Genomic DNA, 55,572 nt, shown 5'->3' on the forward strand with positions numbered 1-55,572 from the left:
GCGTCGCCCGCTGCGTCGCCGATCAATGGAAACCATGCCGCCAGTGGGTCCTTTTTGGACGCCGATCCCGGGTCCCTTTTCAACGCCGATTGACACCTTGGGGGGCACGCACGAACAGTGGTGTGCCGACCCAGACCTCCAGGGCTCGGATGCGGCGGCTGAATGCGGGCTGGGTCACGTTCCGGGCCTCGGCCGCCCGGGAGAACGTCTTCAGCTCCGCCAGCGCCAAAAAGTCCGTGAGCCAGTCGAGATCCATGCCGATGCCGTTTGCGCATAGCGTGAACCGAACATGGCATTGGCCAGCCCGGCAAGTCCAGAACTATGTTGCCGGCAAGCTCCCGCGTGAGGAGCCATGTGCCTAGCAAAATTGAGCACAATCACCGGGAGGTAAAATGCCATGAGAGATTGGCTAAGCCGGCTCTACGTTCAAGTTTTCATTGCTATCATTATCGGTGGTCTGGTCGGGTATTTTCTGCCCCATATCGGCGTCACGCTGCAGCCGCTGGCCGACGGCTTCATCAAGCTGATCAAGATGCTGCTAGCGCCGGTCATCTTCGGCACGATCGTGGTCGGCATCGCCAAGATGGGCAACATGAAGGAGGTCGGACGTATCGGCGTGCGGGCGCTGATCTACTTCGAGGTGGTCTCGACGCTCGCCCTCATCATCGGCCTCGTGGTCGTCAACGTCATGCAGCCTGGTGCCGGCATGAACATCGACGCCACGCACATGGATAGCAGCGCCATCGCCGGCTATGCCAAGCGGGCTGAAGCCCAACCTGGCATCATCGGCTTCCTGATGGACATCATCCCCTCAACGATGGTGGATGCCTTCGCCAAGGGCGCCATGCTGCAGATCATTCTGATCTCGCTGCTGTTCGGCCTTGCGCTGGTCCAAGCGGGCGAGCGCGGCAAGCCGGTGGTGGTCGTCATCGACAGCTTGCTCGACGCGCTGTTCCGCATCGTCGGCATGGTGATGCGTCTCGCCCCCATCGGTGCTGGCGCCGGCGTCGCCTTCACCATCGGCAAGTACGGCTTCGGCACGGTCTGGTCGCTCGCCTACCTTATGCTCGGCGTCTACGCGACTTCGATCCTGTTCGTCGGCCTCGTGCTCGGCGCAGTCTGCACCTGGACCGGGTTCTCCCTCATCAAGGTTCTGAGCTACTTCAAGGACGAGATCCTGATCACCTTCGGAACCTGCTCCACCGAGGCCGTCATGCCGCGCATGATGGCCAAGCTGGAGCGGCTGGGCTGCGAGAAGTCCGTCGTCGGCCTCGTCCTGCCGACAGGCTATACCTTCAACGCGGACGGCACCTGTATCTACCTCACGATGGCGGCGATCTTCGTCGCCCAGGCCACCAACACGCCCCTCGGATTCGGCGACCAGCTCGTCGTGCTCGGCGTGCTGTTGCTGACCTCAAAGGGCTCAGCCGGTGTGGCCGGCGCCGGCTTCGTTACCCTCGCCGCCACCCTGTCGAGCATCAACACCGTCCCGGTCGCGGGCCTCGTCCTGCTGCTCGGCGTCGATCGCTTCATGAACGAGGCGCGGGCGGTGACGAACCTGATCGGCAACGCGGTCGCCACCATCGCCGTCGCGAAGTGGGAGGGCGCCTTCGACCATGCCAAGGCCGAGGACGCTTACCGCAACCGGGCTGCCGTCGCTGCCGAGGAGGTCATCCCTGAAACGGAAGCTGGGCACGCCCTGCCCCGTCCCGCGGCCACTGCCTACTGAGCCTGCCGATCCCCTCGATCACCTACTAACGCGCTCAACCTGCTCACACTTCAAGGAGAACACCCATGCGTATCGTTGACGTCTGCGAGGTCACCAAGCCGATCTCGTCCCCCATCCGCAATGCCTACATCGATTTTTCGAAGATGACTGCGAGCCTCGTGGCTGTGGTCACCGATGTCGAGCGCGACGGCCGCAGGGTCGTCGGCTACGGCTTCAACTCGAACGGCCGCTACGGCCAGGGCGGCCTGATCCGCGAGCGCTTCAAGAACCGCATCTTGGAGGCCGACCCGAAGAGCGTCCTCAACGAGGCCGGCGACAACCTCGACCCGCACAGGCTGTGGGACGTGATGATGACGAACGAGAAGCCCGGTGGCCACGGCGAACGCTCGGTGGCGGTCGGCACCCTTGACATGGCAATCTGGGACGCGACCGCCAAGATCGCCGGCAAGCCGCTGTTCCGCCTCCTGGCCGAGCAGAAGGGCGTCGAAGCCAACCCGCAGGTGTTCGTCTACGCGGCCGGCGGCTACTACTACCCGGGCAAGGACGACACCCAGTTGCGTTCCGAGATGCGGGGCTATCTCGACCGCGGTTACAACGTGGTGAAGATGAAGATCGGTGGTGCGCCGATCGAAGAGGATCAGCGCCGCATTGAGGCGGTACTGAAGGAGATCGGCTCGCAGGCGCAGCTCGCGGTGGACGTCAACGGCCGCTTCAACCTCGAACAAGGCATCGCCTACGCCAAGATGCTGCGACAGTATCCGCTGTTCTGGTACGAGGAGGTTGGTGACCCGCTCGACTACGCGCTGCAGGCGGCCCTGTCGGAGTTCTATCCCGGCCCGATGGCCACCGGCGAGAACCTGTTCTCGCATCAGGACGCCCGCAACCTGCTTCGCTACGGTGGCATGCGCCCGGACCGCGACTATCTGCAATTCGACTGCGCCCTGTCATACGGCCTGGTCGAGTACCTGCGCACCCTCGACGTGCTGCACCAGTTCGGCTGGTCGCCCTCCCGGTGCATCCCGCACGGCGGTCACCAGATGTCGCTCAACATCGCGGCTGGCCTCGGGCTCGGCGGCAACGAGAGCTACCCGGACCTGTTCCAGCCCTACGGCGGCTTCCCGGACGGCGTGAAGGTCGAGAACGGCCACATCGTCATGCCCGAGCTGCCCGGCATCGGCTTCGAGGGCAAGTCGGACCTGATCAAGGTCATGCGTGAACTGGCCGAGTAAGGCGATCCGGATCGGGCGGCGCCGTGGGCGCCGCCCGGCTGGTCCTGTGGCGACGCGGGGACACGCCGCGCACAGTCTTGATCAATCCGACAGGACCCTGCTCAACGTGGACGTACAGGCTGTTTTGAACGCCCTGACCGATGAGTTCATGAGTACGTCAGTGGTCAAGGTGAGGGCCGGCATAGCCAGTACGGACCGGAACACGGCCGCCCTCGCCGCCTGCCTGGAGCTGGAACGCCAGGGGCTGGCCGAACACATCGGCTGTCTCACCCGCTCCAGCCTACGGTGGAGGCGGACAAGCTATCGGCCCGACAGGATATCTTTGCCTATGAACGTCCGTTGCGATCACGTCCATCTGCGCAGCCGCAATGCCGTCGCTGCCGCACATTTTTACATCGATGTCTTCGGTGCCCGTGAAATCCGCCGTGACGGCTCGCCCATTGTCACCCGCGTGACGATCGACCTTGGCGGCCTGACCGTCTTCATTGAGCAGGCCCCCGAGGGAACAATGCCCGCGTCAGCTCAGCCGCATCTGGGAATCGAGCATATCGGACTTGGCGTCGCAGACATCGAACAGGCCTATGCGCATGTTCAGCAGCACGGCATCGAAATCATCTCAGGGATCAATGACGTAAATCCCAGTCTGCGCACGGTCTTCATCAAGGGTCCAGACGGCGCCATCATCGAGTTGCTGCAGCGGTTGCCCCATCCCTGAGGCAGGCCGCGGCGGTCCGATCGAGGACCGCTCGTCACCGCACCCTGGAACCGGACGGTTCAATCAGCCAGCACTGTACATCCCCGATCTGGACCGGGAGAGCACCGCCGATGAAGCCGGACGTCCTGCTGCTCAAAGCCATCTTGCCGGATAAGATCCGGGCACTTGAGGTCCGCTTCACCCCGCACCGGCTGGATCAGCCAGCGGATCGAGACGCCTTTTTGGCGGCCGTCGGACGCGACATCCGAGCGGTCGTGGTCGGCGGGCAGGCGCCGGCCACACAGGCGCTGTTCGCGCACCTGCTCCACCTGGAGACCGTTGCAAACTTCGGCGTCGGTTACGACACGATCGACGTCATCCTGACCCCAAGCGGACATCCGAGCGCCCGCGGATGAAGGTCCGGATGGGGTGGCGAGCGGTAGTTCAGCAGACGGGTGCTGAACGGTAGGACCGCGCCACAAGCGGTCATTCGAGTCGAGCCGTTGGAATGGCCGTTAGACCCCGGGGAGCTGCCATTGGTATGGAATGGCCAGTCCTGGCGGCCGCAACATTCTGATGGTCCCGTTGCCCTGGTCCGGCGCCGCCAGCCGGCAAGGCTAAACCGGCTAAGCCGCGCCGAGCCAACCCTAGACCGACGAGACCATTGAAATGGCACTCGCAAATCGATAGGCTGCTAATTAATATGCGGAAGTTGAGAAAGTGTCCCGGCTCAGTCCGGAGGGAAAAGGTCAGATGGCAGGTGAGGCCCTGAGCCAACAGTGGTTGACCTATACCCACGCGCTTCTCCTCTCTGGCCGCCAGTGGAGGCGGCTCGCCAACGCCACCACGGACGCGCACGGTGTCTCCGAGGCGAAGGCGTTGCCGCTGGTGCTGATCGGACGTCTGGGTGGCGAACCGCGCCAGACCACCCTTGCCGAGGCCGTCGGCATCGAGGCCCCGTCGCTCGTGCGGCTCTTGGACCAACTCGAAGCTGCCGGTCTCGTCATGCGCAAGGAGGATCCGACCGACCGTCGCGCCAAGGTCCTGAGCCTCACCGGCACCGGACGCTCCGTGGTCGCGCGGATCGAGTCCGACCTCGACCGATTGCGGCAGGCGGTGTTCTCTAAGGTGAGCGCGTCCGACCTGGAGGCGAGCCTGCGGGTGTTCCAGGCCATCCAGGACCATCTGGGCGGTCCGCCCGAACCGGATGCGTCCCGGAACAAGGTCGCGCACGGCGAAGCCGCGGAATGACCCTGCCGGGCTGGCGCGACTGGGCGTTCTCGCTCAAGACCTTCGCGGCGGCCATCCTGGCCCTGTTCCTGGCGTTCTGGATTGACCTGCCGAACCCCTACTGGGCGCTCGGCACGGTCTACATCACCAGCCAGGTGCTCGCCGGCGCCACGCGCTCTAAGGCGCTATACCGGGTGCTTGGCACGCTGCTGGGCGCGGCCGTGAGCGTCGCTCTCGTGCCGAACCTCGTGAACGCTCCGGAGCTTCTCACCCTGGCCGTCGCGCTCTGGGTGGCGACGTGCCTGTACTTCTCGCTGCTCGACCGCACCCCGCGCAGCTACCTGATGATGCTTGGCGGCTACACGGCGGCCCTGATCGGCTTCCCCGCTGTCGGCGATCCCGGAACGATGTTCGACGCCGCCGTGGCCCGCGCCGAAGAGATCACGCTCGGCATCCTCTGCGCCAGCCTCGTGAACACGGTCGTGCTACCGCAATCGGTGGCGCCCGTGATCACCGCCCGGCTTGACCTGTGGCTGCGCGACGCCCGGGCCTGGGTCATCAACGTCCTCGGCCGCACCCGCACGGCGAAGGATACCCAGGCAACGCGGCTGAAGCTGGCCTCGGACGCCGTTGCCTTCGACGCCCTGGCGACACCCCTGCGCTACGACATGACCGGGGCTGAGCGGTCGGCCGAGGCAATGGCGACGTTGCGCCAGCACATGCTGATGTTCCTGCCCATCGCCTCCGCGGTCTCGGACCGCATCGAGACGCTGGAGCGGGCGGGCCCCCTGCCGCAAAGCCTGCGCTCCCTGCTCGACAACATGACCGCGTGGCTTGCATCCGGATCCACCGACCAGGCGCAAGCCGACCGCATGAAAGCCACCGCCGACGCGCTCGAACCCGCCCTCGGCGAGCGACCATCCTGGGATGCCTTGGTGCTGGCGAGCCTGCTGGCGCGCCTGCGCGACTTCATCGACCTGCGCCAGGACGCCCGCATCCTTCAACGGCACATCGCCGACGGGACGCCGGTTACCGAGGACATGACCTTCCGCTACACCGCCGCGGCGCGCACGATCCGCCACCGTGACCATGGCATGGCGCTGCTGTCGGCGGTGGGCGTGTTCCTGACCATCCTGGTGACTTGCGCGATCTGGATCGCGACCGGATGGCCGCACGGCTCAGCCGCTCCGATGATGGCGGCGGTCGGCTGCAGCTTCTTCGCGGCGCAGGACGACCCCGCGCCGTTCATCGTCAGCTTCGCCAACTCGGCCATCCTCGGCGCCCTCGGGGCCGGCGCCTACCTGTTCGCGATCCTGCCGCTGGCCACCACCTTCGAGATGCTGGCCCTGGCGCTGGCCCCGGCGCTGCTGGTCTGCGGGGTGTTCATGGCGCAGCCGAAGACTGCGCCGCTGGTCATGGGCGCGGCGGTCAACGGCTCGGCCATGATCGCCCTCCAGGGCAGCTACAGCGCCGATTTCGCCGCCTTCGCCAATTCCTCCATCGCGGTCGTCGTCGGGATGTGGGGGGCCGCCATCGTCACGCGCCTCGTCCGCTCGGTCGGGGCCGGCTGGTCGGCCCGGCGCCTGCGCGGCGTCAACCGCCGCGAACTCGCCCGCGCCGCCGAGCGCCAGGGCGCGCAGAACGGACTCGAACTCGCCGCCCTCATGCTCGACCGCGTCGGCCTGATCGCGCCGCGGCTCGCCGCCCTGCCGTCCGACGACGCCGAGTGGACCGCCGACCTCCTGGCTGAAGTCCGCGTCGGCATCAACGTGGTGGAACTCAGGCGCGACCGACGCCGATTGCCGAAGGCGGCGCGGGAGGCGGTCGAGGCGCTGCTCACCGCTCTGTCGCGCCACTTCCGGGCAAAGCCTGAGACCGCCGGGCCGGACCTGCTCGATACCATCGACGCGGCGCTCGACGCCGTCTCCGCCGAGGCGCGGCAGGCGCCGGGGCGCGCGGCGCTTATGGGACTTGTCGGCATCCGGCGCGGCCTGTTTCCCGGCGCAGCCCCCTATCGTTCGACCCCGCAATCGGAGCGCGCGGCATGACGGGCGAGTTCGACCTCTACGGCGTCTTCGTGCCGAGCCTGGCCGCCTGGATGCTGATCGCCTTCGCGGTCAGCCTGCCGCTGCGGCGGCTGCTGGCCTGGGCCGGCTTCTACCGCCTCGTCTGGCACCGGCCCCTGTTCGATCTCGCCTTCTACGTCGTGCTGCTGGGCGCCGTCGTCGCGGTCGCGGTGCCGCTCACCTCCTGATCGACCGGCGCGCCCGACCACGTCCCAGACCTTCCGGAATTCCCAATGCCTCGGTTCCTCGCCCTCTCGTTCCGCCTCCTCGTCACCCTCGGGATGGTCGCCGCGGCTATCGTCGTCGGGTTGGCGCTGTGGGACTATTACATGGAGGCCCCCTGGACCCGCGACGGACGGGTGCGCGCCGACGTGGTGCCTGTGGCCCCCGACGTCTCCGGTCTCGTCACCGAGGTGTTGATCGCGGACAACCAAGTGGTGAAGCGCGGCGACGTCCTCTTCCGCATCGATCCCGACCGCTTCGCCCTGGCCCTGCGCCAGGCCGAGGCGGTGGTCGAGGGGAAGAAGGCGACCGCCGTGCAGGCCGCAGCCGATTACGCCCGCTACCTCAAGCTGAGCGACGCCGCGGCCTCGCAGCAGCGGGTCGAGGCGGCGCAGGCGGCCGACCTCGAGGCCAAGGCCGCCTATGGCCAAGCGATGGCCGACCGTGACCTCGCCAAGCTCAACCTCGACCGCTCCGCCGTGAAGGCCTCGGTCAACGGTCGCATCACCAATATGGGTCTGCGGCCCGGCACTTACGTGACGACCGGCCACGGTGTGATGGCCCTGATCGACAGCGACACCGTGCGGGTCGAGGGCTATTTCGAGGAGACCAAGCTGCCGCGCATCCATGTGGGCGACCGGGCCAGCATCCGCCTAATGGGCGAGACAGCGACGTTGACCGGCTACGTCGAGAGCTTCGCGGGTGGCATCGAGGACCGTGAGCGGACGGCGGGCTCGAACCTGCTCGCGAGCGTGAACCCGACCTTCGCCTGGGTGCGGCTGGCGCAACGCATCCCGGTGCGGATCAAGCTCGACGGCGTCCCCGACGAGACCCGGCTGCTTGTGGGCCGCACCGCCACGGTCGCGGTCGAACCCGATGGCGAGACCCCGCATTTCAGCCTGTTCGGCTCCTGGCGCGGAGCCCCGCCTCCCGCCGCCGGGGAGACCAAGGCCCGCTGAACGTTTTTCCCCGGAGCCCGCGTTCCAGGCACGCTTGCCCCACCGACCGGAGCCCGACCCATGAACGACCCCGCATCGAATCCCAGCGATGGCCGGAGCGACGGTATCCTGGCCAAAGCCCCGTACCGCGTCGCCTCGGTAAACCTCGTGGCGAACGACCTCGCGGAGATCGCGCGGTTCTACCAGGACGTCATCGGCCTCGCGCCCATTTCCCAGGAGTCGGGCACGGTTCGTCTTGGTGTCGGGGAGACCATCCTTCTCTCACTCCGGGCGGACCCGGATGCCCGGCCGTGGTCGCCGCGGGAGGCGGGCCTGTTCCACACCGCCTTCCTGCTGCCGACTCGCGCCGACCTCGGCGGCTGGCTCCGCCACGCGGACGCAGCCGGCATCGGGCTCACGGGCGCGGCCGACCATCTCGTCAGCGAGGCGGTCTACCTCACCGACCCGGAGGGAAACGGCATCGAGATCTATGTCGACCGCCCAGGGCCGGAATGGCAGTGGACGGAGGACGGCTCCGTCGTGATGCGCAACGAGCGGCTGGATCGCGCCGGCATCGTTGGTGCCGCCAACCAGCCCTGGGCCGGCATGCCGGCGGAGTCTTGCGTTGGGCACGTCCACCTGCAGGTCGGCGACCTCGACGCGACGGAACGTTTCTACGCCGGCCTGCTCGGCTTCGACGTCATGTGCCGCTATCCCGGCGCCCTGTTCCTCGGCTCAGGCGGCTACCACCACCAGCTTGCGGGCAACATCTGGAACAGCCGGGGGGCTCCGGTACGCACCGACGGGACGACCGGTCTCGCGGAGGTCGCCCTGTTCTCCGACGGCGAGACGTTGGAACGGGTCCGGCGCCGCTTCCGGGATGCCGGCCTTCCCCTCGTCGAGGACGGCGGGACGCTCGTCCTGCGCGATCCGTGGGGGGCGGGCCTGCGGCTCGCCCCGAACCCATGACGCTTTGGGACAGCGCTTGCCGCCTCAGCGCGGCGGCGAACCCGCGCTCGCAGGTGCCAGCCAAGGGCCGGCCGCCGCCAGCATCGTGTCCACCCCGGTGCGAAGGGTCGGCGTCAGGACGGGGGCGTATTCGGGCGAGTGGTTGGACGGGAGCGCGTTCAGCGTTCCGGTCCGCTCCGCCTCGGCGTACTTCTTCGGGTCGGTCCCGCCGACGAACCAGAACACCGAGGGCACGTCCCAGGCACGGGCGAAGACGGTGAAGTCCTCGCTGGCGTTCGCGCTAGCGGCCGGCTGGACCCGCTGCGCGCCGAACCGCTGCTTCAGCGCCTCGGCCACCTTGGCGGTCGCGTCCTCGTCGTTCACCGTCAGGGGGAACTGCCCCAGCATGGTGAGGAGCGGCGGCTTCGGGGCGCCCGAGATCGCGGCTTCCCCTTCGACCACTCGCTTGATCGAGGCCAGCACCTTGTCGCGCACGGCGTCGTCGTAGGTCCGGACGTTGAGCTGGAGCTGCGCCTCGTCCGGGATGATGTTGGCGCTGGAGCCGGCCTGTATCGACCCGACCGAAATCACGGCGCTGTCGGACATCGAGACCTCGCGCGAGACGATGGTCTGCAGCCGCATCACCGTCGCGGCCGCCATCACCACCGGATCGATGGCCGATTCCGGACCGGAGCCGTGACCGCCGCGTCCGTACAGCGTCACCTTGAGGCTGTCGCTGCGCGAGAGCACGGGGCCGGGGGCGAGGCGCACCAGACCGGCCGGGAACGGCAGGACGTGCTGCCCCAGGGTGACGGCCGGCTTCGGGAAGCGCTTGACCATGCCGTCGTCGACCATCGCCTTGGCTCCCTCGCCGATCTCCTCGCCCGGCTGGAACACGGCCATGATGGTGCCGCGCCACTTGTCCTTGTTCGCGGCTAGGATCTGGGTCGCGCCCATCAGCCACGTGACGTGCAGGTCGTGTCCGCAGGAATGCGCGATGGCCGTCTCCCGACCGGAGGCGGGATCGGTCCCCTTCTTCATGCTGGCATAGGGAAGGCCGGTGTTCTCCTTCATCGGCAGGCCGTCCATGTCGGCGCGCAGGAGCACGGTTGGGCCGTCGCCGTTGCGCAGGAGGCCGACTACGCCAGTGCCGCCCACGCCCTCGGTGACCTCGAAGCCCTGCTCCTTGAGCCACTTCGCGACGATGCCGGCCGTGCGCTTCTCCTGCATCGAGAGTTCGGGGTTGGCGTGCAGGTCCTCGTAGATGGCCTGCAACTTCGCGAGCTGTTCCTCGGTCGGACCGGGCAACCCCCTCATCTCGGCTTGAGCGAACGCATGGCTCGAAAGCGCTGCCAGGGACACGAATGCCGCCAGCGCAAGCCTGCGACGATGTTTGCCGATGAGCATCTTGGCTTTCCCTTGTGAATGGACCGCGCGGGCGGCCCGTCGTTGAAGACTGTCGCTTCAGGGTGCCTCGAAGTGAGCGAGCCGCGACGGTTCGGCCGAAATCAATGATAGGGGAGGCCGGCGCGAGGGCGATATCGCGGAAGCGTCAAACCGAAGCGGAGCGATGCGGCCCGCACCAGCAGGGCGATGGCAAAGCCGGTGCCCAACGCGCACTCGCGGGGGGCGTCGAGGAGGGTCAGACCCGCGAAGACCGCCGCGCCGGCTCCCGCGGCCGAGGCATAGATCTCGCGGCTGAGGATGACCGGGCTCTCGCCGCCGAGCAGATCGCGGATCACGCCCCCGAAGGTGGCCGTGACCACACCCATGACGATGGCGACGACGGGGCTCGCCCCTGCCTCAAGGGCCTTCTCCGTCCCGGCCACGGCGAACAGGGCCAGACCCAGGGCGTCGAGCCACAGCAGGTACCGATAGCGGGACTGCGGGATGTGAGCGGTGAAGAACACCAATCCCGCGACAGTTAGGCAGGTCAGCAGGTAGGCCGGTTGGACCGTCCAGAACACCGGCAGCCCGAGCAACAGGTCCCGAAGCGTGCCGCCGCCGATGCCGGTCGCCGTGCCGAGCACCGCGAAGCCGACGAAGTCCATCTCCTTGCGGGAGGCCGCAAGGGCGCCCGTGACCGTGAAGACGATCACGCCGATCCAGTCCAGGGTTGCGGTAGCAGTCGCGAACATCGTGTCTCGTCTCGGATTTCGACCACGCTCGACGTCGTGGGAACGGTGGTGCTCCGGCTCGTCTCAACGTCTCACCTGAAGAGCAGGACTTGGTTGTCCGAGCGGGGGCGCTCGTCCCACTCGCGCTGCACCATCACCTCGGGCTGCGAGGTCTTCACGATGACGGTCGTGCCGAGGGGGACACGACCGTAGAGGTCGAGGATGTCCTCGTTCAGGAGCCGGATGCAGCCAGAGGAATCGGTGCCGCCGACCGTCCAGGGCTCGTTAGTACCGTGGATGCGGTAGAGCGTGTCCCGGTCGCCCTGGTAGAGGTAGAGGGCGCGGCATCCGAGCGGATTGTTGACCCCCGGCTCGACGTAGCGGGGGATGTCGGGCCGGCGCTTCAGCATGGCCGCGGTCGGCCGCCAGCCCGGCCACTTCGCCTTGCGCTTGATCACCGCGATGCCTGACCAGGTGAAGCCGGCCCGGCCCACGCCGATGCCGTACCGGATCGCCGTGCGGTCCTCGCGCACCAGGAAGAGGAAGCGCTGGTGCGTGTCGATGACGACCGTGCCACCACGCTCCGCCCCATCGTAATCCACGAGTTGTCGGCGGAACTCCGGTGGTACGAGGGAGAGGTCGACCTTCGGGATGTTGAAGGGTTCGTCCGGGATCTCGCCGACATACCAGGCATCCCTGGTCCGCGGTGCTTCGACCGGCTGCGGCACCGTCGATGGTTCGGACTCGCTCTCCCAGAAGAAGGCCTGGGCCCGTGCCGGGGCAAGGACGGCGGCAGTGAGGAGGAAGGCGCGGCGGGTGGCCAACATCGGATGACATCCAGGATAGGGGGAGGCGCCGGCGCGCAGGACCGGACGCGCCGCATGGTCGATGCCGTGCGCGTCGCCGCCGCGGCCCACGGTGTGAGCCGGCCGGTGCGAATGGGAAGGTTGTGTCGAGCCCGAGGGCTCGGCGTGTCGGGCTATGGGAGCGTCATCGCGCAGGCCTCCAAGGTTGCTTCGCACGCCGCATGCATGCGAGCCCCCTCTGTCATCGGCCTGAGAGTTTCGACACGGCCTCGGGAGAGGCCACGCCTTACACCATCGGCGGGAGCTGCCGCTCCGCTTTCCAGAGTGTTGAACGACGTGCGGTCCGGGTGCCTGAGAGTTTCCGGGGCGGTTGCTCCTTCGGCGGCCGGTCCAAGCCGGCTCTCTCCCGCGCGTCGATGTCTCGTTCCTTCTAGCCTCAAACGATGCTGCGAGCCAGACAATTCGTTAGCTTGCGATCTAAAATGTGCGTCCGTGCACGTGACCGGTCCTGGACGAAGGCCGGGAACTGCCCGGCTTGCAGGCCGCACGCTATCGTCGGTGTGAATAGGCTTTTGCCTGGATGTGTGAAGTCGTGCATCACGCAGCCGGCGAAGGCCGCAGGGAGGCGACCATCACCAGGTTGTTCATCTCGGCGTCGTCGAGGACGAGAGCCAGCATCAACGGTGTCCCGGGCCTGTTTGGCCCCCATGCCGATCTGGGTGCTCTGACAGCGACCTCGTGACGAACTGAGCCAGCGAGGCCTCGGCGTTTTGCCGAAATATGAAGCCGGCGTGCGTTTTCCCCACGGCGCGGCGGATCATCCTTCCCAAGGGTTAGCAGAACTTTGTCCGGATGCTCGAAACCAGCTTTGGGTGCGCCCCGGTCCAGCGGCATCGACCACCGCCGGCCTACGTCTCATGGATCTAGGATGGGTGCCATCGGGCCTCTCGGCAGACATTCCGGTCCTTCGCGGCAGCTGTCCCGGATACACCGAGCGGGACGGACGCAGTTGCACCGTCGGCACGGGCCTACTTGCCCGCGATCAGGTTAGCTGCCCAGAGCAAACTACAGTTGAGGATTGCGGGGAACGGCATGACCCGACCAGGATTGGCCAACCGGCTGCGGGTGTCAAACGTACCCTGCCAGCCCCAGACCCGGGCACCTCGGCCCGGCTTGACACCGCCAGGCGCGACCCCAACGTTAGGAGCGTCATGTCGAACTGCATTCAGAGCATCCGCCTACTGGTACGCTCGGGCAGCCTGCAAGCAGGCTCCTAGCCCTGGCACTTTGCCGGCCTTTTCGTAGGCCACGGCCGAGGCCAGGGACGATCTCCAGCAACGCTTTCTTTCTTTCGTGTGGTCTCTTCTAGGAGACCGCCGGGGCCGCCTCCACTCGGATTACAGCGTGGAGCGGTCATGCTGTGAGGTGCCAGGATGCACGCGGTCCATGAACTTCCCCCCATTACCGTCACCACCCGCGACTTCGACCGGCTCGTGGCTCTCAGTCTCGATGCCCATCTGCGCGGCGACAGCCACGCCGACTTCCTGCTTTGGGAACTAAAGAGAGCGACTCTCTGCCCGCCCTGCGCGCTGCCGAGCGAAGTCGTCTCGGTCAATTGCCGGGTGCTCTACCGTCTCGACGACGAGCCGGGCGTGCGTGTTCACCTCCTTGCGCACCCCGATGACCTTATCAATCTGGCCGACGGGCTGTCAGTTGCGAGTCCGCTCGGGACGGCGTTGCTCGGGCTGCGCGTGGGCGACCGGATGCCGTTCTGCGATGATCGCCTCGGCACTCAGCACGTGGTGACGGTCGAGGGTATTGGCTTGCGTTTCGTCGACGAGCCGGTCCCTAGCCGCGGCCCGCTTACACCTCGCACGACTTAGGCCTCAACGGCTCGCCTGCGGCCTGCATGAGGCGGGTCTTATAATCGCCCGAGTACCCGCCTGCCGGCCTGTATCGAAGATGCGAGCCGCGGTTCGTCCGGACAGGTCCTCTCCACTGAGCGAGGCTGCCGCAAAGAGGCTGAGCCGCGCCCAAATCGCACAGCGCGGGCGCGCGAACGTGCGCACGCGCCACCGGCTCACATTCACTCCGCCTTGGACTGACACCAACCTGATTAGGAGAACGCTCATGAATATTCTCGTTGCCACCGACTTTACGTTCCGCTCTCAGAGGGCCGTGCGGCGTGCCGGCATCCTGGCTGGTCAGCACGGGGGAAAGCTCGTCCTGATGCATGTCATAGACGGTCCCGATCCTCATGAGGTCGTGCCGGACCTTCGCGAGGCGCAACGCATGATCGTGGAGCAGATCGCCGTCGTGCCGGAACTTCACGGTATATCGTGCGAGCCGCTCGTCGTCGGGGGATGCCCTCCCCATGCAATCCTCGATGCGGCTGCGGCCCACGAAGCCGACTTGGTCGTGGTTGGCGCCGCTCTCAGGGCGACTGCGCGCTATTCTAGACGAACCGTCCGCAGCTTGATCCGCAAGGCGCCATGCCCAGTCCTTGTCGTCAGGCAACCCGCCGCGGGACCGTACAGGCGGGTCGTAGTACCGGTTGATTTCTCGGACGCATCAGCGCGCGCATTGCAGACCGTGGCATCGCTCAAGCCCTTGAACGGCACCCACGTCACCGTCGTGCACGCGTTCGAGGCTTTGGGAAAGCCAAAATTATCGGGGTTCGGCGTCGCGCGCGAGCACATCGATAGCTACGTCGAAAACTGGCGCTCCTCGTTCGCGGAGGAAGTTGAGACCTTCCTCGGAGCCGACGGTTTAGCGGATCGGGATTGGTCGCGGCGGGTGGAGGAGGGTCCTCCGGACAAGGTCATCGTCCGCCTCACCGCGCGGATGCCTTCGACCCTCGTCGTCATGGGCACGCATGCCCGGACGGGGATCAGGAAGGCATTTCTGGGAAGCGTCACCGAGGACGTCCTTATCGCCCGTGGCGCGGACGTGCTGGTCGTCCCTCCACTCCGGTCCGGCGTCAGCCCTGGGTGGGAATCCTCTGCGCATACCGTGGCAGACCGGGTCGAGCGTCCGGCCCTTAGGGCCGTGACCGCTTGAGTGGCCGCGCTCGTCACGCCTCCGCGGCACGCATGCGCGGGCTTGGCAAACTCCGTCGCGGCGCGTTTCAGTCAGTGAACGAAGCAGCAGACTTCGGCGGAGGAGGCTCGATGAGGATCATCGCCGCTCGGGTCATGGCCATCGCCGTCATGCTGCTGGTGCTGGGCACGGCGCGATGGCTTGAGCAATTCGGGACACCTTCGGTGATCGAGGCCTACCTCGCCGCCGCCGCGGCGGCGACCGCTGTAGCGATCTTCGCCCGCCGGTGAGCTTGCCTACATCGCCTCTTCGACGCCCCTCAAGGCATGACGGCGAAGAACAGGAACGAGGCTTTCATCGTCCTGATAGCTTCGCCTGCGCCTCGAAGGCCTTCGGCTTACACCATCGGCGAGAGCGCGAGCTCCACTTTCCAGAGTGGCGAACGAACGAGCGGTCCGGGTGCCTAAGAGTTTCCTGGGCGGCTGCTCCTTCGGCGGTCGGTTAACACCGGCCCTCTCCCTCTCGTTTGCGGCCGAGATGCCAGACAACGCTCACATGTTTGTTAGCTTGCTACCAATTGCGTGCGTTGCAGCACACTCTAAGACAGGGTGTGACTCAATGATCCTCATGCGCGGCTGAGACCGGCGTATGATGGCATTCCGCGAGGCGGTCGCAGCTGCGAGGAAGGCGGCGGGATCCATCGGTTTGCCGTAGCGGTAGCCTTGGCCCTCGTCACAGCCGCGCGAGGCGAGGAAGGCCTCCTGTGCCTCCGTCTCGATGCCTTCGGCGATGACTTCGAGCCCAAGGCTACGAGCAAGCGTCAGAACTGCCTCTACAATGGCGGCGTCGTTGCTGCCGGGCGCCAGCTTCATGATGAAGCTGCGGTCGATCTTCAGGCGGGTTACGGGGAAGTCCCTGAGCGCCGTCAACGAGGCGAAACCCGTTCCGAAGTCGTCAAAAGCGATCCCCACACCACGCTCCTTCAACTCCCGCAACGGCGTAAGCATGGACGACTGCTGCCGCAGCGCGATGTTTTCCGTCAGCTCGATCTCACCCAGAACTTCACGCAGTCCTGTCGCGTCTTGACGTACCGCCGAGCCCATCACGCGGGGCTATGCGTTCGCATGCCGATCGCGGACGCAGACGCACTCGCCACCGAGGGCTACCTCGTCGGGCTGGAACAGGACACGCAGGATCGTTCGTCGATAGAGCCGATCCGCATGCCGTTTCAGGCGAAAGCAGCCTCGCGAACCGCGAGCACGGTCAGGCGTCGGGTCTCGCCCGTCCGGGTGGCCCAATCGATGGACTGACCCTCACTCAAGCCGATCAGGGCTGCGCCAATCGGAGTCAGGATGGAAACCTTGCCCTGCTCGATGTCAGCCTCTCCAGGGTAGACTAGCGTCACGGATTGCATCCTGCCCGTCGAATTGTCGCGGAAGTCCACCCGGCTGCCCATGCGTGCGAAATCGCCTTGAGCGGCCCCGCCCCGGACGATCTGAACCCGGTCAAGTTCGTACGAAAGAAATGAAACGACTTCCGGCGCGCGATCCATGGCGCTTGCCGCCAGTCGCGACAAACGTTCGTGGTCGTCGGCCGTCATCTTGATGCGCGGCTTCGCCGCAGCGAGGGAAACTTTTGTCAACTTCTTCGATCCTATTTAGGTCGTTGTCGTACTACGCTGCACTCAAGCCTGGATCGTCCCCGACTTCTGGAGGAAGCAGGAGATCATTTTCGCTTTTTGCTGAGCTCGGCGAATACGGGTAATTTCTGCGCGAAAACGGAAGCACGGTGCGTGAACGCGGTGCTACGTCGTGCAAGGGGGTGGACTGTTCTCGTTTCGTCGCCGTCTCACCTGCGTCGCCCGTAGGACGAAGCTCCGGATCGCGCTCAGGGGCATCCATAGATCCCGCTCCGCTACTGCATCAGAGCTGCCTATCCGGCAGCCAGCGCATGTTTGTCGACGCGAAGGACGCGTTCGCTTCACATGCCGGACGAAGGATTTGGTGTGGTGGTTGTCATGCGCTCTTGCCGCTGCAGCCGACAGCGTCTCGGCAAAACCCTCGCGCAATCCCCAAGCTCTGCGTACGCTGATGCGCCGCCGGCCTGGGGCTACTCGCCTGCGATCAGGCTACCTGCCCGAAGCAGGACACGGTTGAGGGTGATAGGGTTGCACATGATTTTCGAAGCATCAGCGAAGTTGATGATCTTGTCAATTCGCTGGCACAAGGCAATTGAGGCGATCCGGCACCGCAGAAACATCTCTCTTGGCCTACTTGACAGCCGCATGGCTTAGCCTATGCTCCGTTAGATTATGCCGAACCGTCTCCAAAGCATTCGCCTTCTAGGGCGTGCGGGCAGCCTGCAAGCAGGCTCTTAAGCCCTGGCGCCTGGCCGGCCTGACAAGGCGCGGCCCGCTCCAGGGATAGATCTCCAGCACTTCGTCCTTTTCGACGCGCAGGTCCCGAACGGGCTGCGCCGTCAGCCACTCTGCGCGGCTTGGCCGTGCGGAGCGGTCATGCTGTGAGGTGTCAGAATGGGCGCAGTTCGGAAACTTCCTCCGATTACGCTTCCAACCTACGACTTCGATCGTCTCGTCGCTTTTGGTCTTACAGCGTATCAGCGCGGCGATCCTGATGCTGACTTTCTTCTCTCGGAACTCGACCGTGCGGTGACTTTCGCTGCTCCCCCACCGCTGGGAGGGGTCGTGGCCGTCACTTGTCGAGTGAGCTATCGGCTCGACGATGAGCCGACGGTCCATGCGCGTCGTCTTGCGCATCCAAGCAGCGCGGTCGACTCGGTAGAAGAAATCTCTGCTGCAAGCCCGCTCGGGGTGGCGATGCTCGGTCTCAGGAGAGGAGACCGCATGCCGTATCGCGACAACGCCACGGGACGCGAGCATGTCGTCGAAATCGCAGATGTCGGACCGCCGCGGTCCACGGATGACGCCGTGCCGCCCAGGCCATTCGATCGTCTTCTCCGCTGGTCTTCGCTGCCGGTGCCGGTAGCCGATCAGCTCTAATGTCGGCCGCATAATCGCGGCTGCAGCTTTGCAAAAACCTCACCCCCACAGGACTTTGAGTGATGACTGAGAGCCGTTGGCCCGTGCATGGCCGCATTACCGGCCCGATCGTGATGATCGGCTTCGGCTCGATCGGCCGGGGCACCCTGCCCCTCATCGAGCGCCATTTCGAGTACGACAAGAGCCGCTTCACGGTCATCGATCCCGTCGACACCCATAAGGATCTCGCCGACAAGCACGGGCTGCGCTTCGAGAAGGTCGCGCTCACCAAGGAGAACTACCGCGACGTCCTCACCCCGCTCCTCACCGAGGGCGGCGGCCAGGGCTTCTGCGTGAACCTGTCGGTCGACACCTCCTCGCGCGACATCCTCGAACTCTGCCGCGAACTCGGCGCGCTCTACATCGACACGGTCGCCGAGCCCTGGACCGGCTTCTACTTCGACGCCGGAGCCAACCAGGCGGAGAGGACGAACTACGCTTTACGAAACCGCATTCTGGATGCGCGCGCCGCGAGCCCCGGCGGCACGACCGCGGTGTCGTGCTGCGGTGCAAACCCCGGCATGGTCTCGTGGTTCGTCAAGCAGGCGCTGCTCAACGTCGCCAAGGACACCGGCTCCTCGACCCCTGAGCCGAAGACCCGCGAGGAATGGGCCGCGCTCATGCGCGAACTCGGCGTCAAGGGCATCCACATCGCCGAACGCGACACCCAGCGCGCCAAGAACCCCAAGCCCCAGGGCGTGTTCGTCAACACCTGGTCGGTCGAGGGCTTCGTCTCCGAGGGCAACCAGCCGGCCGAGCTCGGCTGGGGCACGCACGAGACCTGGAAGCCCGCCAATGCCCAGGAGCAGACCAAGGGCTCGCGCTGCGCGATCTTCCTGCTCCAGCCCGGCGCCGACACCCGCGTGCGCTCCTGGACGCCGACCGCGCAGGCGCAGTTCGGCTTCCTCGTGACCCACAACGAGGCGATCTCGATCGCGGACTACTACACGGTCCGCGAGGGTAACGAGGCGGTCTACCGTCCGACCTGCCACTACGCCTACCACCCGGCCAACGACGCCGTGCTCTCGCTGCACGAGATGTGGGGCAATGCCGGCAAGGTGCAGGAGCACCAGCACATCCTCGACGAGAACGAGATCGTCGACGGCATCGACGAACTCGGCGTCCTCCTCTACGGGCATAAGAAGAACGCCTACTGGTACGGCTCGCAGCTCTCCATCGAGGAGACCCGGCGGATCGCCCCCTACCAGAACGCGACCGGCCTTCAGGTGACGAGCGCCGTGCTCGCCGGCATGGTCTGGGCCCTGGAGAACCCGGAGGCCGGCATCGTCGAAGCCGACGAGATCGACTTCCGCCGCTGCCTGGAAGTGCAGACGCCGTATCTCGGCCCGGTCGTGGGCGTGTACACCGACTGGACCCCGCTCACCGACCGCCCCGGCCTGTTCCCGGAGGACATCGACCCGAGCGACCCCTGGCAGTTCCGCAACGTGCTCGTTCGGTAGCGACGCATTGTCGAACGCCGTTCACATCGTGGGCGCCGGCCTGTCCGGGCTCTGCGCGGCCGTCGAGCTCGTCGATGCCGGATATCCGGTGATCATCCACGAGGCTGCCGGCCATGCCGGTGGCCGCTGCAGATCCTATCACGATCCGCAGCTCGGGATGACGATCGACAACGGCAATCATCTCGGCCTTTCCGGTAACCGCGCGACGGTTGCCTTCCTGAGCCGGATCGGCGACAGCAATGCCGTCGTCGAACATGAAAAGGCCGAATTTCCGTTCGTCGATCTCGCAGCCGGACTACGGTGGACGCTGCGTCTCAACCGCAGCCGTGTTCCGTGGTGGGTGCTGGATTCGCGCCGACGCGTTCCGGAAAGCCACGTCACCGACTACGCGTCGATCCTCCGTCTCCTTTCGGCTGAACCTGGCACGAAGGTGTCGGATGTCCTCGCCTGCGAGGGGCTGCTCTACGAGCGGTTATGGCGCCCAGTCCTTCTGGCCGCGCTCAACATCGATCCGCGGGATGCGGACGCCGTCATCGCAGCGAAGGTGCTGCGGGAAACTGTCGGCGCGGGCGGACGCGCGTGCAAACCTCTCATCGCCACCAAGGGGCTTTCGACGGCCTTCATCGATCCGGCGCTGAAGTACTTGAAGGAGCGAGGTGCGGTATTCCGCTACAACAATCGCCTCCGCCGCTTCATCTTCGACGATAACGACGTCGCCGGTCTTGTGTTCGAGCAAGAGACGACGCGGCTGAAATCAGGTGATCGGGTGATCCTTGCGGTCACTCCGAAGGCCGCGTCCAGTGTCATGCCCGAATTGAGGGTCCCGCCGGAAGATCGAGGGATCGTCAATGTGCACTTCCGTGCGCGCGGTCCGGCCGAAATGCCACGCATGATGGGTGTCGTGAACGGATTGTCGGATTGGATCTTCACCTATTCCGATCGCATCTCGGTGACGATCAGCGGTACCGATTTGGTTGGCACAGCCTCCTGCGATCTGGCTCAACGTGTCTGGACCGAAATCGGCGCCGTCTCGCGTCCCTATCGCAGCGACTTCGCGGCCACTCCTCCATCCTGGCGGATCATCCGCGAGAAGCGGGCAACATTCGCGGCCACGCCCGCGGGGGCCCGCAGCCGCGCGCAGAGTCGAACGAGGTTGCGGAACCTCTTCATCGCCGGTGACTGGACCGACACAGGCCTGCCAGCCTGCATCGAGGGCGCGATCCGGTCCGGTAACGAGGCGTCGCGTCTCGCAATCGAGGCAAACTAATGCATTCGTGCTGTGACCTCTCTTCGGGCCAAGCCTCCGGCAATGCCGGCAACGTTCTCACCGGGATCGGCCGGCCGGATGCCATGCCGGATCGCCCCGCCGCGCGCCCGCGCGTGCCCTATTTCTCGTCCGGCCCCACGACCAAGCGTCCCGGCTGGAGCCTCGATGCCCTCTCCGGTGCCGCGCTCGGCCGCTCGCACCGCTCGGCTGTCGGCAAGGCCAAGCTCGCCGAAGCCATCGAGCTGACCCGCAAGGTTCTGCGCATCCCCGCCGATTACCGCATCGGCATCGTCCCCGGCTCCGATACCGGCGCCGTCGAGATGGCGATGTGGTCGATGCTCGGCCCGAAGCCCGTCGAGGTGATGGCCTGGGATTCCTTCGGTGCCGAGTGGGTCACCGACGCGCTCAAGGAACTCCGAATCGACCCGAAGGTGCATGTCGGCGAGCACGGCATCCTGCCCAAGCTCGATGCGATCGACACCAAGAACAACGACGTCGTCTTCACCTGGAACGGCACCACCGCCGGCGTGAAGGTCCCGCACGCCGACTGGATCGCCGACGACCGCGAGGGCGTCACCATCTGCGACGCGACCTCGGCTGCCTTCGCGATGCCGCTGCCGTGGGACAAGCTCGATGTCGTCACCTATTCCTGGCAGAAGGTGATGGGCGGCGAGGCCGCGCACGGCATGCTGATCCTCTCGCCCCGCGCCGTGGCGCGCCTCGAGAGTCACACGCCGGCCTGGCCGATCCCGAAGGTGTTCCGCCTGACCAAGGGCGGCAAGCTGATCGAGGGCATCTTCAAGGGCGAGACCATCAACACGCCCTCGATGCTGGCGGTCGAGGATTACCTCGACACCCTGAAATGGGCCGAGAGCATCGGAGGGCTCGACGCGCTCCATGCGCGGGCGGAGGCCAATGCGCGGGTGATCCATGACTGGGTGGCGCGCACCCCCTGGATCGGCCACCTCGCGGTGGACCCGGCGACCTACTCGAACACGGGCGTGTGCCTCGTGATCACCGACCCGGACGTGCTCGCCAAGGGCGACGCCGTGGTCAAGAAGGTTGCCGCCGGCATCGTCACGCGGCTGGAGAGCGAGGGCGTCGCCTTCGACTTCGGCGCCTACCGCGATGCACCGGCCGGCCTGCGCATCTGGTGCGGGGCCACCGTCGAGGCTTCCGACCTCGCGGCGCTCACCCCCTGGCTCGACTGGGCCTTCGCCCAGGAACAACGACAGCTCTAGAGCACCTTCCGGCGAAGAGATGCTGGGCCGGCCAGAGAATGCGAATCGGGTCAACGCCCGAGACTGATCGAGCACATTTTGCGGCCTGGAAGGCTTGCGAAGCTAAAGTAAAAGGGAATCCCGAAAATGCAGGATGCGAAGATCTTCGATCAGGCGTTGGTACGCCTGGACGATGCCGCGCGGCATCTCGATCTCGATGCGGATGTGTTGGAGAAACTCAAGTACCCTCGTGAGACGACCAAAGTCCGACTGATGATCCGCATGGATGACGGATCACGGAAATCGTTCATGGCTTGGCGCTGCCGCTACGACGACACGCGCGGACCGACGAAGGGGGGCATCCGCTTTCATCCAGAGGCGACGGCTGAGGAAGTGGAGACGCTCGCGTTCTGGATGACGTTCAAATGCGCCGTGATGGATCTGCCCTATGGCGGTGGAAAAGGTGCGGTTCGCGTCGACCCTCGCACTCTGTCAAAAACCGAGCTGGAGCGGCTTTCCCGCGCCTACATCCAGGCCTTCGCCAAGGTCATCGGGCCCGACCGCGACATCCCCGCGCCGGATGTCTACACGAATTCCATGGTCATGGGGTGGATGGCCGACGAATACGCCTCGATCATCGGCGAGCCTGCCCCCGCCGTGATTACCGGCAAGCCGATGGCGCTCGGCGGCTCGCTCGGGCGTGAGGACGCCACCGCACGCGGCGGCTACTACCTGGTCCGGCATCTCAAGGAGCGTCTGGGCCTGCCGTCTCGGGCGCGCGTCGCGGTGCAAGGCTTCGGCAACGCTGGGCAGCACATCGCCCGCCTCCTTGCCGAGGACGGGCACAAGATCGTGGCGATCTCCGATTCGCGCGGAGCGGCCTATTGCTCGGACGGCATCGATCCGCGCGCTGCCGTCCGGGCGAAGCGGGGCGGCAGCGTGACGGCAATCGCCGGCTCCGCGGGCGTCTCGGCTCTGGCCAGCGACGACCTCGTCGCCGTGGACTGCGACCTGCTCGTTCCGGCCGCTTTGGAGGACATGATCCACGAGGGCAACGCCGCCCGGGTCAAGGCCGGCGTCGTCCTCGAACTGGCGAACGGCCCCCTGACGCCGGAAGCGGATGCGATCCTCGGCCGTCGCGGCATCGTGGTCCTGCCGGACATCCTGGCGAATGCAGGCGGGGTCACGGTCTCGTACTTCGAGTGGGTCCAGAACCGGCAGGGCTACTACTGGCCGATCGACGACGTGCATGCGCGATTGCGGACGACGATGGAGCGTGAGGGCGACGCCATCTGGCGCTTGGCGCAAGAGCGCAACCTGACTCTCCGAAGCGCAGCCTACGTCCACGCGCTGGCCCGGCTCGCGAGCGCGATTGAGGCGCACGGGACGCAGCCATTCTTCACAAGCTGAAGCGCTCGATATGTCCCTTTCCACTCCCGGCTCGCAGAACCGCGCGCGGGGGAGGTTCGCAGCTCACTCGAGCCCCCCTCCCGTCAGTCTGCCGCGCGTTCTCTCGAAATTCGGCTTTTGCTCACGACGCTTGGCGGAGGTTCTGATCGAGAGCGGGCGGGTCCGCGTCGACGGCCGTGTGGTCTGCAGCGCGAGCGTGCGCGTGGATCCCCAGCGCGCCGTGATCTGCGTCGATGGCCGCCGGCTCGTCTCCGCTGCAAAGGTGTACCTGCTGCTGAACAAGCCGCGCGGCTTGCTCACGACCTATGGCGACCCTCAAGGCCGCAAGACGGTCTACGACTGTCTCGCGGGACACGACTTGCCGTTCCTCGCGCCGGTCGGCCGACTGGACTGCGCGAGTGAGGGCTTGCTGCTCATGACCAACGATACGCGGTGGGCGCATCGTCTTCTCGATCCAGCCTCCAACGTCGACAAGGTCTACCATGTGCAGATCGACCGCACGCCGGACGAGGCCTTGCTGACCGGGTTGCGAGAAGGCGCGGTGCATGATGGGGAGCGGCTTGCCGCTAAATCGGTGGCACCACTGCGTGTCGGGGAGCGCAACGCCTGGCTCGAAGTCGTCCTGAGCGAAGGCCGGAACCGTCAGATCCGACGCATGATGGCGCTCAACGGGGCCGAGGTGCTTCGGCTCGTGCGCGTCGCGGTCGGCGGCCTCCGTCTCGGTGATGTGAAGAAGGGCAAGTTCCGCCACCTGACCGACGCCGAAAGAGCGTGCTTGGCGGCCGGCGGGAGGACCGACAGCATTCGCCGGTCGCCTACCGCCGGTCGCGCCGAGAATGGAAGGGAACCCTTCTCGGCAGAGCGCTTGCTCCAGCGAGCCGTTGCAACTTCTTCAATCCGTTCCGACACCGGACGAGATCATCTGCGAATGCCGACAGACGGCGGTGTCGCGCTTGGAAGGCACTTGATTTGACAAAATTCGTGACCCGCCTCGGCACCGGCTTCGACGTTCACGCCTTCACGGAGGGCGACCATGTCTGGCTCGGCGGCGTGAAGATCCCGGCTGATCGCGGCGTGCTCGCCCATTCCGACGGCGACGTGGCCCTCCACGCGCTCACCGATGCGCTGCTCGGCGCCATCGCTGACGGCGATATCGGCACGCATTTCCCGCCCTCCGACGAGAAGTGGCGCGGGGCGGCCTCCGACCAGTTCCTAGCCCATGCCTGCGAATTGGTGCGGGCGCGCGGTGGCAAGATCGACCATCTCGACGTGACCGTGCTGGCGGAGGCGCCGCGCATCGGCCAGCACCGCGAAGCGATCCGCGCCCGCATCGCCGAGGTGGCCGGCGTGCCAATCGCCTCGGTGTCGATCAAGGCGACGACCACGGAGAAGCTCGGCTTCGTCGGGCGGGCTGAGGGCCTCGCCGCCCAGGCCGCCGCCACGGTGCGGCTACCCGAACCGGGTCCTTCCGGAATTGGCGTGACTGCAGGGCGGACTGAAGACTGAATCGACCTGTTCAAGACCGGCCACATTGGATGCTACGGCACGGCGGCAGCATTGAGCCGTGGAAAGGTCGGATCCGAAAGTCGAAGAGCGTGAGCGGCCGGTCGTTCGGATCGTCGATCCCGGTATGGGGTGGCACGGGTGCCGGACCAAGGGCCTGAGAACAGCACGGGGTGCAAACAGTCACGCCGCTGGCGCGAGCCTATTCGGGCCCGCGCGGAGAAGCGATAAGATCAGTTTCTGGTCGTCGGACCCGCGTTGGGTGCTGCCGGAGCCGCGAGGCGGCCTTCTCCGGCCTTGTTGATGTACTGGCTGGCGACGAAGAGCCCCTTGAGCGGCCGGATGACGGGCACGCAGGCCAGCAGGAGCAGCGGGAGTGTCACGACCGCATGGATCCAGAGCGGCGGATCGTAAGCCAATTCCAGCCAAATGCCGAAGGCTGTGACGGGGAAGGCCATCGTCATCATGATGAAGAAGGCCGGCCCATCCGCTGGATCAGCGAAGCTGTAGTCGAGGCCGCACGCCTCGCAGCGCGGCTTCAGGGTGATGAAACCATCGAACAAGCGCCCTTCGCCGCAGCGTGGACAGCGGCAACGCAGCCCGACGGACAGCATCGATTGATCGGTCGTCCTTTGCATCGTCCACTTTCCTGACCCACCCGCTATATCGAGCGGCATAAAAGTTGCGCCTTGCACGACCTAAATGTATGGCACAAAAAGCCATACAATGCGGGCACAACTCATTTGGTCGTGCGAGATTTGATCTACGACATCAGATCTCGTACGGTCTTTAGGAACCATGTATGCATACATCGTTGCGAGCACAGGGGTCAACGATGGAGACATGGAGCCCGACAATCTCTGGCGACACAGGGCCGAAATACCGCGCCATCGTCAAAGCGCTGGCCGAGGACATCCGCACCGGCCGCCTTCCGCCGGGCGCACGCCTGCCGCCGCAGCGCGCTCTGGCCAAGCAACTCAATGTCGACCTCACCACAGTCACGCGCGCCTTCAACGAGGCACGCCGGACGGGCTTGATCGATGCCACGACCGGCAGGGGCAGCTTCGTTCGTGGACACGCGCCCAACCCCACGGAAATACGCAGGCCGGACCCGTCCGGGAGCGTCGACTTCAGCATGAACATGCCGCCCCAGCCGATCGTGGCGCGTCTGGCGGAGCGTATGGAGACGGGCCTGTCTCGCCTTGCCGGTTCGCCGGGCTTTCTCGACCGGATGCAGTACCAGGATAGCGCCGGGAACATGGCTGACCGGGCCGCGGCGGCGCAGTGGCTCGGCCGACGGCTCGGGCCTCTTCCGGTGCGCCGCGTCCTCGTGGGAGGAGGTGCCCAGGTCGTCCTCGCCGCCGTGCTCGCCGTCATTTTCAAGCCGGGAGATGCACTCTGCGTGCCTGCCCTGACCTATCCCGGTCTGCGCATGGCCGCCGAGCGCCGTGGCATTCGCCTCGTTCCGGTGGCCTGCGACGAGGACGGACTCGACCCGGAAGCGTTCCTCGAAAGCTGCAAGGCCGATCGACCGAGAGCCCTGTATGTGGTGCCAACGCTCGACAATCCGACAACCGCGACGCTGCCGATGGCCCGTCGTGAGCAGATCGCCGAGGTCGCGCGCTCGCACGGCGTCGCGATCATTGAGGACGACGCGTACGGCGCGTTGCCGCCGGATGCTCCTGCTCCCATCGCGTCCCTCGCCGGGGATATCACCTGGCACGTCGCGACGCTGTCCAAGTGCGTTAGCCCGGGCCTGCGCATCGCCTACGTCGCGGTTCCGGGCACCAACGAGGCTGTCCGGCTCGCTGCGGAACTGCGGGCCATCAACATGATGGCCTCGCCGCTCACCGCCGCGCTCGCCTCGCGATGGATTGCGGACGGCGAGCTCGATGCGATCGTGGCCGCCATCCGGCAGGAGAACGGACTCCGGCAGGCGGTTGTCCGGGAGACGCTACAAGGTCTCGACGTCCGGGCACATCCCTACGGGCATCATCTCTGGCTCCGGCTTCCGGAGCTATGGCGTCGCGGAGAGTTCGGTGCGCATGCGCGTCAGCTCGGGCTGTCGGTCGTCGTGAGTGATGCCTTCTCCGTCGGACCAGCACCCGAGGCCATCCGTATCTCCCTGGGGGCGGCGTCGGACGCCGAGACCTTGCGGTACGGGCTGAGCCTCCTCGCGACACTCCTGGCACATCCGCCCGGCGCGATCACCACGGTCGTCTGAGGTGCCTGACGTGGCGAACGCATCCAGCAGCCGGGAGCATCCGGCTGGACCTCGGCGCCATCTCGCTTCGCTGCCACGGACACAGTCAAGGCGACGAACCGGGTCAGGCTGCCCTCTTGCGTGACGCGGATTGCGCCTTCGTCTTGCAGGGCCACGCGCACAGGCATGATGGTGCGCGGGCACGGGCCGTGCTCCTGCCGGGTGTACGTGGCGCCCGTAATTGGCTTGCCCGTGAGACGGCCTTCTTGGTGCTTTCAATGGCGCGCGCGCGGACGCGGCTAATCTAATCCTCCGACCCGCTGCGTTCCAGCACGCCCATGACGATGGCCTTACCGACGCCGCCCGTGCCCTTGATCTTCGCCTTGCGCTTGGCGGCGTGCATGTTTCTGGCCGCGCCGCCGATGTACGTTTCATCGGCTTCTACGGCACCGTCAGCCTTCGTCAGCAAACCGCACTGCATCGCGAGGCGTAACCTTCGCCGATTTGCGAGAGAAAGAACCATCGAAGAGCGCGAAGCCAGGGGCCTGTGTCAGCGTCACTGAAAAAAAAGGTTCGCTCGCCTGACAGGGTCGCCGAAGTTCCAACCCCGCAGCAGATAACGTCTTACACAGAAGCTTCCCATGTGCTTCCCACTGCTGAGAAATGGGAAGCAGGCTGCCTCGATGATGCCGTTAAGTCACTGGAAAATATGGTGGGCGGTGAGGGACTCGAACCCCCGACCCTCTCCGTGTAAAGGAGACGCTCTACCAACTGAGCTAACCGCCCGAACCGGTGCCGTGCAGCGTTACGGAACGGCGCGCGGCTGCGCAAGGCCAGGGCGCGCTCCCGGCGCGATCCCGGCGTGAAAAAGCCCCCGGAGCGGGGCTCCGGGGGCTCTGTCAGAGTGCGGTGAGGATCGTCCTCAGTGGGCGATCACCGCCGCGCCGTCCTCGTCGCGCTTGGGCGTCTTGGAGGGAAGCGGCTCGTCCCACTCGATGGGCTCGGGCTGGCGCACGAGGGCGTGCTGCAGCACCTGATCCATCCGCGAGACGGGAATGATCTCCAGACCGTTCTTCACGCTGTCGGGCACCTCGGCGATGTCCTTGGCGTTCTCCTCCGGAATCATCACCGTCTTGATGCCGCCGCGCAGCGCCGCGAGCAACTTCTCCTTCAAGCCGCCGATCGGCAGGACGCGACCGCGCAGGGTCACTTCGCCGGTCATCGCCACATCGCGGCGCACCGGGATGCCGGTGAGCGTCGAGATGATCGCGGTGGCCATGGCGATGCCGGCCGACGGACCGTCCTTCGGGGTCGCCCCTTCGGGAACGTGAACGTGGATGTCCCGGCGCTCGAACAGCGGCGGCTCGATGCCGAAATCGATGGCCCGCGAGCGGACGTAGCTTGCCGCCGCCGAAATCGACTCCTTCATCACATCGCGCAGGTTGCCCGTGACCGTCATCTTGCCCTTGCCGGGCATCATGACGCCCTCAATCGTCAGCAACTCGCCGCCGACCTCGGTCCAGGCCAGACCCGTCACCACGCCGACCTGATCGTCCGCGTCGATCTCGCCGTAGCGGAACTTCGGCGGGCCGAGGAATTCCGGCAGCGTCTCGGGGTTGGCCTCGACCTGCTTCACCTTGGTGATCAAGATCTCCTTCACCGCCTTGCGGATCAGGTTGGAGATCTCGCGCTCCAGGTTGCGGACGCCCGCCTCCCGCGTGTAGCGGCGGATGAGCATCATCAGGCCGTCGTCGGTGATCGACCACTCGTCGGGGGTGAGCCCGTGCTTCTTGACCGCCTCGGGGATCAGGTGGCGGCGGGCGATCTGGAGCTTCTCCTCCTCGGTGTAGCCGGCGATGCGGATCACCTCCATCCGGTCCATGAGCGGGCCGGGGATGTTGAGCGTGTTCGCGGTCGTCACGAACATCACGTTCGACAGATCGTAATCGACCTCGAGGTAATGGTCGTTGAAGGTCGCGTTCTGCTCCGGATCCAGAACCTCGAGGAGGGCCGCCGACGGATCGCCGCGGAAGTCCATGCCCATCTTGTCGATCTCGTCGAGCAGGATGAGCGGGTTCGAGGTCTTGGCCTTGCGCATCGACTGGACGATCTTGCCGGGCATCGAACCGATATAGGTCCGGCGGTGACCACGGATCTCGGCCTCGTCCCGCACGCCGCCGAGCGACATCCGGACGAACTCGCGGCCCGTGGCCCGTGCGATCGACTTGCCGAGCGAAGTCTTGCCGACGCCGGGGGGGCCGACGAGGCAGAGGATCGGCCCGGTGAGCTTGTTCGCCCGCTGCTGCACGGCGAGATACTCGACGATCCGGTCCTTGACCTTATCGAGGCCGAAGTGATCCGAATCGAGGATCTGCTGGGCGCCCAAGAGGTCCTTCTTGATCTTCGAGCGCTTGCCCCACGGGATACCGAGCATCCAGTCGAGGTAGTTGCGCACGACCGTGGCCTCGGCCGACATCGGCGACATCTGACGCAGCTTCTTCAGCTCGGCGGTGGCCTTCTCGCGGGCCTCCTTCGTCAGCTTGGTCTTCTCGATCTTCTCCTCGAGTTCGGCCAGTTCGTCGCGGCCGTCCTCGGAGTCGCCGAGTTCCTTCTGGATCGCCTTCATCTGCTCGTTGAGGTAGTACTCGCGCTGGGTCTTCTCCATCTGCCGCTTGACGCGGGTCCGGATGCGCTTCTCCACCTGCAGAACGGAGATCTCGCTCTCCATCAGCGACAGCACGCGCTCCAAGCGCTGCGCCACCGTGGGGATCTCGAGGATCGCCTGCTTGTCGGCGATCTTGACCGCGAGGTGCGAGCCCACCGTGTCGGCGAGCTTGGAGGGCTCGTCGATCTGCGTGACGGCGGAGACGACCTCGGGCGAGATCTTCTTGTTGAGCTTCACGTAGTTCTCGAACTCGGAGATCACCGAGCGGGCGAGCGCCTCGGCCTCGACGCGGTCGCCGAGATCATCGGTGAGCGTGAGGGCCTGGGCCTCGTAATACTCGTCCGAGCGCACGAAGGACTCGATCTGCGCGCGGCCGGCGCCCTCGACCAGCACCTTCACGGTGCCGTCAGGCAGCTTGAGGAGCTGCAGCACGGAGGCCAGCGTGCCGATCGTGTAGATGGCATCGGTGGCCGGATCGTCGTCGCTGGCGTTGATCTGGGTCGCGAGCAGGATGTGCCGGTCCGAGCGCACCGCCTCCTCAAGCGCACGGATCGACTTCTCGCGGCCCACGAACAAGGGCACGATCATGTGCGGGAAAACGACGATGTCGCGCAGCGGCAGGACGGCATAGGAGCCCGTCGAACCGGGAACGACCGGCTGGCGCGATTTCGACTGGGTCATGGGTTCTTCCCTTATGTGTTGACGCCGGGCATTCGCTCCTCACGTGGAGCAAGCATCCTGCCAGGTGCCGACCGGGCCGCGAAGGGTCGGAAGCGGAGAATACAGTTTGCGGCTGGTGGCGCGGGCCCGCACCTTTTGGGGGATGAAGCGTAGGGCCCTGCGTTGAGCCTGAAGTGGTCGTTGCGGGGGGCGCTTTCAAGCGCGGTCGCCCCCCGGAACGAAAAAGGGCCGCCGGCTCAAAACCGGGCGGCCCTCAGGGTTGACCGATCAGGCGCTGACGCTGGCCGGTGCTTCCTTGTTGCGGTCGCCGTGGATGAAGAGCGGCCTCGATTTGCCCTCGACCACCTCGGGGCCGATGACCACCTGCTCGACCGAGTCGAGGCCGGGCAGGTCGTACATCGTGTCGAGGAGGATGGTTTCCAGGATCGAGCGCAGGCCGCGGGCGCCGGTCTTGCGCTCGATGGCCTTGCGGGCGACGAGGCTCAGCGCCTCGTCCTGGAAGGTCAGCTCGACGTTCTCCATCTCGAACAGGCGCTGATACTGCTTGACCAGCGCGTTCTTTGGCTCCTGCAGAATCTTCTTGAGGGCCTCCTCGTCGAGATCCTCCAGCGTCGCCAGGACGGGCAGACGGCCGACGAACTCGGGGATGAGGCCGAACTTCAGCAGATCCTCGGGCTCCACCGAGCGGAAGACCTCGCCGGTGCGGCGGTCATCGGGCGCCTGGACGCTCGCGCCGAAGCCGATCGAGGTGCCCTTGCCGCGCTGGGAGATGATGCGCTCCAGCCCGGCGAAGGCGCCGCCGCAGATGAACAGGATGTTCGTGGTGTCGACCTGCAGGAACTCCTGCTGCGGGTGCTTGCGGCCGCCCTGCGGAGGCACGGAGGCCACGGTGCCCTCCATGATCTTCAGGAGCGCCTGCTGCACGCCCTCGCCCGACACGTCGCGGGTGATCGAGGGATTGTCCGACTTGCGGGAGATCTTGTCGATCTCGTCGATGTAGACGATGCCGCGCTGCGCCCGCTCGACGTTGTAGTCGGAGGCCTGGAGCAGCTTGAGGATGATGTTCTCGACGTCCTCGCCGACATAGCCCGCTTCCGTGAGCGTGGTGGCGTCGGCCATGGTGAAGGGCACGTCGAGGATGCGGGCGAGCGTCTGCGCGAGCAGCGTCTTGCCCGAGCCCGTCGGCCCGATCAGCATGATGTTGGATTTGGCGAGTTCGACGTCGTTGTGCTTGGTCGCGTGCGCGAGCCGCTTGTAGTGGTTGTGCACCGCCACCGAGAGAACCTTCTTGGCGAAGTCTTGCCCGATGACGTAGTCGTCGAGGACCCGCCGGATCTCCTTCGGGGTCGGCACCCCGTCGCGGGACTTCACCAGCGAGGACTTCGATTCCTCGCGGATGATGTCCATGCACAACTCGACGCACTCGTCGCAGATGAACACCGTCGGGCCCGCAATGAGCTTGCGAACCTCGTGCTGGCTCTTGCCGCAGAACGAGCAGTACAGCGTGCTCTTCGAGTCGTTGCCGCCTGTCTTGCTCATATCGGTCTCCGGTTCGCGGGCGCGGCCCCAGCCAGCAGGGCACGCGCATCGATCTTGGAATGTAAGCGCATCCGCCTAAAGAAACAGTCACACCGGGCGGATGCGTCGGGATTGAGGCGCTCGAATCCCGATGCAATCACGCGACCGCCTCGGGATCAACCGGCCTGGCGGGCGGATCGGGCGCCGAAAGGACGCATGATCCCTGATCCTGCGGCGGCGTGCCCCGCACGCCGCAGCGGCCCGCTCTTCCGCTCAGGTCAGGCGGCGGCCGGCTCGGGGCGCTTGTGCAGGATGTCGTCGATCAGGCCGAACTCCTTGGCCGCGTCGGCGGTCATGAAGTTGTCGCGCTCCAGCGCCTGATGGATCGTCTCGTAGTCGCGGCCGGTATGCTTCACGTAGATCTCGTTCAGGCGCTTCTTGAGCGCCTCGATCTCGCGGGCATGGATCAGGATGTCGGTGGCCTGCCCCTGAAAGCCGCCAGAAGGCTGATGCACCATGATCCGGGCGTTGGGCAGGGCGAAGCGGTGGCCGGGCTCGCCGGCGGCCAGCAGCAGCGAACCCATCGACGCCGCCTGGCCGACGCAGAGCGTCGTGACGGGGCAGCGGATGAACTGCATCGTGTCGTAGATCGACAGGCCCGAGGTCACCACGCCGCCGGGCGAGTTGATGTAGAAGGAGATTTCCTTCTTCGGGTTCTCGGCTTCCAGGAAGAGGAGCTGAGCGACGATCAGCGACGCGCCCTGGTCCTCGACGGGACCCGTGAGGAAGATGATCCGCTCGCGCAGCAGCCGCGAATAGATGTCGAACGCTCGCTCGCCGCGGCTCGACTGCTCGACCACCATGGGCACGAGCGAATTATGGAAGTAGTCGACCGGATCTCTCATATCAGCCCTCGGCTCCGGGGTCCGGGCCCGAGCGAATCGCTCGGACACCGGAGGGTTACAGCGAACATGGCGGCCGTTAACGCCGCCTGATCAGATCGCCGCCCGCCCACGGAGCCGGGGGTGGGTGGCGATCAGCCGGCAGCCTGCTCGGCCGCCGCCTCTTTCTTGGACTCGCCCGACTTCTCGTCCGTCGCGGCCCCGCCGGTCGCGGCGTTGCCCTCGTCGTCCTCGGCGAAAAGCGCCTCCTTGGAGACGGGTTCCTCGACGACTTGGACCTGACCGAGGACGTGGTCGACGACCTTCTCCTCGAACAGCGGCGCGCGAAGCTCGGCGAGCGCCTGCGGATTGTTGCGGTAGAAGTCGTAGACCTGCTTCTCCTGACCCGGGAACTGCCGGATCCGAGCGAACAGGGCCTGGTTGACCTCATCGTCCGAGACCTTGATATCGGCGGTCTCGCCGACTTGCGCAAGCACCAGCCCGAGGCGGACGCGCCGCTCGGCGATCTTGCGGTAATCGGTCTGGGCGGCCTCTTCCGTGGTGCCCTCGTCCTCGAAGGTCTTGCCGCGGTTCTTCAGGTCCTGCTCGACCTGGGCCCACACGGCGGCGAACTCCTGGTGGACGAGGCTCGGGGGCAGCTCGAAGGCGTACTTGCCGTCGAGCGCGTCGAGCAGCTCCTTCTTGAGCTTGCGGCGCGACTGGGCCTCGTAATCGGCGCCGACGGCCTTGGAGACGGCTTCCTTCAGCTTCTCCAGGTCGTCCATGCCGAAGCGCTTGGCGAGCTCGTCGTCGATCTTGCTCTCGCCCGGCGCGGCCACGACCTTCACGGTCACGTCGAACTCGGCGTCCTTACCGGCGAGCTGCTCGGCCTGGTAGTCGGCCGGGAAGGCGACCTTCACGAGACGGCTGTCGCCAACCTTGGCGCCGACGAGCTGGTCCTCGAAGCCGGGGATGAAGGTGTTGGAGCCGAGTTCCAGATCGACGTCCTCGCCCTTGCCGCCCTCGAACTCGGTGCCGTCGATGCGGCCGACGAAGTCGATGGTGACGCGGTCACCGGACTGCGCCTCGGCGCCCTCCTCGCGGGGCTCGAAGGAGCGGCCGTCCTTGGCCATGCGCTCCAGGGTCTCGTTGATCTCCTCGTCGGAAGGCTTGAGCACGAGCTTTTTGATCGAGACGTCGGAGAGGTCGGCGAGTTCGAAGCTCGGCAGCACCTCGAGCTTCACCTTGAAGGCGAGGTCGCCCTTGGCATCGAGCGCGCGCTCGATGATGTTCTGCTCCTCGTCCTTCGGGAACTCGATCTGCGGCTCGAGGGCGAGCTTGAGGCCCTTGTCGGCGACGATCTGCTGGTTGGCCTCGTTGACGGCGTTCTGCAGCACGTCGGCCATCACGGACTTGCCGTAGACCTTGCGCAGGTGGGCGACCGGCACCTTGCCGGGGCGGAAGCCCTTGATCTGGACCTTGCCCTTGATGTTCGAGAGCTCGGTGTTGAGGCGATCCTCAAGCTCGGTCGCGGGGAGGAGCACCTGAAACTCGCGCTTCAGCCCCTCGGAGGTCGTCTCGGTCACCTGCATGGTCGTTCGTCCGCTGTTCTAAACCGCAATCTCGTCTTCGCGTGCCGGAGCGCCTCGGACTGATCCAATTCGGACAGCCCAATCGCGGGACCTCGGCGGGAACCGATTCGGGTTCCAGAGCGCCGATCCTGATGCGGACTTGGTGCGGGCGGAGGGGCTCGAACCCCCACGTCTTGCGACACTGGAACCTAAATCCAGCGCGTCTACCAGTTCCGCCACGCCCGCGAGCGCCATCGACACGGGCTCGGGTTCCCGAGCCGTCGAAGCGCGCGTCTATAGCATGTGCGTCCGGGCCCGCAGCAAAAAACTTGCGGCGAGCCGCGCCCGGTGGCGGCGGGGGCCGGGGCTGTCTACAACGCGATCCGCACATCAGGACCGGGACGCCAGACGCCATGCGAAAGCCAGACCCGACGGCCCCGCGCGAGCCGGGCGCCGTCTCGCGCCGGGGCCTTCTCGCCGGCAGCGCGGCCCTCGCGCTGATGCCCGGGGTTGCGGGGGCCCAGGCGCCCGCCCAGCCCCCAGCCGACCGGAAGGTGCTACCGGAGCCGAGCCCCCTCAAGGCCGCGCCGGCCCGGATTCGATTGAAGCCCGAACCCGCGCCCGAGACCGCGGTATGGCGTCTCGGCGAGGCGGAGGCGCCGCCGGTCCTGCGGGTCAAGCTCGGCGAGGCGGTGCGGCTGCGGGTCGAGAACGGGACCGACAAGCCGCTCTCGCTGCACTGGCACGGCGTGCGCAACCGCAACGCCATGGACGGCGTCGGCGGCGTCACGCAGGAGCCGATCCGACCCGGCCAGAGCTTCACCTACGAGTTCACGCCGCCCGATGCCGGCAGTTTCCTGATCCGGCCTCTGGTGGTCGGCGGATCGAGCGAGCCGTCGGGCCGGGGTCTCGCCGGCCTGCTGATCGTGGAGGAGCCATCCCCGCCCCCGGTCGATCAGGATCTCGCGCTGATCCTCCAGGACTGGCGCCTCGACGAGGCGGGTGCGCTCCAACCCTTCGGGCAGGTCGCCTTCGCCGCCTCGGCCGGGCGACTGGGCAGCGTGGTGACGCTCAACGGGCGTCCGATCCCACAGGGCATCGAGGCGCGGCCGGGCAGCCGCCTGCGCCTGCGTCTGGCCAATGCCTGCAACGCCCGCAGCCTGCGCATCCGCTTCGACGGCCTGAAGGCCTATGTCGCGGCGGTGGACGGACAGCCGACCGACACCTTCGAGCCGCTGAAGGCGACCCTGCCCTTCGCTCCGGGCACGCGCTACGACGTTCTGCTCGACCTGCCGCCCCAGGCCGGTCCGGCGGGCACGATCACCGCGCTGATCGGCCCCGGCCTGCCGCTGGCGACCCTGACCGCCGCGGGCGATCCGGTGGCACAGGCCGGCCGGGCGGCGATCGGCTCGATCCCCGAGAACAAGCGCCTGCCCGCCGAGATCCGCCTCCAGAGCGCCTTTCGGCGCGAACTGGTGCTGACCGGCGGCGTCCGGCCGGACAAGGCCAAGCCGGGCGCCGAGACGCCCTATCAGGGCGATCCGGCCAAGGTCTGGCAGGTCAACGGCGCGAGCGGTGCGGCGGGTGCGGCGCCGCTGTTTTCGGTCAAGCGCGGTCAGGTCGTGGTGCTGACGATCCGCAACGACACCGGCTTCATCCAGAGCCTGCACCTGCACGGGCACGTCTTCCGCCTGCTGCACCAACTCGACGACGGCTGGGAGCCCTATTGGCTCGACACCGTGCAGATTCCGGAAGGCCGCAGCGCCCAGATCGCCTTCGTCGCCGACAATCCCGGCCGCTGGCTGCTGAGCGCGACCGTCCTAGAGCGGTTCGACACCGGGCTGTGGACGAGCTTCGAGGTGGGGTGAGACTCATGGGCGCTTCGAGGGACGTTTTGCACCGAACGGAGCCGTTCGTTCCGGCTCACGATGCGGAAGCGGCGCGGCAGGCCGCGACCGCCCTCATCCACAGCGTGCTGCTCGGCTCGCCGGCATCCTGCCGGCGTCGGCCGAGCGGAAGCCCAGCGCGCCGATCCTGACCTCTTGGAGCGTTACAACGCGCTCGAACTCAGGCACCACACTCGCTTGACGGCCCATGACAGGGCGCAAAGGGATGCTTTCGCGGCCGAGGTTCTCCGATCAGTTGGATGAGGGGTCCTGCGTAACCTGCTGGCCTCAAACACGATCGACAATTCCCCCGGCGCCGAGGCAAGAACCGCGGCACGAAACGCCGCCGCGGTAGACCTTTCCGGGCCGGCGACGTATTGCGCTGCGCGATGGAAAGGGCGGCGACACGGATGCTGACGGTGGGTCTTGCGGCGCTCGGCGTCGCCGTGCCGCCGGGTGACGCGGGCGGCGCCCGCGCGCAGGCGACCGGAAATACCGCCGTCGCGACGAGCCGGGAGGCGCAGAATGGGTCAGGGGCGCGCGCCTTGATCGAAACCTTGAGCGCTCGCCTCCTCGCCGCGCCGAGCGCCACCGCCGTACTCGAAGCGTGGTGCGCCGAGCGCGGTCTCGCGCCCGATCCGCGGATCGTCGCCGTGCGCGTTCCCGGACCGGACAAGCTTCCGGGCACGGCGCGGCGTGAACGACTGGCCGTGGGAGCGGACGAGCCGATCCGCTACCGCCGGGTGCGGCTCACCTGCGGCAGCCACGTCCTCTCGGAGGCCGATAACTGGTACGTGCCCTCGCGCCTCACGCCGGCGATGAACGCCGCCCTGGACAATTCGCAGGCGCCCTTCGGCCACGTCGTGCGCCCTCTGGGGCCGAGCCGGCGCAACCTGTCGCTGACGATGCTGTGGTCGTCGGAGCATGACATGACGATGCCGGGCCCCGGTGAGCCCCTGTTCTCCGTCGAGGCGGTTCTCTCGGCCGGCGGCATCCCCTTCTGCGAGGTCGCCGAGACCTATACCGGCGCCGTGCTCATCCCGGGCGGACGCTGAAGCGTCGCTTCAAAAATCCTGATCGGGCCGGTGGCCTTCGCGGGCGAGGCGCAGGAGGTTCTGACCGTACTTGGTCTTGGCGAACAGCTCGCCGCGCGCCTGTAGCTGATCGCGGCCGATGAAGCCCTGAAGGTAGGCGATCTCCTCCAGGCAGGCCACCTGAAGCCCCTGCCGATGCTGCAGCACCCGCACGAACTCGCCCGCCTCCAGCAGGCTGTCATGGGTGCCCGTGTCGAGCCAGGCGTAGCCCCGGCTCATCCGCTCCACATGCAGCTGCCCGCGCTCGAGATAGGCCTGGTTCACGCTGGTGATCTCCAGCTCGCCCCGCTCGGACGGCTCCACCGCGGCGGCGATGTCGAGCACCTGATTGTCGTAGAAGTACAGTCCCGTCACCGCCCAGGGGCTCTCCGGGGTCTTGGGCTTCTCTACCAGCCGCAGCGGGCGGCCCTCAGCGTCCAGCGTGACCACGCCGTAGGCCTCGGGATGATCGACGTGGTAGGCGAACACCGTCGCCCCGCTCTCGCGGGCACGCGCCCGGGCCAGCAGCTCGCTCATGCCGTTGCCGAAGAACAGGTTGTCGCCCAGCACCAGGGCCACGTCCTCGCCGCCGACGAACGCGCGCCCGATGAGGAAGGCCTGAGCCAGCCCCTCCGGCCGCGACTGCACCGCGTAGGAGAAGCTCAGACCGAACTGCTCGCCGGTGCCGAGCAGGCGCTGGTAGTTGTCTAGATGCTCAGGCGAGGAGATGATCAGGATCTCGCGAATGCCGGCCAGCATCAAGACCGAGATCGGATAGTAGATCATCGGCTTGTCGTAGACCGGCAGCAGCTGTTTGTTGATGGCGAGCGTGGCCGGATGCAGCCTTGTGCCGGAGCCGCCGGCGAGCACGATGCCCTTCATGTGAACACGTCCTGATCAGTGGGAGCGTACCGGCCCGACCAGCCGGTCGAGGATGTCGTCGAGCGCCGCCTCCCAGGGCCGAGGCGCGATGCAGAAGGCGTCGCTCAGGCTCCGGGTCGAGAGGCGGGAATTGGCGGGGCGCCGGGCCGGCGTCGGATAGGCTGAGGTCGGGATGCCCTCGACGGGGATGGACCGTCCGCCGCGCGCGGCCGAACCGGCGACGATGGCGCGGGCGAAGCCGCACCACGTGGTGGCGCCCTCATTGACGTAGTGGAAGCTGCCCGTGGGTGCGGCCTCGTCCCCAGCCAGCCGCAGGGCGATGGTGGCGAGGGCGCCCGCGAGGTCCGCGGCCGAGGTCGGGCAGCCGTGCTGGTCGTCCACGATCGTCAGCTTGTCCCGCTCGCCCGCGAGCCGCAGCATCGTCTTGACGAAGTTGCCCCGGTGCGGGCTGACCACCCAGGCCGTGCGCACGATCGCGTGCCGTCGGTTGCCCGTGCACACCGCCATCTCGCCCGCGGCCTTGCTGGCGCCGTAGACGCTTTGCGGGTTCATCGGTGCGTCGGGAGCGTAGCAGCCATCGCCTGTGCCGTCGAAGACGTAGTCGGTCGAGACGTGGACGAGGGGAACGTTCCGCTTGGCCGTCTCGGCGGCGAGGATCGCGGGCGCGAGCGCGTTGAGCCGCCAAGCCGCCGCGACCTCGCTCTCGGCCCGGTCCACCGCGGTGTAGGCCGCCGGGTTGATCACCGCCGCGTAGGCCCGCGCGTCGAGTGCAGCCACGAGCGCCGCCTCGTCGGTGATGTCCAGGCTCTGGCGGTCGGGGGCGTGCACCCGCACTCCCTCCGGCCAAGCGTAGTGCTGCAACTCCGTACCGACCTGTCCGGCGCCGCCGAGGATCAGGATGTCCATGGTCAGGCGCTCTTGGCCGCGAGCCCGAGGCGCTCGCCGGAATAGCGCCCCTCGCGGATCGGACGCCACCACGCCTCGTTGTCGAGGTACCAGCGCACGGTCTCCTCCAGCGCCTGCTCGAACACCTTGGTCGGGCGCCAGCCGACCTCTGCCTCCGCCTTCGACGGATCGATGGCGTAGCGCCGGTCGTGGCCGGGCCGGTCGGCCACGAAGCCGATCAGCCGCTCGTGCGGGCCGTTCTCGGGGCGCAGGCGATCGAAGGCGGCGCAGAGCGCCTTGACCACCGCGAGGTTGTTCCTGACCGCGCGCCCGCCCAGCAGGTAGGTCTCGCCGACCCGGCCGCGCTCCAGCACCGCCACGAGGCCGCGGGCATGGTCCTCGACATGGATCCAGTCGCGCTCGTTCAGCCCGTCGCCGTAGACCGGCAGCGGCTTGCCCTCCAGCGCCGCCAGGATCATCAGCGGGATCAGTTTTTCCGGGAAGTGGCGCGGCCCGTAATTGTTCGAGCAGTTGGTGACCAGCACCGGCAGGCCGTAGGTCTCGTGCCAGGCGCGCGCGAGGTGGTCGGAGGCCGCCTTCGAGGCCGAGTAGGGCGAGCGCGGATCGTAGCGGCTCTCTTCCGTGAAGAAGGCCTCGGGCGGCAGCGAGCCGTAGACCTCGTCGGTAGAGACGTGCAGGAAGCGGAAGGCCTGCTTGGCCTCGCCCGTCAGCCCGTCCCAGTAGGTGCGGGCCCCGTCGAGCATGACCTGGGTGCCGACCACGTTGGTGCGCACGAAGGCCCCCGGATCGGTGATCGAGCGATCGACATGGCTCTCGGCGGCCAGATGCATCACCGCCTGGGGCTTGAAGTCGGCGTAGAGGGCGTGGACGTGCGCCGGATCGCAGATGTCGGCCTGTTCCAGGCGGTGGCGCGGGTCGTCCGCCAGCGGCTGCAGCGAGATCGGGTTGGCGGCGTAGGTCAGGGCGTCGAGGGTGAGCACCTCGTGGCCGAGCTCCTGCACCAGATGCAGCACGAGGGCGGAGCCGATGAAGCCGCAGCCGCCCGTCACAAGAATGCGCATCTATCCAAACTCCGTCGGTGCCGACTCTTGCCTCTTCGGACGAGCGGAAGAGGCGTGTTGCTGTGCCGTGGTGTCGACCTGAGGTCGGGACTGGACGGCCGGGCCGGCACGCCCTGCAACCGTGATCAGAATACCCGGCCGAGATCGGCCAGGAAGGGAGCCGCCTTGTCCTTGCCCGAGAGGATGGCGTCGGCCTCCGTCACCGGCCAGTCGATACCGATGGCCGGATCGTTCCAGCGCAGGTTTCGATCGTCGGCGGGGCTGTAATAGGCATCGACCTTGTAGGCGACCATGGTGTCCGGCTCCAGGGTGCAGAAGCCATGGGCGAAGCCGGCGGGCACGAACAATTGCTCGCCGCCCGCCGCGTCGAGGCGCACGGCGACGTGGCGGCCGTAGCTCGGCGAGTCCGAGCGGATGTCGACGGCGACATCCAGGATGGCGCCAGCGAGCACCCTGACCAGCTTGGCCTGGGCGTTGGGCGCGACCTGGAAGTGCAGGCCGCGGAGGGTGCCGGCGGGGGCGGAGAAGGACTGGTTGTCCTGCAGGAAGCGGTTGGCGATGCCGTGCTCGGCCAGCAGGTCGGCGCGGTAGACCTCCGAGAACCAGCCGCGGTCGTCGCCGTGGCGCTTCGGGATCACCCGCTTGACCGCCGGGATCTCCGTCTCAATCACCTGCATTCGCCGCTCCTGCCCTGTCGGCTCGCGAAAGGCCGTAGGCCGTCTCAACGCGGCGAAGTCAAGGCTTTCGTCCTGAAAGCGTTTTCCAAGCCGCTTCTTCTGCGTGCTGACGGCATCCGCGGCACTGCTCCTGCTGCGCGACGCCTGCATCCTTGTGGTACCGGAGCGGCCCGAATACCGCTGAACCGATCCGGCGGAGGCGGCCGGAATGGAGGAGAGACCGAATGACGATGCTTCGTGCCGGCCGGCTATGCCCATCGACGCGACAGGTACTCGCCGCCGCTCTGCTGCTCGCGGCGAGCGGCACGGGGGCCTCGGCGCAGAAAGCGGACCTGTCCGGGCTGTGGCAGACCGAGACGGCGGGCTCGACGGTGCGCATCGCCCGCTGTGGCGGCGGTTATTGCGGGACGATCGCGGGCACGGCCGGAAGCGGTCTCGACGCGCAGAATCCCGACCCGTCTCTGCGCACCCGCAAGCTCGTCGGCGTCCAGATCATGCAGGCCGGAACGCCGAGCGGCGACGGGTTCGAGGGCAGCCTCTACAACCCGAAGGACGGCAAGACCTATGCGGGAAGCGTCACACCGAAGGGTCCTGACACCGTCGAAGTTGCGGGCTGCGTCCTCAGCGTGCTGTGCAAACGGCAAACCTGGCGGCGAATCCGCTAGATTGCCTGAGCTTCAGTGATCCGCGCCGTCGGGCGCGGAATCCGTGCGATCCTGGGTCAGGGACGCCTTCTCGGCGGGCGGCTCGGCGCTCGCCACGGCCTTCGGCTCGAGCAGAGGCTGCAGGCGAGTGGCGAGCTGCTTGTCGAGATGACCGGCATAAGCCCCCTTGAAATAGCGCTCGCCGGTCCCACGGCCGTAGATGCGGTCATGGGCCACCGCCATCCGGTCGACCTCCGGGCGGCATAGGAAGCCGATGATGCCGGCCGCCTCGTACCAGCGGCCGTCCCGCGCCAAGCGCATGGCCTTGGGATTCGACATCACCGTCTCGGCGAAGCAGGCCGTCGCCGCCTCTTCGAGGGGCGCCAGTACCGCATGCGACGAGCCAGGCACGTGCTGTCGGGCGGGGCGCGCCTCGGCCGCAGGGATCAGCAGGGTGAAGGCGAGGCCGAAAGACAGCACGGCTTTCATGGGGCGTCTCGATCTGAGGTCGAACGCCGTCAATGTTCTCCAGGGAAAAGGCCGGATCTAGGGCGGTGGCCGGCTTCTTTCGGGGCACTTGGGGAGAAAGCCGGCGATTGTCGCGGCGCCGACACAGATGGATCAGCCGCGTCGGGTCGCGTTCCAGCTTCCGCTGCACTGGATCAGGCTGTCGCCGACAGTCGACCAGCGGCCCGAGCCGGTTCCCTGCGGCGTCAGGCGGCCGAGCACCTGTGCCGCGTTGCCGTCGCGGGAGATGGTGCCGCGCACCGAGCCGTTGGCGGCGACGCGACCGCTGATGTCGAAATCGCCGCCGCCATAGACCGCCTCGCCGCGCTGGATCTGCACACCGTAGCGGTAGGCTCGGTCGCAGGGGCCATCGAGCGTGACGACCTCGATGCTCCAGCGCCCGTCGAAGCGGTGCGGCACCTGCACCTTGCGCTTGGCCGCATCCGCTGTCCCGATGCCGACGACGGCGGCGGCGAGAGTGGCGGCGGCGAGAATCGGCAGGCGCATGGAAATGAAGGTCCGGCTGTGGGTGGCCAGGATGGCCGCGGCTTGCCGGAACATTGCCCCGGGCTCCGCAGAGTCAAGGTTGGCCGCGACGCCGTGACCCTGCGCCGGGGGTGCGCGGCAGCACGGCACAAGCCGGTGTCAGCCCCTCGCCCGGTCGGCCGCCTCCTGCAACAGGGCGAGCAGGTCGCAGCCCGCAAACAGGAGACCGTGCAAGCCGGCCTGCCGCAGGGCCTCCGCCTCGGCCGGCTTCCCGGCGAGGTAGATCGTGCTGGCTCCGGCATCCTTCAGGGCCGCGAGGGCCGGTGCCGCTTCGGTCTCGTAGACCTTGTCGGAGGAGCACAGGCAGGCGACCCGTGCCCCCGAGGCCCTGAACGCCTCGGCCAGCGCGGCCGTCTCCGAGAAGCCGTCATTGCCGATCGCTTCGATGCCGCCCGCGGCGAAGGCGTTGGCGGCGAAGGTCGAGCGGGCGTTGTGCACGGCCACGGGGCCGAGATTGGCCAGGAACACCGCCGGGCGCCGGCCCGTCTCCGCGAGCCGTGCGTCGGAGGCGTCGCGCAGGGCCTCGTAGGGTTCGGCGAGGCGCGCGGACGGCAGGGCCCCGTCGGGGCGCGCCGTCGCCTGCGGAGCCTCCGCGAGCACCGCCACCGGCTTCTCGGCGAGGAAGGGGAATTCGCTGGCGCCGGTCAGCGGCTCCCGGCGGGTCGCTACCGCCCTCGCCCGCGCCTCGGCCACCGCCGCGATCCGCTGCGCAAGGGCACCGGTATCGAGGCTCGCCGCGAGGCCGCCCTCCCGCTCGATCTCTTGGAACGCAGCCCAGGCCTTCTCGGTCAGTTCGGCCGTCAACGCCTCGAAACCGCCGGCGCCGGCGGCCGGGTCGGAAACCCTGGCGAGGTTCGACTCCTCGACCAGCACGATCTGGCTGTTGCGCACCACGCGGCGGGCGAAGGCGTCGGGCAGGCCGAGCGCCAGGGTGTAGGGCAGCGCGGTGACCGAATCGGCCCCGCCGAGCCCCGCAGAGGCGGTCGCCATGGTGGTGCGCAGGATGTTCACGAAGGGGTCGCGGCGGGTCATCATCCGCCACGCGGTCTCGGCCAGCACCCGCAGGGGCTTCGGCTCCAGGCCGCAAGCCTCTTCGACGCGAGCCCAGAGGCGTCGGATCGCCCGGAACTTGGCGACGGTCAGGAATTCGTCGGCATCCGCCACCAGCAGCACGGCGATTTGTTCGCGCGCGCGCTCCAGATCGTGACCGCCCGCTTCCAGGGCCCTCAGATAGGCGATGGCAGCGGCGAGCACGGCGGCGAGTTCCTGCACCTCGCTCGCGCCGGCCTCGTGGTAGGGGCGCGCATCGGCCAGGGCCACGCTGCCCCGGACACCCGCGAAGGCGCGCGCCGTCTCGCAGAGCCGGGCTTCCCAGCCCGCTTCGAGCCGGCCGGTGGCGGCGCGGGTGCCGAGCGGGTCGAGGCCGAGATCGAGGTCGAGGGCGGCCGGATCGTCGCCGCGGCGCTCGATCAGCTGCCTGAGCAGGGAGGCGGTCTCGAAACCCGCCGGCCCCGCATCGAGGCGCAGCGCGATCAGCGGCAGCATCACGCTCTTCAGCGCCGCATCAAGCCCATCGACCGAGGAGAGATCGAGGCCGAAACCGCGGGCGGCGGGAGCCTCGCGATGGACGAGGACCAGGGCGTCGGCGCCGCCCTCGAGATCGACCAGTGCCTGGGCCGACGCCTTCTCCGGGTCGGGTTGATCGACGCGCTGCGCCAGACGCCAGGGACCGGGCGCCCGCACCGGTTGGGCCAGGGGCGCGGCAGGCTCGTAGAGCGGTTCGATGCGCAGGCCGTCGGCGGTCTTCGAGACGAGGCGCTTCTCGAAGTCGCCGCCCTTCAGCGCGGCGTCGACGGCTCTGCGCCAGCGCTCGCGGGTCGCGGGCCCGAACAATTCGGCGAGGGGACGATCTTCCATTGTGAACGAGACCCTGGCGGTTCGGCGTTTCCGATCCGCTTCCTTGAAGGAAGCGGCAGCTTTGCCGCCAGCCCTTGCACGGGGAGCGGGGAAACGACAACCGACTTTAGTCCGGGTGGCCGCCCCCGCCTCGCTCAAAATCGTGAAGGCTCAGCCAAAAATAATCAGTCCGGCAAATCCCAGGGAGCCGACGATGATGCGCCACCACGCAAACAGCCAGAATCCGTGGCGGGACACATAGTCCAGAACCGTGCGCACCACGATCAGCGCCGAGATGAAGGCCGCCACGAAGCCGATGACGATCAGCAGGGCGTCGTTGGACGAGAGGTTCTTGTAGTTGTCGAGCAGGTCCTTGGCGAAGGCGCCGGCCATGGTCGGCATGGCGAGGTAGAACGAGAACTCGGTGGCCGAGCGCTTGCTCGCGCCCATCAGCATCGCTCCGACGATGGTGGCGCCCGAGCGCGACACGCCGGGGATCATCGCGACGCACTGAAACAGCCCGATCTTGAACGCCATCGGCAGGCTGAACTCGAACACGTCGGTCTTGCGCGGGTGCTCGGTCGGCCCGTCGCCGGGAGCCGCCTTCGGCTCGCCGACCGTGTCGTCGATGACGAGCAGGACGAGGCCGCCGGCGACCAGGGTCGCGCAGACGATCCACGGGTTGAACAGGTAGAGCTTGATGTATTTCGAGAAGAGCCCGCCGATGATCGCCGCGGGCAGGAAGGCGAGCAGCACCGCCAGAACGAAGCGGCGTGCCCGCGGATCGTTCGGAAGCGCGGTGGCGATGCCCCAGAGCTTGCCGAAATAGGCGAACAGGATCGCCAGGATCGCGCCCAGCTGGATCAGCACCTCGAAGGTGTTGTTGGGCGAGTGGAAGCCGATGAAGTGGCCGATCAGCAGCTGGTGACCGGTCGAGGAGACGGGGATGAACTCGGTGGCCCCCTCCACCACGGCGAGCACGAGTGCCTTCGCGATCAGGACGAGATCCATGAGCCTGCTGTTCCCCGCGCCGGTAGTTCGCGCCATTGGAGCGGCGCTTTCCAGAGAGCGCGGCAGACGACGGCGGTGCGGCAGCTTTGCGGCGGCAGGGTTGACGGGCGGTTACCGCGTTGCAGCGCGTTTGTTAATGAGGTGGCAACGTTGAAGAAATAATCCTGGCGCGTCGCCCTAATTTTGCCGGTGCGGCACGGTCTGCCCCAGGCTCTGCCTTCTTCCCGCTGAACCACGGCCTCGATGGCGACGCTCTACCACTCTCCCTTCTGCCCGAACTCCCGCTTCATCCGGCTCGTCCTGGCCGAGATGGGGATGGAACCGGTGCTCGTGGAGGAGCGGGCCTGGGAGCGCCGCCGCGAGTTCCTCGTCGTCAACCCCGCCGGCACCACGCCGGTGCTGGTGGAACAGACCGGCCTCGCCATCCCCGGCGCGGGGGTGATCGCGGAATATCTCGACGAAACGCGCGGGCTGGGCCTTGCCGGCCGCCGCCTCCTGCCCGACACCACCACGGCGCGGGTCGAGGTGCGCCGCCTGCTCGACTGGTTCCTCGTCAAGTTCAATGCCGAGGTGACCGAGTATCTCGTCACGGAAAAGATCGACAAGCGCTTCATGTCGAGCGCCGCCGGGGGTGGACCTCCGGACATGAACGCCATTCGTGCGGCGCGCACCAACGTGCGCTATCACCTCCAATATGTCGGTTACCTGATCGGGCAGCGCCGCTGGCTCGCAGGCAACGATCTGACCTATGCGGATCTGGCAGCGGCGGCCCATCTTTCCTGCGCGGATTATCTCGGCGACGTGCCATGGGACGAGGACGAGATGGCGAAGGACTGGTACGCGCGGGTGAAGTCCCGCCCGTCCTTCCGCGCGCTGCTGGCCGACCGGGCGCCGGGAATGCCGGCAGCCGCCCATTACGCGGATCTGGATTTCTGAAAAGCGAGAAGGCCGTCCTCACGGGCGACGCCCTGCGCGAGGTCGTCGAGGCGCGTGCCCGCCGTCTCGGCTTCGAAGCGTTCCGCGTCACGCGCCCCGACGCCGTGCCGCATCTCCGCGAACGGCTGCCCGAATGGCTCGCGGCCGGCCATCACGGCACGATGGATTGGATGGAGGAGCGGGCCGAGCAGCGCGCGGCGCCGAGCGCGCTCTGGGCCGACACCCGCAGCATCGTCATGCTCGGCATGAATGCGGGGCCCGAGCGCGATCCCCTGGAGCTCCTGCGCCTCAAGGATCGCGGCGCCATCGCGGCCTACGCGCAGAGGCGCGACTACCACGAGGTCGTCAAGGGCAAGCTGAAGGAACTCGGCGGCTTCCTCGCGGCGAAATCCGGCCATCCGGTGAAGGTCTTCGTCGATACCGCCCCCGTGATGGAGAAGCCCCTGGCCCAGGCCGCCGGCCTCGGCTGGCAGGGCAAGCACACGGTGCTGATCTCACGCGAGCACGGCAATTGGCTGATGCTCGGCGCGATCTTCGCCCGCGCCGACCTCGCGCCCGACACGGCCGAGGCGGACCATTGCGGCTCCTGCCGCCGCTGCCTCGACATCTGCCCGACCGACGCCTTCCCCGCGCCCTACCGGCTCGATGCCCGCCGCTGCATCGCCTACCTCACCATCGAACATCACGGCCCGATCCCGGTCGAGTTTCGCGAGAAGATCGGCAACCGGGTGTTCGGCTGCGACGACTGCCTCGCGGTCTGTCCCTGGAACAAGTTCGCGGGCGCGGCGCGGGAGGCGCGCATGGCCGCCCGCGCGGACCTTTGCGCGCCGCCGCTCGCCGATTTGGCCCGCCTCGACGAGGCGGGCTTCCGGGCGCGCTTCGCCGGCACGCCGATCAAACGCACGGGCCGCGACCGCTTCCTGCGCAACGTGCTGATCGCCATCGGCAATTCGGATGACGCGGCTTTGGCCGGAGAGGCCGTGGCCTGCCTGAACGAGCCGGATCCCGTGGTGCGCGGCGCCGCCGTCTGGGCCTGCGGGCGGCTTTTGTCGGCGGAGCGCCTGCACGACCTGTTCGAGAGCCGTGGACGCAGCGAGGCGGACGCGCATGTGAGGGAGGAATGGCGTGCCGCCGCCCGCCTCTCTATGGGTGAGGCGAGCCCCCGGGAGAGCTGACCCCGCATGAACCTGTTCGTCTTCGGCCTCGGCTTCTCCGGCCGCCACTTCGTGGAAACCGAGCGGGCGCGCTTCGGCACCGTCCGGGCCACGGTGACGGAGCCCGCGCGCGCAGAAAGCCTCGCCGCCGAGACCGGATTCAGCGTGCGTGCCTTCGGGCCGGAGAGCGACGATTCCCGCATCGCGCAGGATCTGGCGGACACGGACATCCTCCTCGTCTCCGCCCCGCCGGGGCAGGACGGCGACACCGCGCTGAACCGCTACCGCGAGACCATCGCCGGGAGCCGCATCGGCTGGATCGGCTACCTTTCCACCATCGGCGTCTACGGCGATCAGGGCGGCGCCTGGATCGACGAGACGACCCCGGCCACCCCGAAAAGCGACCGCTCGCGCGATCGGCTCGCCGTCGAGGAGGCCTGGCTCGCCCTCGGCGCCGAGACCGGCAAGGCGGTGCAGGTCTTTCGCCTGTCGGGCATCTACGGCCCCGGCCGCAACCCGATCGTGAAGCTGCGCGAGGGGCGCACCCAGCGCATCGTCAAGCGGGACCAGGTGTTCAACCGCATCCACGTGGCCGACATCGCTGCGACGCTCGCCGCCTCGATCGCGCGACCGCGGGCGGGGGCGGTCTACAACGTCACCGACGACGAGCCGGCCCCGCCGCAGACCGTGATCGAGCACGCCGCCGCGCTGACAGGCCTGCCGCTGCCGCCGGCCGTCGATTTCGAGACCGCGCGCTTGAGCCCGATGGCGCGCAGCTTCTACGGCGAGAACAAGCGGGTGCGAAACCGCCTGATCCGCGAGGAGTTGGGCGTGGACCTGACCTACCCGACCTATAGGGAGGGGCTGGCGGCCCTCGTGGCCGACGCGCAGGGATAGCCGGGCGGTCCTCAGGCCACGAAGCGAACGCCGATCCCGTCCTCGGCCCGGCGGATGCAGCGGCAGCGCCGGGGCGGCTCGCCCTCGACGTGGAGGGTGAAGGTGTCCGGCAGGCTGTCCGCCGCGACGGCCAGCTTGGCCCCGCCCTCCGAGATGTTGAGGATCGTGCAGGGCAGGCTCCGCGATTGACCCGCACCAGCGCCGCGTTCGGGAACGACCTCGATCCGGCCCTGCAGCGACGTGCGCAGCCGCTCTTTGTCCCGGCGCTCCTCCAGCCCGACGTTCCAGGCATCGAGCTTGCTCGCGAAGCCCGCGACGCTCACCGACATGGCCTGCATGTCGGCGTTGACCTGGCCCGTGGCGGCCCGCTCGCGGCGGTGGTCTGCGTGATGAAGCCCTGGACCGTGTCGACCACGGCGGCGGTCGAGGTCAGCGCCCCGCCCACATCCCGCGAGACCGCCTGCATCGCGCCGATCTCGCCGGTGATGCGGGCGGTGGCCGAGCGGGCCTGCTCCGCGAGGCTCTTCACCTCGGTGGCCACCACCGCGAAGCCGCGGCCCGCCGCCCCGGCCCGGGCCGCCTCGATGGTCGCGTTGAGGGCGAGCAGGTTGATCTGCTCGGCGATGGAGGTGATCAGTTCGACCACGCCGGTCATGGCGGCGGCCGCGTCGTCGAGTTGGGTCGAGAGTGCCCCGGCCGCGCTCATGCGCTCCTGAATGTCGCCCACCGCCCGGTGCGAACGGTCCATCTGCTTGGCGATGGCTTCCGAGGTACGGTGCATCTCGCCGGCGGCGGCGGCCACGGCTCGCACCCGGCCGAGCGTCTGCTCCGCCATGGAGAGGGCACTGCTGCGCACCGACATGCTCTGGGTGATGTCGAAGGCGTATTTCACGACCTTGAAGGGGCGCCCCGCGGCGTCGAGGACGGGATTGTAGGAGGCCTGGATCCAGACCTCGCGCCCGTCCTTGCCGACCCGCTGGTAGACGGCCGAGGTGAAGCGCCCAGCCCGAAGCGTCGCCCAGAACGCCGCATAGGCCTGGCTCTCGGCCGTGGCCGGCGTGACGAACAGACGGTGGTGGCGTCCCCGCACCTCGTCGAGCGTGTAGCCCAGCGCATTGAGGAAGTTGTCGTTGGCGTCCAGGACGGTGCCGTCCATGGCGAACTCGATCACCGCCTGCGAGCGGCGCGCCGCCTCGACCTTGCCCGCCATGTCGGCGGCGACGCGCTTGGCCTCGGTGATGTCGGAGGCGTACTTCACCACCTTGAACGGGCGCCCGCCGAGATCGAGGATCGGATTGTAGGTCGCCTGGATCCAGACCTCGCGCCCGTCCTTGCCGATGCGGAGATACTCGCCGGAGCGGTACTCGCCGCGGGCGAGCGCCTGCCAGAAGGCGCGGTACTCGGACGACGCCGCCTCGTCCGGCCTCACGAAGAGGCTGTGATGACGGCCCTCGACCTCGTGCGCGGCGTAACCGAGGGCGTCGAGGAAATTGGCGTTGGCGCTGCGGATCGTACCGTCGAGATCGAATTGGATCACCGCCTGCGAGCGGCCGATCGCGGCGATCTGCCCCGCCGACTCGGCCGCGGCGAGGCGCTCGGCAGTCACGTCGAGGGCGAACTTGACGATCTTCACCACCCGGCCGCGCCGGTCGAGGACCGGGTTGTAGGTCGCGCGAATCCAGACCTCGCGCCCGTCCCGCGCGATCCGCCGGTACTCCGCGGCCTGGAAGGTCCCGTCCCGCAGCCGCTGCCAGAAGGCCGCGTACTCCGTACCCTGCGCCTCCTGCGGTTCGACGAACAGGCGGTGATGCCGCCCCCGCACCTCGGCCAGCGCATAGCCCATTAGGGCGAGGAAGTTGTCGTTGGCGTCCAGCACCGTCCCATCGAGAGCGAAGGTGATGACCGCCTGCGAGCGGCGGAGGGCGTCGACCATGGCCGCCGCATCGGAGCGGCGCGCAGCGGAGAACATCAGGCATCCTGTCGTCGGTGGCGGTCGACAGATGACCTGACGCTTCTTAAAATTCCGAATATATCTTGCGCACAACTCATCAACGCAAATCAGATCGCGCCAGTGGTCCAGCGTGCAGGGCCGGCGATGCGCCGGCCCCCGATCGCGCCCGGACGCACGGAGGGATATGACACGAGCGCAAAAGGCCAAGCTTCAGCCATCTTTCCAGCTCACGTCGGAAGGGATGCGATCGCAGGTTGAGCGCTTCGCCCGTCTCCGTCTCCCCTCGCGGCTTCGACCATGCGCCTTCTTCCTTTCGCGGCCTCTCTCCTCCTGACAGCCGTCGCCCTGCTTAGGCCAGGCTTCGCGCAGACCCCGGGCGGAAATCCACTGCTGTCCTCTGGATCGGTCCTGACGGTCAAAGGTGCGGGCAAGTTCGTACAGAAGCCGGATTACGGGCGCTTCGAGGTGAGCGTGACGACGCGGGGGAAGACGCTGGAGACGACCGTTACCGCGCATGAGGAGCGGGCTGGCTCGGCGATCACGGCCCTGCGCCGTTTCGAGGCGCTCGGGGTCGGCATCGAGAAGAGCCGCTTTCGGCTCGACGAAAGTCGTCCCGGCTACCAAGCGCCGCGCTATCCCGGGGACAGGCCGCCGCCGCCTGAACGCGTCGAGACTCCGTTCACGGCGACGACCACGTTCACGCTGAAAGTCGGCGGTATAGACAATTTGAACACCGCCATGAGCCGGATCGCCGAGACCGGGCTGTTCCACATCGAGACCGTGACGTTCAAGGTCGAGAACGAACGCGCCGCACTGCTCGAAGCCCGGCGGGCCGCGATGACCGACGCTCGCGAACAAGCCAAAGTCTATGCCGAGGCGGCTGACATCCGGCTCGTGGAGATCAGCGCCATCACGGATGGCGAGGCCAGCCCGTCCGAGGTAGGGGCCGCCGACATGCCGCGCTCAGCCCGCCGAATCCAGCTCGTGCCACCCGCGACCCTTTCGTTCGACGCCACAGTGAACGTGACGTGGCGGATCGCGCCGCATTGACGATGCGGATGGGCCGCGCCTCAAATCTCCTCCCGCAGCCCCTTGCCGCGGCGCTCGAAGTAGAACGGAATCGGCCGGTAGGGCGGGAAGCCGGCGGCGGCCGCCGCTTCCAGGTCGTCGAGGATGACGCGGGTGATGCGCGGCAGGTCGAGCTTGCGGGCGGCGTCGAGATCGACCCAGGCGATTTCGGTCAGTTCCGAATCCGGCCCGACGATGCCGGAGCGCTCGGCGGCCACCGCCTTGCGATCGACGGCGAAGAAGCGGGTATCGAAGCGGCGGGCGCGCTTGGGCGGCGTGATCGCCCGGGCCACCAGATGCAGGGCTTCGAGGTCGGGCATCACGCCCTCCTCGGCAAAGGCCTGCCATGCGCCCTCCGGTGCGGCTTCCGGCGGACCGTAATCGCGGGTGCCGATGAGAAGCCCGGTTTCCTCGAAGGTCTCGCGGATGGCGGCCAGCGCCAGTGAGCGGCCGAGATGGTGCGGCGCGCGGGGCAGCTTGGCGCGCAAGGCATCGTCGGCCCGCTGCGAGAGGGCGCCGGCCACGGGCATGCGGCGGTCGACCGGCTCGGTACGTCCGCCGGGAAAGACGAACTTGCCGCCCATGAAGGCGAGCCCGGCATGGCGCCGGCCCATCAGCACCCGGAGCTTTTTCCGGGATCGGTCGAGGAGGATGAGGGTCGCCGCGTCGCGCGGGCGCAGCGTCACCATCCTGCGGACGGGCGTCGCCTCCTCAGGCCGGTCCGAGTCCGGGGGCGCTGCCCGCTCCGCTTCCTGCCTCACCGCCCCGTCTCTTCCCCGTGCCGGTCCCGCCGAGCGCGGGGGGCGCCTTGCCGAAGCCGTGCATACCGAAATTGTACTGCAGGCCGATCACCGCGCCCTTGACCGGCTGGAGCAGCCCGAGCGCCAGGACCAGGGTCAGCAGCGGCCAGACGGTCAGGGAGATCCAGAGCGGCACGTCGTAGCCCATCTCGAACTCGAGCACGAGATAGCCGACGATGTGGCCCACGAGGAAGATCACGAGGTAGGGCGGCAGGTCGTCGGCCCGGTGCCCCTCCATCTCCAGGCCGCAGGCCTCGCAGGCCGGCCGCACCTTGAGGAAGCGACCGAAGACGTGGCCCTTGCCGCAATGCGGGCAGCGGTTGAGGAAGCCGCGGGCCATGGCCAGGGTCAGCCGCGTGCGATCCGGGAGGGTCGGCTCCGGCGGGGGAAAGGTGTGCGTTTCCATAGGCAGAGCCTAGCCTCTTCCGCTCAGCGGCGCGAGCCGCGATGGCGCCGCGACCCGTCGCCCTCGGGCGCGGGCGGCGTACCGGGCCGCGCCTTGCCGGAGAACGCCTTGCCGGAGAACGCTTTGCCCGCGGAGGCCTTGCCCTTGCGCGCCTTCGCTTTGGCGGCGACCGCGGCCTTGCTCGGCCTCGTCTTGGTTCCGGTCTGCTTTGCGCCCGAACGGCTGCGCCCCTCCGACAAAATCTCGAAGCGCAGGGCGCCGGCGGTCGCCGCCGCCTCCACGAGGCGCACCTCGACCGTGTCGCCGAGGCGGTAGGTCTCGCCGCTGCGGTCGCCGACGAGGGCGTGCAGGGCCTCGTCGTGGCGGAAATACTCGGTGCCGATGGTGGAGACCGGTACGAAGCCGTCCGCGCCGGTCTCGGCGAGCTTCACGAACAGCCCGGAGCGCGTCACCCCGGAGATGCGGCCCGAGAAGGTGGCGCCCACCCTGTCGGCGAGGTAGCCGGCGATGAGCCGGTCGATGGTCTCGCGCTCGGCCGCCATCGCCCGGCGCTCGGCCGCCGAGATCTGCTCGGAAACAGCATCGAGCATGCCCGGCGTGGTGTCGCCGGGCAAGCCATCCTTGCCTAATCCGCAGGCACGCACGAGGGCGCGGTGGACGATCAGGTCGGCGTAGCGCCGGATGGGCGAGGTGAAGTGGGCGTAGCGGCGCAGGTTCAAGCCGAAATGGCCCAGATTCTGTGCAGCGTAGACGGCCTGTGCCTGCGAACGCAGCACGACCTCGTTGATGAAGGGCGCGTGCTCGCTCTCGGCCACCTGGGCGAGGATGCGGTTGAACAGGTCCGGCCGGAGCGCCCCGGCCTTGGTCATCTTGATGCCGACCGAGGCGAGCACCTCGGAGAGCGCCCGCATCTTCTCCAGCGCCGGCTCGTCGTGGACCCGGTAGATCAGGGGGGAACCCGCCTTCTCCAGGGTCTCGGCCGCCGCGACGTTGGCCTGGATCATGAACTCCTCGATCAGCCGGTGCGCCTCCAAACGCTCCGGCACGATCACCCGGTCGACGCCGCCCTCGGCGTTGAGCAGCACCTTGCGCTCCGGCAGGTCGAGGGCCAGCGGACCGCGAGCGTCGCGGGCCCGCTTCATCGCCGCGTAGGCCGCGTAGAGCGGGCGGAGCGCACGCTCCAGAATCGGCCCGGTGATGTCGTCGGAGTGACCGTCGATCGCCGCCTGCGCCTGGGCATAGGCGAGCTTGGCGTGGGAGCGCATCAGGATGCGGTGGAAGCTGTGGCCGCGCTTCACCCCGTCGGCACCGATGGTCATGCGCACGGCCAGCGCCGGCCGGTCCTCGCCCTGGCGCAGGGAGCAGAGGTCGTTCGAGATGCGCTCGGGCAGCATCGGCACCACCCGGTCGGGGAAGTACACCGAATTGCCCCGCAGCATCGCCTCACGGTCGAGGGCCGAGCCCGGCCGGATATAGGCCGCCACGTCGGCGATCGCGACGGTGACGACGAAGCCACCCTCGTTGGCTGGGTCGGGATCGGCCTCGGCCATCACCGCGTCGTCGTGGTCCTTGGCATCGGGCGGGTCGATCGTGATTAGCGGCGCCTCGCGCCAATCCTCGCGACCGCGCTTGGTCGCCCGCTTGGCCTCGTCGGCCTCCGCCAGCACGTCCTTGGGGAAGACGTGGGGGATGTTGTGGATGTGCAGGGCGATCAGACTGACCGCCTTCTCCGAGCCGAGCGAGCCGAGGCGCTCGGTCACCCGGCCGCGGGGCAGGCCGAAGCGGGTCTCGCGCTCCACCGCGACGCTGACGAGATCTCCGTCGCGCGCCTCTCCCTCCTCGCCGGCAGGGATCGCGATCTCCTTGCCTTGCGACCTCTTCTCCACCGGCAGGATGCGACCGCCGTCGCGGCCGGCGCGATAGACGCCGATCACTTCCGCGCGGTTCTTGCCGATCACCTTGACGACGCGGCCGGTATAGCGGCCCGGTGCCTCCGGGTCCGGCGCCACGCGGATCAGGGCCCGGTCGCCGAGGCCGGGGGCCGGTCGGTTGCCGTTGCGCCCGCCGCGAAGCGCCTCGATCACGATCCTGGGCGCCTCACCATCCCCGTCCCACTGGGCCGGACGGGCCACGAGGTCGCCGTCCCGATCCCGGGAGGAAATATCGGCCAGCACGACGGGAGGCAGGCTGCCGCCCTTGCGGAAACCGCCACGGCCGCGATCCAGCGCTCCCTCCTCCTCGATCTGCTTCAGGATCGCCTTGAGCCCGATCTTGTCGGCGCCTTTCAGGCCGAAGGCCTTGGCGATCTCGCGCTTGCCCACCGTTCCCGGCGTGTCGGCGATGAAGGCGAGGATCTGCTCGCGGGTGGGAAGAACGGGCGGACCCGCTTGCGGATTGATGCGTCTGGCCAAGGGCAGGGCTCGCCGCGCCGGTCCGAACGGGTCCGGCGCGCAGGATTCTTCGATGCGGGAGAGACCGTTGACGATCCCGGCGTCCTGCGAAGATGGGCTCTTGCCCCCTCCGCGACAACGCCGACGCGCTCCCCGTGAACAGGTTCGACGATCCGCTCAGCCCGTGGAAGCGGATTTGCGGATCGTCTCGACTGCCGCGTCCACGTCGAAATCGCTCCCCACGAGTTCGGCGAGGCTGAAGGGTGATGTCCGCGGCAGGGTCAGGTTCACCCGCCCCTCCTCCGGCTGAAGCTCGGGCGCCTCGGCGGCACGGACCGCCAGGGTCCAGGCTCCGTCGATCCGCACCGTCTCCGGTCCCGGCGGATCGGCGGCGAGGGCAGCGAGTCGCGCGGCCGCCGCCTCGCG

At 67.6% G+C, this 55,572-nt stretch carries 51 protein-coding genes, 2 tRNA genes, 2 pseudogenes and 2 riboswitches (1 of these 57 only partly in view); of the genes and pseudogenes, 27 read left to right on the forward strand and 28 right to left on the reverse strand.

The annotated features are described in order from the left end of the window. Positions 1–94 precede the first annotated feature (94 nt). A pseudogene (locus BY998_RS08795) lies at positions 95–256 on the reverse strand (LysR family transcriptional regulator); the annotation flags it as partial. A gap of 141 nt (positions 257–397) precedes the next feature. On the opposite strand from BY998_RS08795, the gene dctA reads away from it, so the two are divergent. From dctA to BY998_RS08840, 9 genes are all read left to right on the forward strand, one after another. After that, positions 398–1,729, forward strand: a complete 1,332-nt coding sequence (gene dctA, locus BY998_RS08800; protein WP_110351274.1) for a C4-dicarboxylate transporter DctA — start codon at positions 398–400, stop codon at positions 1,727–1,729. Positions 1,730–1,794: 65 nt separating this feature from the next. Beyond that, complete coding sequence (locus BY998_RS08805) at positions 1,795–2,958, forward strand: mandelate racemase/muconate lactonizing enzyme family protein (RefSeq protein WP_110351275.1); 1,164 nt, start codon at positions 1,795–1,797, stop codon at positions 2,956–2,958. Positions 2,959–3,064: 106 nt separating this feature from the next. Beyond that, complete coding sequence (locus BY998_RS24710; protein WP_245421536.1) at positions 3,065–3,673, forward strand: VOC family protein; 609 nt, start codon at positions 3,065–3,067, stop codon at positions 3,671–3,673. A gap of 110 nt (positions 3,674–3,783) precedes the next feature. Then, entirely contained in the window at positions 3,784–4,068 is a 285-nt protein-coding gene (locus BY998_RS08815; RefSeq protein ID WP_110351276.1) for a hypothetical protein, read from the forward strand. Between the two features lie 337 nt (positions 4,069–4,405). After that, positions 4,406–4,903: a MarR family transcriptional regulator gene (locus BY998_RS08820; RefSeq protein ID WP_110351277.1), complete on the forward strand. Its 498-nt coding sequence runs from the start codon at positions 4,406–4,408 to the stop codon at positions 4,901–4,903. Further along, positions 4,900–6,930: an FUSC family protein gene (locus BY998_RS08825; protein WP_110351278.1), complete on the forward strand. Its 2,031-nt coding sequence runs from the start codon at positions 4,900–4,902 to the stop codon at positions 6,928–6,930. The genes BY998_RS08820 and BY998_RS08825 overlap by 4 nt, the downstream gene beginning before the upstream one ends. Then, the gene (locus BY998_RS08830) at positions 6,927–7,136 is read left to right on the forward strand and encodes a DUF1656 domain-containing protein (RefSeq protein WP_110351279.1); all 210 of its coding nucleotides are present in this window, start codon (positions 6,927–6,929) and stop codon (positions 7,134–7,136) included. The genes BY998_RS08825 and BY998_RS08830 overlap by 4 nt, the downstream gene beginning before the upstream one ends. A gap of 45 nt (positions 7,137–7,181) precedes the next feature. Continuing rightward, complete coding sequence (locus BY998_RS08835; RefSeq protein WP_110351280.1) at positions 7,182–8,129, forward strand: HlyD family secretion protein; 948 nt, start codon at positions 7,182–7,184, stop codon at positions 8,127–8,129. 60 nt (positions 8,130–8,189) lie between these two features. Further along, positions 8,190–9,077, forward strand: a complete 888-nt coding sequence (locus BY998_RS08840; protein ID WP_110351281.1) for a VOC family protein — start codon at positions 8,190–8,192, stop codon at positions 9,075–9,077. 24 nt (positions 9,078–9,101) lie between these two features. Here BY998_RS08840 and BY998_RS08845 read toward each other — a convergent pair whose 3' ends face one another. The 3 genes from BY998_RS08845 to BY998_RS08855 all read right to left on the reverse strand — a co-directional run bounded on the left by BY998_RS08845 (position 9,102) and on the right by BY998_RS08855 (position 12,000). Further along, on the reverse strand, positions 9,102–10,373 hold the full coding sequence (locus tag BY998_RS08845; protein WP_110351492.1) for an amidohydrolase: 1,272 nt from the start codon (positions 10,371–10,373) through the stop codon (positions 9,102–9,104). A gap of 191 nt (positions 10,374–10,564) precedes the next feature. Further along, positions 10,565–11,194, reverse strand: coding sequence for a trimeric intracellular cation channel family protein (locus tag BY998_RS08850; protein ID WP_110351282.1), 630 nt, complete (start codon positions 11,192–11,194; stop codon positions 10,565–10,567). Positions 11,195–11,265: 71 nt separating this feature from the next. Then, positions 11,266–12,000 (reverse strand): L,D-transpeptidase, encoded by a 735-nt coding sequence (locus tag BY998_RS08855; protein WP_110351493.1) that lies wholly within the window; start codon positions 11,998–12,000, stop codon positions 11,266–11,268. Positions 12,001–12,308: 308 nt separating this feature from the next. Further along, positions 12,309–12,398, reverse strand: a riboswitch (glycine riboswitch). A 1,014-nt stretch (positions 12,399–13,412) separates the two neighbouring features. Here BY998_RS08855 and BY998_RS08865 point away from each other — a divergent pair. The 3 genes from BY998_RS08865 to BY998_RS24280 all read left to right on the forward strand — a co-directional run bounded on the left by BY998_RS08865 (position 13,413) and on the right by BY998_RS24280 (position 15,308). Continuing rightward, entirely contained in the window at positions 13,413–13,862 is a 450-nt protein-coding gene (locus BY998_RS08865) for a GreA/GreB family elongation factor (RefSeq protein ID WP_110351283.1), read from the forward strand. Between the two features lie 247 nt (positions 13,863–14,109). Continuing rightward, a complete protein-coding gene (locus BY998_RS08870; protein WP_110351284.1) occupies positions 14,110–15,039 on the forward strand; it encodes a universal stress protein in 930 nt (309 codons plus the stop codon). A gap of 110 nt (positions 15,040–15,149) precedes the next feature. Then, the gene (locus tag BY998_RS24280) at positions 15,150–15,308 is read left to right on the forward strand and encodes a hypothetical protein (RefSeq protein ID WP_173390167.1); all 159 of its coding nucleotides are present in this window, start codon (positions 15,150–15,152) and stop codon (positions 15,306–15,308) included. A 151-nt stretch (positions 15,309–15,459) separates the two neighbouring features. Next, positions 15,460–15,549: riboswitch (glycine riboswitch) on the reverse strand. 20 nt (positions 15,550–15,569) lie between these two features. Here BY998_RS24280 and BY998_RS08875 read toward each other — a convergent pair. Both BY998_RS08875 and rnk read right to left on the reverse strand, forming a co-directional pair. Further along, positions 15,570–16,121, reverse strand: a complete 552-nt coding sequence (locus tag BY998_RS08875) for an EAL domain-containing protein (RefSeq protein ID WP_110351285.1) — start codon at positions 16,119–16,121, stop codon at positions 15,570–15,572. A 125-nt stretch (positions 16,122–16,246) separates the two neighbouring features. Beyond that, on the reverse strand, positions 16,247–16,660 hold the full coding sequence (gene rnk / locus BY998_RS08880) for a nucleoside diphosphate kinase regulator (protein ID WP_110351286.1): 414 nt from the start codon (positions 16,658–16,660) through the stop codon (positions 16,247–16,249). 891 nt (positions 16,661–17,551) lie between these two features. Between rnk and BY998_RS08885 the strand changes: the two genes are divergently transcribed. From BY998_RS08885 to ispF, 7 genes and pseudogenes are all read left to right on the forward strand, one after another. Then, positions 17,552–18,037: a GreA/GreB family elongation factor gene (locus tag BY998_RS08885; protein ID WP_110351287.1), complete on the forward strand. Its 486-nt coding sequence runs from the start codon at positions 17,552–17,554 to the stop codon at positions 18,035–18,037. Between the two features lie 62 nt (positions 18,038–18,099). Beyond that, positions 18,100–19,536, forward strand: coding sequence for a homospermidine synthase (locus BY998_RS08890; protein ID WP_110351288.1), 1,437 nt, complete (start codon positions 18,100–18,102; stop codon positions 19,534–19,536). Between the two features lie 7 nt (positions 19,537–19,543). Further along, positions 19,544–20,803 carry a hydroxysqualene dehydroxylase HpnE gene (gene hpnE, locus BY998_RS08895; RefSeq protein WP_110351289.1) on the forward strand — a complete coding sequence of 420 codons (1,260 nt, stop codon included), beginning with the start codon at positions 19,544–19,546 and terminating at the stop codon, positions 20,801–20,803. An 83-nt stretch (positions 20,804–20,886) separates the two neighbouring features. Further along, complete coding sequence (locus BY998_RS08900) at positions 20,887–22,044, forward strand: phosphoserine transaminase (protein ID WP_110351494.1); 1,158 nt, start codon at positions 20,887–20,889, stop codon at positions 22,042–22,044. Between the two features lie 126 nt (positions 22,045–22,170). Then, complete coding sequence (locus tag BY998_RS08905) at positions 22,171–23,433, forward strand: Glu/Leu/Phe/Val dehydrogenase (protein ID WP_056498996.1); 1,263 nt, start codon at positions 22,171–22,173, stop codon at positions 23,431–23,433. 10 nt (positions 23,434–23,443) lie between these two features. Beyond that, the gene (locus BY998_RS08910; protein WP_056498999.1) at positions 23,444–24,406 is read left to right on the forward strand and encodes a pseudouridine synthase; all 963 of its coding nucleotides are present in this window, start codon (positions 23,444–23,446) and stop codon (positions 24,404–24,406) included. A gap of 14 nt (positions 24,407–24,420) precedes the next feature. Then, a pseudogene (gene ispF, locus BY998_RS08915) lies at positions 24,421–24,939 on the forward strand (2-C-methyl-D-erythritol 2,4-cyclodiphosphate synthase); the annotation flags it as partial. Positions 24,940–25,169: 230 nt separating this feature from the next. Here the strand turns inward: ispF and BY998_RS08920 are convergent. Beyond that, a complete protein-coding gene (locus BY998_RS08920; RefSeq protein WP_056499003.1) occupies positions 25,170–25,574 on the reverse strand; it encodes a DUF983 domain-containing protein in 405 nt (134 codons plus the stop codon). A 197-nt stretch (positions 25,575–25,771) separates the two neighbouring features. On the opposite strand from BY998_RS08920, the gene BY998_RS08925 reads away from it, so the two are divergent. After that, positions 25,772–27,160 carry a PLP-dependent aminotransferase family protein gene (locus BY998_RS08925; protein WP_110351290.1) on the forward strand — a complete coding sequence of 463 codons (1,389 nt, stop codon included), beginning with the start codon at positions 25,772–25,774 and terminating at the stop codon, positions 27,158–27,160. 283 nt (positions 27,161–27,443) lie between these two features. Here BY998_RS08925 and BY998_RS08930 read toward each other — a convergent pair whose 3' ends face one another. From BY998_RS08930 to BY998_RS08960, 7 genes are all read right to left on the reverse strand, one after another. Next, on the reverse strand, positions 27,444–27,608 hold the full coding sequence (locus tag BY998_RS08930; protein ID WP_181425466.1) for a transposase: 165 nt from the start codon (positions 27,606–27,608) through the stop codon (positions 27,444–27,446). A gap of 241 nt (positions 27,609–27,849) precedes the next feature. Next, a tRNA-Val gene (locus BY998_RS08935) sits at positions 27,850–27,925 on the reverse strand. A 136-nt stretch (positions 27,926–28,061) separates the two neighbouring features. After that, positions 28,062–30,485, reverse strand: coding sequence for an endopeptidase La (lon, locus tag BY998_RS08940; protein ID WP_110351292.1), 2,424 nt, complete (start codon positions 30,483–30,485; stop codon positions 28,062–28,064). A 267-nt stretch (positions 30,486–30,752) separates the two neighbouring features. After that, entirely contained in the window at positions 30,753–32,024 is a 1,272-nt protein-coding gene (gene clpX, locus BY998_RS08945; RefSeq protein ID WP_060769918.1) for an ATP-dependent Clp protease ATP-binding subunit ClpX, read from the reverse strand. Positions 32,025–32,281: 257 nt separating this feature from the next. Further along, positions 32,282–32,908: an ATP-dependent Clp protease proteolytic subunit gene (locus tag BY998_RS08950; RefSeq protein ID WP_108940305.1), complete on the reverse strand. Its 627-nt coding sequence runs from the start codon at positions 32,906–32,908 to the stop codon at positions 32,282–32,284. A 131-nt stretch (positions 32,909–33,039) separates the two neighbouring features. Continuing rightward, positions 33,040–34,476: a trigger factor gene (gene tig / locus BY998_RS08955; protein ID WP_110351293.1), complete on the reverse strand. Its 1,437-nt coding sequence runs from the start codon at positions 34,474–34,476 to the stop codon at positions 33,040–33,042. A 140-nt stretch (positions 34,477–34,616) separates the two neighbouring features. Then, a tRNA-Leu gene (locus BY998_RS08960) sits at positions 34,617–34,701 on the reverse strand. A gap of 167 nt (positions 34,702–34,868) precedes the next feature. On the opposite strand from BY998_RS08960, the gene BY998_RS08965 reads away from it, so the two are divergent. Together BY998_RS08965 and BY998_RS08970 are read left to right on the forward strand one after the other, a co-directional pair. Continuing rightward, positions 34,869–36,323, forward strand: coding sequence for a multicopper oxidase family protein (locus tag BY998_RS08965; RefSeq protein WP_110351294.1), 1,455 nt, complete (start codon positions 34,869–34,871; stop codon positions 36,321–36,323). Between the two features lie 428 nt (positions 36,324–36,751). Next, positions 36,752–37,396, forward strand: a complete 645-nt coding sequence (locus BY998_RS08970; RefSeq protein WP_110351295.1) for a hypothetical protein — start codon at positions 36,752–36,754, stop codon at positions 37,394–37,396. A 9-nt stretch (positions 37,397–37,405) separates the two neighbouring features. Here the strand turns inward: BY998_RS08970 and rfbA are convergent, their stop codons facing one another. From rfbA to rfbC, 4 genes are all read right to left on the reverse strand, one after another. Next, a complete protein-coding gene (gene rfbA, locus BY998_RS08975) occupies positions 37,406–38,296 on the reverse strand; it encodes a glucose-1-phosphate thymidylyltransferase RfbA (RefSeq protein ID WP_110351296.1) in 891 nt (296 codons plus the stop codon). Between the two features lie 15 nt (positions 38,297–38,311). Beyond that, positions 38,312–39,202: a dTDP-4-dehydrorhamnose reductase gene (gene rfbD, locus BY998_RS08980; protein ID WP_110351297.1), complete on the reverse strand. Its 891-nt coding sequence runs from the start codon at positions 39,200–39,202 to the stop codon at positions 38,312–38,314. 2 nt (positions 39,203–39,204) lie between these two features. Continuing rightward, a complete protein-coding gene (gene rfbB, locus BY998_RS08985) occupies positions 39,205–40,263 on the reverse strand; it encodes a dTDP-glucose 4,6-dehydratase (RefSeq protein WP_110351298.1) in 1,059 nt (352 codons plus the stop codon). 125 nt (positions 40,264–40,388) lie between these two features. Continuing rightward, positions 40,389–40,940: a dTDP-4-dehydrorhamnose 3,5-epimerase gene (rfbC, locus tag BY998_RS08990; RefSeq protein WP_110351299.1), complete on the reverse strand. Its 552-nt coding sequence runs from the start codon at positions 40,938–40,940 to the stop codon at positions 40,389–40,391. Positions 40,941–41,170: 230 nt separating this feature from the next. On the opposite strand from rfbC, the gene BY998_RS08995 reads away from it, so the two are divergent. Next, the gene (locus BY998_RS08995) at positions 41,171–41,605 is read left to right on the forward strand and encodes a DUF2147 domain-containing protein (RefSeq protein ID WP_181425476.1); all 435 of its coding nucleotides are present in this window, start codon (positions 41,171–41,173) and stop codon (positions 41,603–41,605) included. A gap of 12 nt (positions 41,606–41,617) precedes the next feature. Here the strand turns inward: BY998_RS08995 and BY998_RS09000 are convergent, their stop codons facing one another. The 4 genes from BY998_RS09000 to BY998_RS09015 all read right to left on the reverse strand — a co-directional run bounded on the left by BY998_RS09000 (position 41,618) and on the right by BY998_RS09015 (position 45,544). Next, positions 41,618–42,073, reverse strand: coding sequence for a hypothetical protein (locus BY998_RS09000; protein ID WP_110351301.1), 456 nt, complete (start codon positions 42,071–42,073; stop codon positions 41,618–41,620). A gap of 132 nt (positions 42,074–42,205) precedes the next feature. Then, positions 42,206–42,652, reverse strand: coding sequence for a hypothetical protein (locus BY998_RS09005; protein ID WP_245421537.1), 447 nt, complete (start codon positions 42,650–42,652; stop codon positions 42,206–42,208). A gap of 84 nt (positions 42,653–42,736) precedes the next feature. Beyond that, positions 42,737–44,554, reverse strand: a complete 1,818-nt coding sequence (locus tag BY998_RS09010) for a methylmalonyl-CoA mutase family protein (protein ID WP_110351302.1) — start codon at positions 44,552–44,554, stop codon at positions 42,737–42,739. A 150-nt stretch (positions 44,555–44,704) separates the two neighbouring features. Next, positions 44,705–45,544 carry an undecaprenyl-diphosphate phosphatase gene (locus BY998_RS09015; protein WP_110351303.1) on the reverse strand — a complete coding sequence of 280 codons (840 nt, stop codon included), beginning with the start codon at positions 45,542–45,544 and terminating at the stop codon, positions 44,705–44,707. A gap of 243 nt (positions 45,545–45,787) precedes the next feature. Here BY998_RS09015 and BY998_RS09020 point away from each other — a divergent pair, with 243 nt between their 5' ends. The 3 genes from BY998_RS09020 to BY998_RS09030 are packed head-to-tail and all read left to right on the forward strand — an operon-like array spanning position 45,788 to position 48,531. Next, positions 45,788–46,480 carry a glutathione S-transferase family protein gene (locus BY998_RS09020; protein ID WP_110351496.1) on the forward strand — a complete coding sequence of 231 codons (693 nt, stop codon included), beginning with the start codon at positions 45,788–45,790 and terminating at the stop codon, positions 46,478–46,480. Continuing rightward, positions 46,477–47,655, forward strand: coding sequence for a tRNA epoxyqueuosine(34) reductase QueG (gene queG, locus BY998_RS09025; RefSeq protein WP_110351497.1), 1,179 nt, complete (start codon positions 46,477–46,479; stop codon positions 47,653–47,655). The genes BY998_RS09020 and queG overlap by 4 nt, the downstream gene beginning before the upstream one ends. Positions 47,656–47,661: 6 nt before the next feature. Continuing rightward, entirely contained in the window at positions 47,662–48,531 is an 870-nt protein-coding gene (locus BY998_RS09030; protein ID WP_110351304.1) for an SDR family oxidoreductase, read from the forward strand. 11 nt (positions 48,532–48,542) lie between these two features. On the opposite strand, the gene BY998_RS24715 is transcribed toward BY998_RS09030, so the two are convergent. Continuing rightward, positions 48,543–48,860 carry a PilZ domain-containing protein gene (locus BY998_RS24715; RefSeq protein WP_245421539.1) on the reverse strand — a complete coding sequence of 106 codons (318 nt, stop codon included), beginning with the start codon at positions 48,858–48,860 and terminating at the stop codon, positions 48,543–48,545. After that, positions 48,851–50,500 (reverse strand): PAS domain-containing methyl-accepting chemotaxis protein, encoded by a 1,650-nt coding sequence (locus tag BY998_RS09035; RefSeq protein WP_280952895.1) that lies wholly within the window; start codon positions 50,498–50,500, stop codon positions 48,851–48,853. Before BY998_RS09035 ends, BY998_RS24715 begins: the two co-directional genes overlap by 10 nt. 279 nt (positions 50,501–50,779) lie before the next feature. Between BY998_RS09035 and BY998_RS09040 the strand changes: the two genes are divergently transcribed. Then, the gene (locus BY998_RS09040; RefSeq protein ID WP_110351305.1) at positions 50,780–51,532 is read left to right on the forward strand and encodes an SIMPL domain-containing protein; all 753 of its coding nucleotides are present in this window, start codon (positions 50,780–50,782) and stop codon (positions 51,530–51,532) included. Between the two features lie 20 nt (positions 51,533–51,552). Here BY998_RS09040 and BY998_RS09045 read toward each other — a convergent pair whose 3' ends face one another. From BY998_RS09045 to BY998_RS09060, 4 genes are all read right to left on the reverse strand, one after another. After that, complete coding sequence (locus BY998_RS09045) at positions 51,553–52,311, reverse strand: NUDIX domain-containing protein (RefSeq protein WP_110351306.1); 759 nt, start codon at positions 52,309–52,311, stop codon at positions 51,553–51,555. Further along, a complete protein-coding gene (locus BY998_RS09050) occupies positions 52,262–52,756 on the reverse strand; it encodes a DUF983 domain-containing protein (protein ID WP_110351307.1) in 495 nt (164 codons plus the stop codon). The genes BY998_RS09045 and BY998_RS09050 overlap by 50 nt, the downstream gene beginning before the upstream one ends. Positions 52,757–52,779: 23 nt before the next feature. Next, the gene (gene rnr / locus BY998_RS09055; RefSeq protein ID WP_110351308.1) at positions 52,780–55,167 is read right to left on the reverse strand and encodes a ribonuclease R; all 2,388 of its coding nucleotides are present in this window, start codon (positions 55,165–55,167) and stop codon (positions 52,780–52,782) included. A gap of 156 nt (positions 55,168–55,323) precedes the next feature. Beyond that, positions 55,324–55,572: the 3' portion of a hypothetical protein gene (locus BY998_RS09060; RefSeq protein ID WP_110351309.1), read on the reverse strand. The gene runs 90 nt beyond the window's last position; only the last 249 of its 339 coding nucleotides appear in the window; its start codon lies beyond the right edge, outside the window; it ends in the stop codon at positions 55,324–55,326.

The sequence above is a fragment of the Methylobacterium sp. B4 genome, from assembly GCF_003201865.1.
Lineage (GTDB): Bacteria > Pseudomonadota > Alphaproteobacteria > Rhizobiales > Beijerinckiaceae > Methylobacterium.

Excerpts from the sequence above, each read along its gene's own strand:
- BY998_RS09005 (WP_245421537.1), bottom strand. The coding sequence starts at position 42,652 with ATGTTCCGGCAAGCCGCGGCCATCCTGGCCACCCACAGCCGGACCTTC.
- BY998_RS08840 (WP_110351281.1), top strand. The coding sequence starts at position 8,190 with ATGAACGACCCCGCATCGAATCCCAGCGATGGCCGGAGCGACGGTATC.
- dctA (WP_110351274.1), top strand. The coding sequence starts at position 398 with ATGAGAGATTGGCTAAGCCGGCTCTACGTTCAAGTTTTCATTGCTATC.
- BY998_RS08835 (WP_110351280.1), top strand. The coding sequence starts at position 7,182 with ATGCCTCGGTTCCTCGCCCTCTCGTTCCGCCTCCTCGTCACCCTCGGG.
- tig (WP_110351293.1), bottom strand. The coding sequence starts at position 34,476 with ATGCAGGTGACCGAGACGACCTCCGAGGGGCTGAAGCGCGAGTTTCAG.
- BY998_RS24715 (WP_245421539.1), bottom strand. The coding sequence starts at position 48,860 with ATGTCGGTGAGCGTCGCGGGCTTCGCGAGCAAGCTCGATGCCTGGAAC.
- BY998_RS08965 (WP_110351294.1), top strand. The coding sequence starts at position 34,869 with ATGCGAAAGCCAGACCCGACGGCCCCGCGCGAGCCGGGCGCCGTCTCG.
- BY998_RS09035 (WP_280952895.1), bottom strand. The coding sequence starts at position 50,500 with ATGTTCTCCGCTGCGCGCCGCTCCGATGCGGCGGCCATGGTCGACGCC.
- BY998_RS24280 (WP_173390167.1), top strand. The coding sequence starts at position 15,150 with ATGAGGATCATCGCCGCTCGGGTCATGGCCATCGCCGTCATGCTGCTG.
- BY998_RS09010 (WP_110351302.1), bottom strand. The coding sequence starts at position 44,554 with ATGGAAGATCGTCCCCTCGCCGAATTGTTCGGGCCCGCGACCCGCGAG.
- BY998_RS09015 (WP_110351303.1), bottom strand. The coding sequence starts at position 45,544 with ATGGATCTCGTCCTGATCGCGAAGGCACTCGTGCTCGCCGTGGTGGAG.
- BY998_RS08925 (WP_110351290.1), top strand. The coding sequence starts at position 25,772 with ATGGAGACATGGAGCCCGACAATCTCTGGCGACACAGGGCCGAAATAC.
- BY998_RS09040 (WP_110351305.1), top strand. The coding sequence starts at position 50,780 with ATGCGCCTTCTTCCTTTCGCGGCCTCTCTCCTCCTGACAGCCGTCGCC.
- BY998_RS08830 (WP_110351279.1), top strand. The coding sequence starts at position 6,927 with ATGACGGGCGAGTTCGACCTCTACGGCGTCTTCGTGCCGAGCCTGGCC.
- BY998_RS08845 (WP_110351492.1), bottom strand. The coding sequence starts at position 10,373 with ATGAGGGGGTTGCCCGGTCCGACCGAGGAACAGCTCGCGAAGTTGCAG.
- BY998_RS09000 (WP_110351301.1), bottom strand. The coding sequence starts at position 42,073 with ATGAAAGCCGTGCTGTCTTTCGGCCTCGCCTTCACCCTGCTGATCCCT.
- BY998_RS08995 (WP_181425476.1), top strand. The coding sequence starts at position 41,171 with ATGCTTCGTGCCGGCCGGCTATGCCCATCGACGCGACAGGTACTCGCC.
- BY998_RS08825 (WP_110351278.1), top strand. The coding sequence starts at position 4,900 with ATGACCCTGCCGGGCTGGCGCGACTGGGCGTTCTCGCTCAAGACCTTC.
- BY998_RS08970 (WP_110351295.1), top strand. The coding sequence starts at position 36,752 with ATGCTGACGGTGGGTCTTGCGGCGCTCGGCGTCGCCGTGCCGCCGGGT.
- BY998_RS08920 (WP_056499003.1), bottom strand. The coding sequence starts at position 25,574 with ATGCAAAGGACGACCGATCAATCGATGCTGTCCGTCGGGCTGCGTTGC.
- rfbB (WP_110351298.1), bottom strand. The coding sequence starts at position 40,263 with ATGCGCATTCTTGTGACGGGCGGCTGCGGCTTCATCGGCTCCGCCCTC.
- BY998_RS08855 (WP_110351493.1), bottom strand. The coding sequence starts at position 12,000 with ATGTTGGCCACCCGCCGCGCCTTCCTCCTCACTGCCGCCGTCCTTGCC.
- rfbD (WP_110351297.1), bottom strand. The coding sequence starts at position 39,202 with ATGGACATCCTGATCCTCGGCGGCGCCGGACAGGTCGGTACGGAGTTG.
- BY998_RS08820 (WP_110351277.1), top strand. The coding sequence starts at position 4,406 with ATGGCAGGTGAGGCCCTGAGCCAACAGTGGTTGACCTATACCCACGCG.
- BY998_RS09050 (WP_110351307.1), bottom strand. The coding sequence starts at position 52,756 with ATGGAAACGCACACCTTTCCCCCGCCGGAGCCGACCCTCCCGGATCGC.
- BY998_RS08815 (WP_110351276.1), top strand. The coding sequence starts at position 3,784 with ATGAAGCCGGACGTCCTGCTGCTCAAAGCCATCTTGCCGGATAAGATC.
- BY998_RS08910 (WP_056498999.1), top strand. The coding sequence starts at position 23,444 with ATGTCCCTTTCCACTCCCGGCTCGCAGAACCGCGCGCGGGGGAGGTTC.
- BY998_RS08905 (WP_056498996.1), top strand. The coding sequence starts at position 22,171 with ATGCAGGATGCGAAGATCTTCGATCAGGCGTTGGTACGCCTGGACGAT.
- rfbA (WP_110351296.1), bottom strand. The coding sequence starts at position 38,296 with ATGAAGGGCATCGTGCTCGCCGGCGGCTCCGGCACAAGGCTGCATCCG.
- BY998_RS08850 (WP_110351282.1), bottom strand. The coding sequence starts at position 11,194 with ATGTTCGCGACTGCTACCGCAACCCTGGACTGGATCGGCGTGATCGTC.
- BY998_RS08885 (WP_110351287.1), top strand. The coding sequence starts at position 17,552 with ATGGGCGCAGTTCGGAAACTTCCTCCGATTACGCTTCCAACCTACGAC.
- BY998_RS09030 (WP_110351304.1), top strand. The coding sequence starts at position 47,662 with ATGAACCTGTTCGTCTTCGGCCTCGGCTTCTCCGGCCGCCACTTCGTG.
- BY998_RS08865 (WP_110351283.1), top strand. The coding sequence starts at position 13,413 with ATGCACGCGGTCCATGAACTTCCCCCCATTACCGTCACCACCCGCGAC.
- rfbC (WP_110351299.1), bottom strand. The coding sequence starts at position 40,940 with ATGCAGGTGATTGAGACGGAGATCCCGGCGGTCAAGCGGGTGATCCCG.
- BY998_RS08890 (WP_110351288.1), top strand. The coding sequence starts at position 18,100 with ATGACTGAGAGCCGTTGGCCCGTGCATGGCCGCATTACCGGCCCGATC.
- BY998_RS08805 (WP_110351275.1), top strand. The coding sequence starts at position 1,795 with ATGCGTATCGTTGACGTCTGCGAGGTCACCAAGCCGATCTCGTCCCCC.
- clpX (WP_060769918.1), bottom strand. The coding sequence starts at position 32,024 with ATGAGCAAGACAGGCGGCAACGACTCGAAGAGCACGCTGTACTGCTCG.
- lon (WP_110351292.1), bottom strand. The coding sequence starts at position 30,485 with ATGACCCAGTCGAAATCGCGCCAGCCGGTCGTTCCCGGTTCGACGGGC.
- BY998_RS09020 (WP_110351496.1), top strand. The coding sequence starts at position 45,788 with ATGGCGACGCTCTACCACTCTCCCTTCTGCCCGAACTCCCGCTTCATC.
- BY998_RS08875 (WP_110351285.1), bottom strand. The coding sequence starts at position 16,121 with ATGGGCTCGGCGGTACGTCAAGACGCGACAGGACTGCGTGAAGTTCTG.
- BY998_RS08950 (WP_108940305.1), bottom strand. The coding sequence starts at position 32,908 with ATGAGAGATCCGGTCGACTACTTCCATAATTCGCTCGTGCCCATGGTG.
- BY998_RS08900 (WP_110351494.1), top strand. The coding sequence starts at position 20,887 with ATGCCGGATCGCCCCGCCGCGCGCCCGCGCGTGCCCTATTTCTCGTCC.
- BY998_RS08870 (WP_110351284.1), top strand. The coding sequence starts at position 14,110 with ATGAATATTCTCGTTGCCACCGACTTTACGTTCCGCTCTCAGAGGGCC.